Source organism: Collinsella sp. AM17-1 (assembly GCF_003470665.1).
Classification (GTDB): domain Bacteria; phylum Actinomycetota; class Coriobacteriia; order Coriobacteriales; family Coriobacteriaceae; genus Collinsella.
The window spans coordinates 57,908-115,578 of sequence record NZ_QRJZ01000005.1; the positions used below are offsets into that span (position 1 = coordinate 57,908).

Sequence of the window (57,671 nt, forward strand, 5' to 3'; positions counted from 1 at the left end):
AAGCAGCTTGACGAGCGTCGCAACAACATCGCCAAGCGCGAGGCCGTCCGTCTGGCTACCGCCAACGAGACCAAGGCTGCCTTTGAGGGCAAGACGGTCACCGTTGACGTCAAGGTCGGCGACGAGGGCATCCTCTTTGGCTCCGTTACCGCCGCTATGATCGCTGACGCCATCAAGGCTCAGCTCGGTATGGACATCGACCGCAAGCGCGTCGAGCTCGGTAAGCCCATCAAGGTTGCCGGTGCCCACACCGTTGCCATCTCGCTGTACCGCGAGATCAAGGCCGAGGTTGTCGTTCTCGTCGGCGTTACCGCCGAGGAGCTCGCTGCCGAGGCTGAGGTCGAGGAGGCCGCTGAGGTCGCCGAGGCCGAGACCGCCGAGGTCGAGACTGAGGCTGCTGCCGAGTAGCATTTGCTGCAACGCAACAATCTTGTTCTAAGAAGGGCGCTCTGGGAAACCAGGGCGCCCTTTTGTTTTTTGCGCTGAGTGAGTTTCATGGTGAACGTTGCGTCGAAGTCCTATATACAGGACCGTTCATCCGTTTGGTTCGGTGATGATTGGCGGCGCGCGGCGCGTTTTGGGACCGTGGCTGATACTATGGATGCTCGCAAGCGATATGAATGAGGATGCTCATGGCATATGACGATAGGGAGACCGGGCTGACGGTTGAGGACCGCGGCTCCAAGTTGGGTCTTCCCCAAAACCAAGATGCAGAGGCCAATGTACTGGCCGCTATGCTGCTATCGCCCGAGGTGGTCGAAGAGGCCCAGGTCGAGCTGCAGCCCGATGACTTCTACCGGCCCATTCATAAGACCATCTATACCGCGATGGTCGATATGTACAACAGCCGCATTCCCATCGACTCCATCTCGCTGATCGATTACCTGCGAAGCATCAACAAGCTTGATGCCGTGGGCGGCGAGGCCTACATTTTGGAGTTGATGGGTCAGACCCTGTCGCTCGTCAACTGGCAGCACCATGCCGCTATCGTTCGCCGCGATTCGATGCTGCGTGAGCTGATCGGCGCCACCAACGAGATCAACGCGCTGGCCTATAACGCTCCCACCGATACCAAAGAGGTCGTGGAGCTGGCCGAGAGCAAGTTGCTCAAGGTCACGGCGCGCGAGGTCAAGTCGAGCTACAAGACGCTGACCGAGTTTATGGTCGAGGCCTATAACGAGGCCGAGGAAGTGTGCCAGGCAGGCGGCCAGGCTGCGGGCGTGCCCACGGGCTTCCCGTCGCTCGACCGCATGCTCATGGGTTTTCGCGAGGGCCAGCTCATCATCATCGGCGCCCGCCCTGCTGTGGGTAAGACGTCGTTCGCCCTGAATCTGGCGCTCAACGCTGCCGCTGCCGGTTATACCGTCGGCTTCTTCTCTCTGGAGATGTCGGGCAAGGAAATTGCCCAGCGCCTGATTTGCGCCTACGCCATGATCTCGATCAGCGACTTCCGTACGGGTCGCATTAGCCCCGAGCAGTGGGCCAATATCAACGAGGCCACGCAGACCTTGTCCAAGCTCGATATTCTGATTGACGATACGCCCGGCACCACGGTGACCGAGATCCGCGCCAAGAGCCGCCGCATGCTCCACAACAAGGAGAAGGCCATCATCATCCTGGACTACCTGCAGCTGGTGAGTCCTCCGCCTGGACGTCGCTCCGAGAGCCGTACCGTCGAGGTCTCCGAGATGTCGCGTGGTCTGAAGATCATGGCCAAGGAGCTCAAGATCCCGCTCATCGCGCTGTCGCAGCTCTCGCGTCAGGTCGAATCCCGTACCGGCAAGCGTCCGCAGCTTTCCGACCTTCGTGAATCGGGCTCCATCGAGCAAGACGCCGATATCGTTATGTTCTTGGATCGCTCCGCCGACGAGGCCGAAGCCTCGCGCGACGATCGACCCGACGAGGGCGTTACGCGTATCGTCGTGGCCAAGAACCGTTCGGGCCCGATCGGCGACGTCGACCTGATGTTCCTGCCGGCATCCACCAAGTTCTATGAGCTTGATGGGGCACATGCCGAGGAGTAGGACAGGCGCCCGTTGCACGGGTATACTGGGAATGTTTTGTGCTTCTGCGTGCCGGCGTGGCGCGTAGACAGTCCATGAATGTAAGGAGTAAACATGCCGTCAACCGTTTTGGTCGGTGCCCAGTGGGGCGATGAGGGCAAGGGTAAGATTTGCGACCTGGTCGCCGGCGACTTCGATGCCGTCGTGCGCTACTCGGGCGGCAACAACGCCGGCCACACCATCGTCGTCAACGGCAAGAAGTACGGCCTGCACCAGGTGCCTTCCGGCATCATGTATTCCGACCACGTGTCGGTGATCGGTAACGGCTGCGTCGTCAACCCCAAGGTTGTCCTTGAGGAGATCGACATGTTCGAGGCCGACGGCATCACCACCAAGAACCTCAAGATTAGCGGCAACGCGCATGTCATCATGCCGTACCACATCGATCTGGATGGCGCCTTTGAGCAGAAGCTCGGCAAGAAGAACATCGGTACCACCAAGCGCGGTATCGGTCCGTGCTATCAGGACAAGATGGCCCGCATTGGTCTGCGCATGCAGGACATGCTGGACGAGACGCTGTTCCGCGACAAGCTGGAGACCGCTCTCGCCCGCGTGAACCCCGAGCTCGAGCTCATCTACAACCTGCCCACCTACACCGTGGACCAGATTTGCGACGAGTACCTGCCGATGGCCGAGCGCCTGCGTCCCTACATCACCGAGACGAGCCTGCTGCTCAACAACATGATCGATGAGGGCAAGAACCTGCTGTTTGAGGGCGCCCAGGCCACGCTACTCGACATCGACCACGGCACCTATCCGTACGTGACGTCTTCCAACTGCACCGCCGGCGGCGCCATCACCGGCTCCGGCGTGGGCATGAAGAACGTCGACCGCGTGCTGGGCGTCATGAAGGCCTATATCACCCGCGTCGGTTCGGGCCCCATGCCCACCGAGCTTTCCTATGAGTCCGAGGCCGGCCACACGCTGACCGAGGAGGGCTATGAGTACGGCGTGACCACCGGTCGCCGTCGTCTTTGCGGCTGGTTTGACGGCCCCATCGCCAACTATGCCTCGCGCGTCAACGGCCTCACCGACATTGCCGTGACCAAGCTCGACGTGCTTTCGGCCTTCGACACCATCAAGGTGTGCGTGGCCTACGACGTCGATGGCGAGCGCTACACCAGCGTGCCCGAGCATCAGGTGCGCTTTGAGCATGCCAAGCCCATCTACGAGGAGCTCCCCGGCTGGAAGTGCGACATCACCGGTTGCCGTAGCTTTGACGAGCTGCCGCAGGAGGCTCAGGACTATGTGGCGTTTATCGAGGATCTGGCACACACCCGCGTGACGTTTATTGGCGTTGGCGCTGGTCGCGAGCAGATCATCAACCGATTCTGGAAGTAATCGGGACTATTTGGTTATTGCGATATACCCCTTTGCAGCCCGGACGGGCGGCCGAGGGGTATATTTGCTTGCAAAGGGCTCGCGTGGAGCGGGCCGTTAATCCATAGAGGAGGCACCCTTGAAGGCGGACACTCAAACCATCGACATCCTGTTGTTGGGCAGCGGCGGCCGTGAGCATGCTTTGGCAGCTAAGCTCGCAGCATCACCGCGCGCCGGCAAGCTCTACATTGCGCCGGGTAACGGCGGCACCGCGAGCTGTGGCGAGAACGTTGTTCTCGACGACTGCGATCCTGCGGCCGTGGCGGCGTTTGCGCAGAGCCATGGATGCGGACTCGTGGTAATTGGCCCCGAGGCTCCGCTCGTGGCGGGCGTGGCCGACGCCGTGCGCGCGGCGGGTATTCCCTGCTTTGGCCCGGGTGCCGAGGGCGCCCAGATGGAGGGCTCCAAGCTGTTCTCCAAGCAGCTCATGGAGCGGGCCGGCATTCCGACGGCCGCCTACGGCTCGTTTACCGACGAGGCTTCGGCTCTTGCCTATGTGCGTGAGCAGGGCGCTCCGCTGGTCGTCAAGGCCGACGGCCTTGCCGCGGGCAAGGGCGTTATCGTGGCAACCGAGCTTGCGCAGGCCGAGGAGGCCGTGCGTGAGTGTTTTGGCGGCACCTTTGGCGATGCCGGCAGCACCGTGGTTATCGAGGAGATGCTGACCGGCCCCGAGTGCTCGCTGCTGGCCTTTACCGACGGCAAGACCGTGCGCCCCATGGCCACCTCGCAGGACCACAAGCGCGCGCTCGAGGGCGACAAGGGCCCCAACACCGGCGGCATGGGCGTCTACAGCCCGGTGCCCATCGTGACCGACGAGGAACACGCCACCATGGTGAAGGTCATGGAGCAGACCGTGGCCGAGCTCGCTGCCGAGGGCATCGACTACCGCGGCTGCCTGTACGGCGGCTTTATGCTCACGCCTGCCGGTCCCAAGGTACTGGAGTTCAATGCCCGCTTTGGCGATCCCGAGACTCAGGTCGTGCTGCCGCGCCTTAAGAACGACCTGGTTGAGGTCATGCTCGCCTGCGCCAACTGCGAACTCGATCAGATTGAACTCGACTGGCGCGACGAGTGGGCCGTGGCCGTTGTACTGACGAGTGCGGGCTACCCCGGCAGCTACGAGAAAGGCAAGGTCATCACCGGTATCGCCGACGCCGAGGCCATGGAGAACGTGACCGTGTACCATGCCGGCACCGCCGTGGTGGATGGCCAGCTTGTGACCAACGGCGGCCGCGTGCTTGCCGTGACCGCGCTGGGCGATACGTTTGAGAACGCTCGCAACCTTGCCTACGAGGCTTGCGAGAAGATTGATTTTGAGGGCAAGACCCTGCGTCACGACATTGGCCTGCGTGCGCTGCGCGGCCGCGACGCCTGGGATGCCTAAAATCCGAGAGGAATGAGACGGATGGACGAGAAGAACGAAGAACTCGTGGACGCGCAGATCGTCGAGGAGGACAGCCGCATGTATGGGCACGCCGAGGGCGAGCCTGGTGGCGAGGTCGCTGACGAGCCGGCGCTGGTGCTGGGCGACGACGACCCGCACGATGCCGAGCTGCACGAGAAGATTCTTTCGGAGGAGTGCGCCTGGAAGGGCAAGATCCTCGACGTCCACCGTCTTGAGGTTGAGCTGCCCAACGGTCACCGCAGCGCCCGCGATATCGTTCGCCATCCGGGTGCGGCGGCCGTTGTGGCACTGACCGAGAGCGGCAAGATCGTACTGGTGCGTCAGTACCGCACCGCCATCGACCGCGTGACGGTCGAGATTCCCGCCGGCAAGCTCGACCCGGGCGAGGACCCGCTCGATTGCGCCAAGCGCGAACTGCATGAGGAGACGGGCTTTAGGGCTGGTCGTATTCGCTTTTTGACGTCGATTGTCACGTCCTGCGGTTTTTGCGATGAGATCATCCACATCTACTTGGCTACCAAGCTCGAGTTTGATGCGCCCAACCCCGATGATGACGAGTTTGTCAACGTTGACCTGGTGCCGCTGCACGAGCTGATCGACGCCGTGCTCGACGGCAAGATCGAAGACGCCAAGACCGTCGTGGGCGCCTTGGCCTGCGATAGCATCGCGCATCGCCTTGGGGGCGCGGAGCTTTAACGAGCGGGAATGATCCCGCAGGTTTGTGTAAGTCAGCGAAAGTGCTCCATTTGAGACAAGGTGGCCTAAAAGAGGAGGGAAGCGTATGGATATACGCGACCGACGATTGAAGGCCAGATTGTCCAAATGGGGCGCTTGCAGCGTCGAGACGAAACGCGGTTTGGTAAAACCGCGTAAGGTGATTATGCTGAAGAGGTTTCTTTCGTACTACAAGCCCCAGATGGGGCTTTTTGTTGCTGATACTGTTTGTGCTCTGGTGCTTGCCGCCATTGACCTGGCGTTCCCCATTATCCTGCGCAATTTGACCGGTGGGCTCTTTACTCAGGGTCAGGCTGTCATTATGCAGGCGCTCGGCATGATTGCGGTGGGCTTGGTGCTGATGTATGCCGCCCGCTGCGCCTGCCGCTATTTTGTGAGCTATTGGGGTCACGTGATGGGCGCGCGTATGGAGTCCAAGATGCGCGAGGACCTGTTTGACCAGTATGAGCGCTTTAGCTTTGCGTACTTTGACCGCAACAGCTCGGGCGACATGATGAGCCGCGTGGTCAACGACCTGTTCGATATCTGCGAGGCGGCGCACCACGTGCCCGAGTGGATCATCATCTGCGGCATCGAGATTATCGGCTCGTTTGTGATCCTCTTTACCATCGCCCCGGTGCTGGCGCTCGCCATGGCCGTGGTGACGGCGGCGTTTGCGGTCATCATGTTTTGGCAGAACATGCGCATGCACGAGGTCTTTAGCGACAACCGCAAAAAGATCAGCGGCATCAATGCGCAGCTGCAGGATTCGCTGGCGGGCATGCGCGTGGTCAAGAGTTTTGCCAATGAGGAGACCGAACGCTTCAAGTTCCGCGCCTCCAACAATCGCTATCTTTCGTCCAAGGAGAACATGTATCACGCCATGGGCGTCTATACCGCGACGTATGGCCTGCTCTCGGGTGTGCTCTATGTGATCGTGGTGCTGCTGGGCGGCTGGCTGGTCGCCCAGGGACAGCTGCAGGCGGTCGATATGGCGACCTTTGCACTCTATATTTCGCTGTTCTGCACGCCGCTCGAGACACTCGTCAATTCGGCCGAAACGTATCAGAAGGCCATCGCCGGCTTTAAGCGCATGGACGAGGTGCTCTCGACCGCGCCGGATATCCAGGACAAGCCGGGCGCTACGGATCTGCAGGTGACTGCCGGCGCCGTGGAGTATCACGACGTGTGCTTTAACTACGAGGACGTTGAGCTGGGCGAGGGCGATGCCGAAGAGCGTCCCGTTATCGACCATATGAATCTGTCCATCAAGCCCGGGCAGACCATCGCTTTGGTTGGCCCTTCGGGCGGCGGCAAGTCCACGACCTGTTCGCTGCTGCCGCGCTTTTATGACGTGGCTGCCGGATCCATTAGCATCGACGGCCAGGACGTGCGCGATGTGACGCAGCAGAGCCTGCGTCGCGCCATCGGCCTGGTGCAGCAGGATGTCTATCTGTTTGACGGCACGATTGGCGAGAACATCGCCTACGGCAAGCCGGGCGCTACGGCAGGAGAGATCGCCGAGGCCGCCCGTCGCGCCAACATCGATGCCTTTATCGAGTCGCTTCCACAGGGTTATGACACGGTCGTGGGCGAGCGTGGCAGCCGTCTTTCGGGCGGACAGAAGCAACGCGTTGCCATTGCGCGCGTGTTTCTCAAGAACCCCAAGATCCTGATTTTGGACGAGGCGACGAGTGCTTTGGATAACGAGAGCGAGGAGGCGGTGCAGGAGTCACTCGAGGAGCTGGCACGCGGCCGTACCACAATCATCATTGCCCACCGTCTTTCGACCATTAAGCATGCCGATGAGATTGCGACCGTTGAGCATGGTCGCGTTGTGGAGCGTGGCACGCACGAGGAGCTTCTCGCCCGTGGCGGCACCTATGCCCGTTACTATCGAATGCAGTTCGAAGGTGCGCGTGCGCACGAGCTCGACTGATTGATATGACAGGAAGTTTATGGCTGACAAGAACCCTTTGACTCCGGAAGAAGTGACGGAGTTATTCTCCGAAATCGATGCATCCGGTGTCTTGGATCCCACGCTTGCCAAAAAGCGAACCGAGCGCATGCGTGAGAAGGAGGCTGCGGCCAAGCGCGGTGACAAAGCGGCGCTAGCGCAGCTGCGCAGCGAGGACCGTACGAGCCAGGCAAAACATATCGACCCGCTGTCCGAGGACGATCCTTCGGGTTCGCAGGTGAGCCATACCATTACGAAGACTGCCATGGCCGTGGTTATCGGCATCTTGGTGCTGATTCTTGGCATGCAGATTGGCTACGGTGTGATGCGACGCCTGAACACCGCGAACCTCTCCGAGAGCGTTTCGGTGGATACCGTCTCGACCGCGCTGAAGGGCGGCCTCGAGTGGGGCAACGGCTTTACGCAGTTCCCGCTCGACTTTACCGTCGATGAAGCCGATGAGCGTACGGGCACGGTCGAGGTGACGGTGTTGGACACATCGTCTGCCAACGAGCTCGAGCTGCTGTCCAACGGGCAGATTCAGGCCGCTGCGCTTGCGACCAACGCGCTGCTCAACGATAAGATCGATCGCGTGGTGTATAACGTTCACGCCTATATCGACGAGGATAGCAACATTCAGCACGATTCCTTCTTTGGCATGTTTCCCGCGCGGGGTCATCAGAGCGCCATCCTGACGTTCGTGTGGACCAAGAGCTCATCCAACGCCACGAATATCGACTGGAAGATGCGCATCGTGAGTATGGATGACACCATCGCCGAGCGCATTCAGAAGCAGGTGAACTCGGTGTCGTCGTTGATTGAGGACCCGGTGGTGAGCCAGACCAAGATTGACGAGGAAAAGGCCGAACGTGACCTGGAGCATCGTCTGCATGGCCGCGAGATTTTCCGCGGCGGCAAGCCCGATCGCACACCGTCCGATCTGCTGGAGCGGGACAAATAAGACGCCATCATCCCGCGTGAGTTACAAGCCCACGCGGGATGATTTTTAAATCCCCGTCCCAGAAAAATCATTTATGCATAGGAAGTCATAATTATCATTTCGTAAACATTTCGATGAAATTAACGCCATGGAGCATACTTGCGGTTACAATACCGCGAGGCCTAACTACCAACCTTTAAGCCGGTCCCGTGAGACCGGGAAGGAGAATTATGGCGAACAACCATACCGCGGGCACTGCTGCCCGCACCATCGCGCCCAGCGAACTTTGCCAGCGTATGCTGGCAAAAACCAGTAAGGGCATCTGCGGTCCCTGCATCCTGTACCTTGAGGATGGGACCATTTTTTATGGACGTTCATGCGGCGCCGAGGGCACCGCGACCGGCGAAGTCTGCTTCAACACCTCGCTCGAGGGCTATTTTGAGGTCATGACCGATCCGAGCTATGCCGGCCAAATCGTAACCATGACCTATCCGCAGATCGGCAACTACGGCATCGACGAGACCGACGTCCAGTCAGCCTTCCCCGGCGATGCCGCTCGCCCTGCGAGCGCTCCCGCCATGCGCGGCATGATCGTGCGCGACATGTGCGCCACGCCTTCTAACTGGCGCTCGGCCGTCAGCGTGCCGGAGTACCTGCGTGCTCACGGCATCGTCGCTATCGAGGGCGTCGACACCCGCGCTCTTGTGCGCCACCTGCGCGACAACGGCTCAAAGATGGGCATTATCTCGACCGAGATCTTCGACATCGACGAGCTTGCCGAGCGTCTGGCCGCAGCGCCGACGCTGGTGGGCGAGAATCTGGTCAAGACCGTGAGTTGCCCCGCGCCTCACGAGTTTGCAGCTGCCGACCTGCCCGCTACGCATGACTTTGCGCTTGCCCCTGCCGCTCCTGCCCGCCACAACGTGGTCGCCTACGACTGCGGCGTGAAGCGCGGCATTCTGGAGGGCCTCGTCCGCGCCGGCTGCGACCTTACTGTCGTGCCGTGGGATACGCCCGCGAGTGAGGTGCTCGACATGAATCCCGACGGCGTCTTTTTATCCAACGGACCCGGCGACCCCGATGCCGTGGTGGAGACCTACGAGCAGGTGCAGCAGCTGATCGGCAAGGTGCCGGTCTTTGGCATTTGCCTTGGTCACCAGATGATTAGCTTGGCGTGCGGCGCCCAAATGGAAAAGCTTAAATTCGGTCACCGTGGCGGTAACCAGCCGGTTATGAACCTGGTGAGCCGTCGCGTGGAGATTACCGCGCAAAACCACGGCTTTGGCCTGCTGTTCCCCAGTCTGGGCAAACTGATCCCGGAACTTTCCGGCGGCGAGACCGAGCATGTGGCCGATGGCGACCTGCGCGCCTGGGTGCGTCGCGGCATCGCGCCGGTCGTGATGAACGAGCGCTTCGGCCGTATTCGCCTGACGCACGTGAACCTCAACGACGGCACCGCTGAGGGCATCCAGCTGCTCGACGCACCGTGCTTCTCGGTGCAGTACCACCCCGAGGCCTCGCCCGGCCCCACCGATGCCCACTATCTCTTTACCGCCTTTACGCGACTCATGGACGGCGAGGAGAACTACCTGGACATCGACACCGCGAAGGACCGCCTCGCCGGCTGGAATTTCGCCGAGTCCGAGAACGCCGCGATCGAGACCGAGGAGAACTAACATGCCTAAACGTACCGACATCAAGCGTATCCTCGTCATTGGCTCGGGCCCCATCGTCATTGGCCAGGCCTGCGAGTTCGATTACTCCGGCGCCCAGGCCTGCAAGGTGCTCAAGGAGGATGGCTTTGAGGTCATCCTGGTCAACTCCAACCCGGCGACCATCATGACCGACCCGGGTCTTGCCGACCGCACCTATGTCGAGCCCATCACCGCCGAATTTATCGAGCGTGTGATCAAGAAGGAACGCCCGGACGCGCTGCTGCCCACGCTGGGCGGCCAGACCGGTCTGAATGCCGCCGTCGAGCTGGCAAAGGACGGCACACTCGACAAGTACGGCGTCGAGATGATCGGCTGTGACCTTGCCGCCATCGAGCGCGGCGAGGACCGCAAGCTCTTTAACGAGGCCATGGCCGAGATCGGCCTGGAGGTCGCGCGCTCGGGCTATGCCTACAGCGTGGCTGACGCCGAGGCCATCGCCGAGCGTGTGGGCTATCCCTGTGTGCTGCGTCCGAGCTTTACCTTGGGCGGCGCCGGTGGTGGCATCGCGCATACTCACGAGGAACTCGTCTCCATCGTGAGCCAGGGCCTTGAACTCTCGCCCGCCCATGAGGTGCTGGTCGAGGAATCCATCGAGGGTTGGAAAGAGTACGAGATGGAGGTTATGCGTGACCACGCCGGCAACGGCATCATCGTGTGCTCCATCGAGAACCTCGACCCCATGGGCGTGCATACCGGTGACTCCATCACCGTGGCGCCGGCGCAGACCCTCTCCGACCTTGAGTATCAGCGCATGCGTGTCGCCTCGCTCGCTATCTTGGAGAAGATCGGCGTCGAGACCGGTGGCTCTAACGTGCAGTTTGCCGTGAACCCCCAGACCGGCCGCCTGATCGTCATCGAGATGAACCCGCGCGTGAGTCGTTCGTCCGCGCTGGCCTCCAAGGCCACGGGCTTCCCCATCGCCAAGGCCGCCGCTCGCCTGGCCGTGGGCTATACGCTCGACGAGATCGTCAACGACATCACCAAGGCCACGCCCGCCTGCTTTGAGCCCACGATCGACTACTGTGTGGTCAAGGTGCCACGCTTTGCCTTCGAGAAGTTCAAGGGCACCGACCCCACGCTCACCACGCGCATGAAGGCCGTGGGCGAGATCATGGCGATCGGCCGCACCTTTGAGGAAGCCTTTGGCAAGGCCATGCGCTCGCTGGAGGACGGGCACCAGGGTATTTGCGCCGGTGGCAAGGAGGGCGCCGATAAGCTGAGCGACGATGAACTCGCCCAGGCCGTGGGCACCCCGACTGAGCACCGCATCTTCTTTGTGGTCGAGGCCCTGCGCCGTGGCTGGGATGTTGCGCGCATCCACACCATTTGCGGTATCGATCCGTGGTATCTCAACCGCATCAACGATATGGTGCAGGTCCAGGAGAGCATCCGCGGCCTGCGCGTGGAGGACATTGACGCCGACGCGATGCGCCTGCTCAAGCAGTATGGCACGAGCGATGCCGAGATTGCCGCGCTGACCGGCTCGGATGAGCGTTTTGTTCGCGCCTACCGCAAGGGCTTGGGCGTGGTTCCCAGCATGAAGACGGTCGACACCTGCGCCGCCGAGTTCTCGAGTGCCACGGAATACCACTATAAGACCTACGAGAACATTTACCGCACAAGCCCGGTCGCCAAGAAGTGCGTTGCCCCCGACGAGACCACGCCGGCAAGCAAGCCCAAGGCGATGATTCTGGGTGCCGGTCCCAACCGTATCGGCCAGGGTATCGAGTTCGATTACTGCTGCGTGCACGCGAGCTACGCGCTGGCGGCCCGCGGCTTCGAGACCATCATGGTCAACTGCAACCCAGAGACCGTCTCGACCGACTACGACACGTCAGACCGCCTGTACTTTGAGCCGCTCACCTACGAGGACGTCATGGACGTTATCGATGTCGAGCGCCCCGACGGCGTCGTGGTGACGCTCGGCGGCCAGACCCCGCTTAAGCTGGCGCGTATGCTCGAGGAGAGCGGCGTGAACATCATGGGTACCAAGCCCGACGCCATCGATTTTGCCGAGGACCGCGAGCGTTTTGCCGCCCTGCTCGACAAACTGGGCATTATGTATCCGCCGGCGGGTCAGGCCACCTCGTTTGAGGAGGCCGAGGTCGTTGCCGCGCACATTGGCTACCCGCTGCTGGTGCGTCCGAGCTATGTGCTGGGCGGTCGCGGCATGATGATCGCCTACGATGCCGAGCATCTGCGCGATTACATGGCCGAGGCTGCGCGCATTAGCCCTGACTACCCGGTGTATCTCGATCGCTTCCTGGAGGGTGCGATCGAGTCCGATGTCGACGCCCTGTGCGACGGCGAGGAGGTCTACATCGGCGGCATCCTGGAGCATATCGAGGAGGCCGGTATTCACTCCGGTGACTCCGCGACCTGCATTCCGCCGTTCAGCTTTAGCGAGAGCCTGCAGGCGAAGCTCCGCGAGACCACGCGCCGCATCGCGATGGCGCTGGGGGTCCGCGGCCTGGTCAACGTGCAGTATGCCATCAAGGGCGAGACCGTCTACGTGATCGAGGCCAACCCGCGCGCCAGCCGTACCGTGCCGTTCATCTCCAAGGCCACCGGCGTGCCGCTGGCCAAGTGCGCGGCGCGTATCATGGCGGGCGATTCCATCGCGAGCCTGGGCCTGCCGAGTGATGAGCGTCAGCTGGACTGGTTCTGCATGAAGGAAGCTGTCATGCCCTGGGGCCGTTTCCCGGGAGCCGACGTTATCCTGGGGCCCGAGATGAAGTCGACGGGCGAGGTCATGGGTATCGCCAAGAGCTATCCCGAGGCATACGCCAAGACGCAGCTGGCGATTGACTACAAGTTGCCCGACCCGAGTTGCGGCAAGGTGTTCATCAGCGTGTGCGACCGCGACAAGCGCCACATCCTTTCGGTCGCCCGCATCCTGCGCTACCTGGGCTTTGACATCTGCTCTACCGAGGGTACGGCGCGCGTGCTGCGCGGAGGCAACGTGACGTGTGAGGTCGTGGAAAAGATCAGCGGCCCGCACGACGGCGAGCGTCCCAACATCGGCGACCTCATCGCCGATGGCAAGATCGCGGTGATCATCAACACACCGTACGGCCCGGGCTCGCGTGGCGACGGCTACCTGCTGCGTACCGAGGCCGTGCGCCGCGGCGTGACCTGCGTGACGGCGATGTCTGCAGCCAACACATACGTGAGCGCCATCGAGGCCGTGCGCGAGGACCAGCAGGGTCACGGCAGCGCCAACGACATGGGCATGGACGTCATCGCCCTGCAGGACCTGCCGCAGCACACGGTGTAGTGTGACCTGTCCGGCCGGGGCGGGAGGGGCCGAGATTTCCCCCTTTCGCTCCGGCTGCAAGCAGAGTCGCTCAGGAGGAAACTCGGCCCCTCCCGCCCCGGCCTGCGGTGACTTGGCTGCACCGTGTGCTGCCGAAGGGGCTTTGCGCGATGACTAGGGCTGAAAAAGAAGGTGAGTGTGGGCGCCGTCGTTCGTTTGAACGACAGCGCCCACGTTTTGGATTTATTGGGCTGTGGCGGTGAAGGTTGTTTTGTCGGCGGCGATGTGCACGTGCAGCTTTGCCTGACCATCGCAGCTGATGAGCACGCCTACCTCGAACGGGGTTCCCGTCTTGTCGTAGGTCGAACGCACGATGCGCATCGCCGCCTTGCCGGTGTTCTGTCCCAAAAGGCGCGCCTCATGCTTGTCGAGGTTGACCGTCTCGTAGACGGCATCGACGCTTGCGGGCAGGATGCCGGTCTTTTCCGCGATATAGGCGTAGAGCGAGCCATCCACGTCTTTGCGCGTGAGCTCGGGGCAAAGTGACACGGGGATATAGACGTAGTTGAGCTCCATGGGTTTGTCGTTGGCGAGACGCAGGCGGCGAATCTCCCAGACGGGTGTCCCTTCGGGCACTTTGAGCCCGGAGGCGATGCCGCGGACGGCCGGTATGCTTGAAAAGGCGAGAATCTGCGAGCTCGGAACCCGTCCCGCTTCGCGCATCCGCGCGCTGAAATTCAGGGCCAGGTCGATGCCGGGTGCTGAGGTTTGGGGCTTGATGAACGTGCCCTGCCCGCGTTTGCGCACCACGCGCCCCTCGATGACGAGATCTTGGAAACAACGGCGCACGGTCGCGCGCGATAACTCCAGCCGCTCACAGATTTCGAGCTCGCGTGGCAGCGGCGTCTTGGTGTCGAACGCCTGGCTGGCGATAAGCAGAGCGATTCGATGTTTAAGTTGGACATAGAGCGGCGTATCACCGCTGCGATCGAAGGGTTCGGAGGCGAGAAACGAGATCATGTCCATGGGGTACCTCCATGTCGTGAGCATACGTGACATGGTCTGACACTGCGGGACAAACCGGTGATATCAGGCCCGATTCTTGTTGATATGTATGGTACATAAGGAACATAAAACATTTACCAGGCAATCTACCTGCTATTTTAAAAATAATTGGAAGAAAAAATAATTTAGGCACAAAAATAGTTGCTACCGTTAACCGATGAATAGTTGCCGTTCGCAACTATTTTCTTGTACCGAACATGCCCCAGCGCAACAATAATCTCGGCAAAAAGCAAAGCCGTGCGATACACGGCAGGTCGAGAGGAGACCGCATGCGGTATCTGGTAATGGTCAGTCACGGAACGCTCGCTCCCGGACTGCACAGTGTCCTCAAGATGCTCGGCAATGACGCCCCGAACATCTTGTCGACGAGTCTCGTGGACGGCATGGGCGCTGACGAGTATGTCGAGAACGTCAAGGCGATGCTCGCTCCTGTTACCGCCGATGACGAGGTTGTCCTGCTCGGTGACATCCTGGGCGGATCGCCGCTCACCAATGCTATGAACACGCTGGCCGAGAAGGGCCTGCTCGCCCACACCATTGCCTTCGGCGGTATGAATCTGCCCATGGCTATGACCGCCATGATGGGGCTTGCCACCATGGACCTGGATTCCCTCAAGCAGATGATGCTGCAGGAGGGCAAGAACGGTATGTCCGAGCTCGTGGTCCCGACCGATGACGCCGACGACGAGGACGACGACATCTAGGCAGCGCATCCGCCCCAATTTTTGTGATGGAGCGGGGGTTAAGAGGAAAGACCCCCGGTGATAAGGAAAGGGAGAACGCATGATTTCGTTCATCCGCATTGACGACCGTATGATCCATGGACAGACCGTTACCCGTTGGGCCCTCGAGTATCCCTGCGACGGTCTTATCGCCGTCAACGACGCCGCGGCGTCCAATCCCGTGCTCAAGGAGGCCTACAAGAGTGCCTCGGGCAAGAAGACGTTCGTGTGGACCAAGGAGCACTTCAAGGAGGTCTCCGAGAAGGTTATCAAGTCTCCGACCAAGTACTTCCTGATTACCAAGAACCCGCAGGACATGAAGGAGCTTCTCGTCGACTTCGGGTTCGATCCGGGTATGCGCCATATCATCGTCGGCCCCTGCAACGACCGTCCCGGCGCCACCAAACTCGGCAACAACCAGTCGATCACGCAGGAAGAGGCCCAGGCGCTCGAGGATCTCACCAACGCCGGCTACACGGTCGAGTTCGCCCTTATCAAGGAGAAATCCATTGGTGAGTGGCCCAAGTTCCGCGGTCAGTTTGGCTTCTAGTTAGGCGCCAGCTGCATTTTGGTACCTACAGCCCTGGGGAAAGGGGCTGAGGAATAAAGAAAGGGGAAAGCATGGCAATCAATGCATTCCAAGCCGCGCTGTTCGGCCTGTTCGCCTGCCTGGCATCACTGCCTGGCATGGGCGGCACGACGATCGGCAACTACACTCTGGGTCGTCCTCTGGTCGCCGGCCTCATCGTCGGCATCATCATGGGCGATATGCAGACGGGCATCCTCGTCGGCGCTGCCATCCAGGTTGTCTACATCGCTCTCGTGACCCCCGGCGGAACCGTCTCCGCCGACGTCCGCGCCGTGTCCTATATCGGCATCCCGCTGGCGATTCTCGCCATCAAGAACTCGGGCATCGATCCCGCTTCCGCCGAGGCTGCCGGCATGGCCGCATCCCTCGGTGCCGCCGTCGGCACGCTCGGCACTGTGCTCTTCTATGGCACCGCCACCATCAACCTGGTGTGGCAGGGCATGGGCTGGAAGTGGCTCGAGAAGGGCGATCTCCACAAGCTCTACCTGGTCAACAACGTTCTGCCTTGGATTGGTCACATCGTCTGCTCGTTCCTCCCGACGTTCATCATCACCATGGGCGGCACCGCAATGGTCGACCTCATGAAGACCTACATGCCCATGGACGGCATCGCGATGAAGACGCTGTTCACCGTCGGCTCGCTGCTGCCTACCGTCGGTATCGCCATCCTGCTCAAGCAGGTCATCTCCAAGCCGACGGACTTCCTCACGTTCTTCTTCGGCTTCACCCTGTCCGCTGTCATGGGATGCAACCTGATTGCCGCTGCCGGCATCGGCTGCTTCTTCGCCCTGATCAACTATGAGATCGCTTCGCTCAAGATCGACCTCGCAAACGCTCCCAAGGCAGCTATCGCCTCGGGCTCCGATGATGAGGAAGAGGAGGACATCTAATGGCAGAGAAGAAGAAACTCTCTAAGAAAACGCTTGCCAAGTCGTTCCGCAACTGGTCCTATGGCAACCTGACTTGCTTCTCGCAGGAGCACATGCAGACCTTCGGTTACCTGTGCGCCATGCTTCCGATCGTCGAGGAGCTCTACGACACGCCCGAGGAGCAGAAGCAGGCCCTCCAGACCTACTCCGCGTTCTTCAACACCGAGCCGCAGATCGGCACCATGATTGTCGGCGTCACCGCCGGCCTCGAGGAGGCTCGCGCAAACGGCGAGGCCATCGACGACGACGCCATCAACGGCATCCGCGCCGGCCTCATGGGCCCGCTCGCCGGCCTTGGCGACTCGCTGATCGTCGGTACCCTGATCCCGATCCTGCTCGGTATCGCCCTCGGTCTCTCGACCGGCGGCTCCCCGCTCGGCGCTATCTTCTATATCGTCGTGTGGAACCTGCTCATGTACCTCGGCATGCGCTTTGCCTACAACCAGGGCTATGAGCTCGGCGGCAAGGCGGTCGAGGCACTGGTCGGCCCCAAGGCAAAGGCTCTTCGCGATTCCATCGTGATGGTCGGTACCATGGTCATCGGTGCAGTCGGTGCTACCTGGGTCTCCATCACCTGCAGCCCCAACCTGGTGCTGCCCGGTGGCGGTAAGTTCCAGGACACGCTCGATGGCATCTATCCGCACCTGCTGCCGATGGTCTTCATCATCTTCTGCTGGTACATGATGACCAAGAAGAAGGTCAACCCCATCGTTATGATGCTGATCCTCGTTGTGATCGCATTCGCGGGCGTTGTTATTGGCTTCTTCGACCCGGCGCTGAGCTACTAGTCATCATCCTTTGACCCCCTGTAAGGCCGTGCGGCCTCAACCGCACGGCCTTCTGATTTTGCGCCGCCCTTCAAGGGCAATATGGCCAGCGACCTCCATCGCCTACACGACACCCGCTATATTGCTCTTGAAAGATGACGTATTCGAAAAACGATGTTCTTGCACCATGATGCACGCTTTGCACGAGGAGGACCCATATGCACGAGAAACACGGACACGACCTTTCGCGCGACGACTTGATCCGCGAGGCAAAGATGCAGACCGATGCTATTCAGCGGCTCAACGTTTGGCTGCGCCTGGGCTATTCGCTCGTGGCGATTGGCTTTTTGATGGGGATGTGGGGTATGCAGGGAGGCCCCGGCTGGGGTGTCCCCGTGGGCATCGTGTGCCTGGTGGTGGGCACTCCGCTTTCGATCGTGCTTAAGGTTGGCACGACCAACGCCAAAAAGAATGTCGAGCGCATGCTCGAGGCCGCGGGTATCGACGTTGAGGAGCTTATGCGACGCAAGAAGGACGAGCAATAGACTTCCGCGTTGGGGTATCATAAATAATTGTTGCGAATGTTAACTAATGTACGGCAAATGACGGTTTTATGGCCCTTCTAGAGTTGCAAAGGACAATATCCCCAGTGGATTACGATGACGTCGCTCGAAAACTGATTGTGTACTCACGTTCCCTTGCCAAGGGATCCTTGAGTGCTGCCGGCGGCGCCAGTGTGGGCGAGGCACCGGTTTTACAGTATCTATCGGGTATTGACGGTGATGTCATTCCCTCCGAGATTGCCAAGAAGCTGAAATTCTCCCGTGCGCGCATGTCGCATATCTTGGATTCACTCGAGAGCAAGGGTTACGTTCAGCGCAGGACTGATCCAAACGATCGTCGGCGTGTGTTGGTGAGCATTACCGAGGAAGGCCGCGATTTTGCGGCGAAAAAAAATGCCGAGAGTGTGGCATCGCTCTCGAAACAGCTCTCAGCGCTTGGCGAGCACGATGCTCAGGAGCTCGTGCGCATCCTGAATAAAGCCTACAGCCTTACCTATGATGCCGACGACTACCTGGACAATCTATAAGGATGAAGGCAGACATTTAGGTGCATCATGAAATGCATCCGGGGCAATTGTGCCCATCAGCCACCGTCAACATCTCATTCCAAACAAAATCAGCCAACGTACGTCATAGCAATCCCCGGTAGGTCGAGGGTGCCCCGCGGCGGTCTGGTGTTTTCATCTGAACGACTTTGCGAAGCAACCGGAGCTCATTTATTTCAGCCAACGTACGTCATAGCATTATCCGGTAGGTCGCAGGGTGGCGGCTGAGCCTTTCCCTCGGGAAACTTCGCGAAGCCCAGTTCCCGAGGGAAAGGCTCAACCGCCACCACAAAGACCGCAGGGACGGGAGCAGCTATACTACTCTCAGTAGTTAAGGGTCGCGGATTCGCCGCGTCACCGCTCTCAACAGGAGGTCTTTGTTTATGGCAGATCAAAAGCCGGTTGTCGGGATCATCATGGGCTCTAAGTCCGATCTGGGCGTTATGGAAGGCTGCACCGCCGAGCTCGAGGCGCTTGGTGTGTCCTATGAGCTCGTCATTGCGAGCGCACACCGCACGCCGGCGAAGGTCCACGAGTGGGCCTCGACTGCTGCCGATCGCGGTATCAAAGTAATTATCGCCGCCGCCGGCAAGGCCGCTCACCTGGGTGGCGTCGTGGCTGCCTTTACGCCGCTGCCGGTTATCGGCGTGCCCATGAAGACGAGTGACCTGGGCGGTATGGATTCGCTGCTGTCGATGGTGCAGATGCCTTCGGGCGTGCCCGTGGCCTGCGTTGCCATCAACGGCGCCAAGAACGCCGCCATCTATGCCACGCAGATTCTGGGTGCTTGCGACCCCGAGTACCGCAAAGTTATCGAGAAGATGAAGCAGGAGATGGCCGACGCCTAAGCGGCTTGCCACTCCGCTGTAATCATAGGGAGAGTCATGTCCGACTATCAGGGAAAACGTTTCTCGGCTTCTCAGATCCCCGATCCATCCAAGTCGGGATCGGCCCGCTCCATGCAGCAGGGTCGGGCATCCTCTCCTCAACAGGCTCGTGCGCCGCGCCCCGTAACGCCGACGTCCCATCGCCGTCAGGATACGCCGGCTGCGTATCGCCCCTCGTCATATGGCACGGCAAAGAAGCGGACCCGGACGACGAGGCAACCGAGCGGCGCTCCGTCCAGCTACACCGAGCCGCCGCGCAAGAAGCGCCGCTCCATCATCCCCATTCTGCTCATCATCGTGGGCATCGGTCTGATTGTCGCCGCCGCCGCCATCTTTATCAATGCTCAGATTGGCTATAAGCAGGCGAGCGATTCATACCAGAAAATCGAGAAGCAATATGTAAGCGATAAGGACGCTAGCGGCGTGCCGATTATCGACTTCGATGCGCTTGCTCAGACAAACCCCGAGATTGTGGGTTGGATTTACGTGCCGGGAACCAACATCAACTATCCCGTGGTGCAGACCAACAACAACTCCAAATACCTCAACACGCTGTTCGACGGTACGGCCAATGCGTCCGGGGCCATTTTCCTGGATAGCGATGACACCGCGCCGGGAATGGTTGACCAGCAGACCACGATCTACGGCCACCACATGAATGACGGGTCGATGTTCAACGTGATTTCGGACACCACCGACCAAGCGACATTCGATAGCATCGAGTACGTGTATTACATCACGCGCGATGCAACGTATAAGCTGCGACCGCTGGCGACCAAGGTCGTCGAGGATACGTATGCCAAGGCGCGCACGCTTAATTTTGAGGGTGACGACGGGCTCAAGAACTACCTGTCCGAGATGCTCGACGGTGCTTCGGCAGTGGCGAGTGATGCAGGCGATCGCGCTGCCTCGGCAACCAAGGTCGTGACGCTCGTGACCTGTCGCTCGCTGTCATTTAGCAATACGCGCGCCGTCATGGTGCTCACGCCGGTCGAGGAATAGATTGTTAAGAGTAGCTAAAAGAGCCCCGTCCCAAATGAGCTGCTCGATGACGGTAAAAGGAGGAAATGATGCTCGAGAATGGCAAAACGATGCCTTCGATTGATGCTTGGCTGCGCGAGGCCAAAGCCGATTCGTCGGCGCCTGCGTGCGGTATGTATCTGACGCATAACGGTGTGGTGCGTGCGACGCCCAAGGCCGAGGTGCGCGGAGTCGAGACCGATGGCGTGGCGCCGGGCCACAGGGTGGGAGGCATGGTCTTTGACTACGACGCCGAAAAGGTGCGGTCTGCTATTGAAGCCACGCGCGCGATGCCAGGCATCGGCTATGTGCGCGTGTGGCTAGCGAGCGGCGAGCTTTCCGTGGGCGACGATATCATGCTCGTGCTCATTGGCGGAGACATTCGTCCGCACGTGGTCGATGCCCTGCAGTCGCTTGTCGGCACCATCAAGAATGAATGCGTGAACGAGGTAGAGCGCGAGGCATAGGGCTTTGCGATCGATTCGAGCCCATCTGTAGCAAGAGCCCGCTGGCAGTTAGATTGAACTGCCAGCGGGCTTACTTGTCCGTTGGAACCGACCTGCAGCAGCGCCAGCGCTATACGCGTGTGGCGTCCTTGGGGCTCATGGTCATGCTCTGGAAGCGATTTTCCATGTATTCATTATCGAAGTACGTGCCGTAGAACTGCGCAACGGGAATATCGTTGACCGTGCCGTTGACGCGCTGATACCAGTAGTCGAGCGATTGCAGCGTCATGACGCCGTCGACCAGCATGATGATGGTAAAGATGACGGTGGCTGAGTAACGACTCTTCCAGGGAATCATGTTAATGAGCTTGAGCAATCTTGGCAGCAGCAGCTTGATCCAGATGAGTCCGCCCAGGCCCCACAGGCAGGCGAAGCCTGTGCAGGTGCGTCCGCCCGTAAGCACGGCGAGTGGATCGGGCATGCCAAAGAGCTTCATATGCGAGTAGCTCCACGAGACCACACCGAACGAGGTCTGCATAAACCAGCCCACGAACACCTCAAAGCTTGCGCCAAGTAGGGCGCTCACCAAAAAGATAATGATGGGGTTCTTTTTGTAGAAGCGGTTGAGCACCATGGTCATGAGTACGGCGCCAAATCCGTAGATGGGGCTGAAGGGGCCAAACAGCATGCCGGCGCGGTTCTGGTAGACGCCCGGGTCGTTGACCGTCATATGCCAGATGTCCTCCAGGATGAGGCCCAGCACGCAGCAGACAAAGAATACCCAGAACAGGTTGAAGTAGTTGAGCTTGATGTAGCCTTCGCCGGTCTCATCGCGGCCGAGCATGCCCTCGGCGGCGGCGTCGCGATCGAGCATCTCCTGCAGGCGGCGCTGCAGCTCGCGCTCCTGACGAAGCGTGGGGTCGACGGTGGCCGAAAGCGCGACGAGGATGCCGAGCTGGATGGCGGGGCGCAGCAAGAACGGTCCGATACCCTGGAGCATCACGTCGACCAAAAGCTCAATGACGGTAAATGCGATAAGGATATAGGACAGGCGCGCGGCGTTGCGGCGCTGGTCCTTGATGAGGTCCAGGCCGAAGATGATTAGGATGACGGCACTTGCCGCAGAGAGCATGATGCCGGCGACGATAAGGCCGACTGCGACGAGCGTGTTGTCGCCGAGGTTGGCGGCGGCGTTGCCGTTGATGAGCGCGGTGATGACCTGCCACATAAAGGCGCCGACCGAAGGGAGCGTGCCCACGCCGGACAGGATGCACAGGACGGCGTACACCTTAATGATGAGGGGGATCTTCTTGACCTCCGTGGCGCTGGGGACGCTGGGGTCGAGTTCGTTTCGATCCATACATAACCTTTCTCGTTTTGCTGTAGGTACAAGGATACGCCGCCGACCTGCCAAAAGACAGGACGAACGTCCCAATTGCAACAATGCAAGCCCCAACGGCGGGCGAGACGCGTCGTAACGGAAGTATGCGGGATCGTCGGCCCCGAGGCGGTTGCCCAATAAAATGTTTGGCTGCAAAACGGATTATTAGCTCGGTGGGCTTTTAAAAAGCGCTGTTCATGCGCGGGAGTGCTTGTCTTGCCGTGCGTATAATAGGGCAGGTAACGCCAAATAACGAGGCTCTGAGGGGATGCCATGTCTCAAGAAACCATCCACGCGGCCGAGCGTGCCGCGGGACAGGTGAAGACCATGTCGACGTATGATCCGGACTCCGACCAGCTGCATGAGGAATGCGGCATTTTTGGTGTGTGGGCACCCGATCGCGATGTGGCTCGACTGACGTACTTTGGTCTGCGCGCGCTGCAGCATCGCGGCCAGGAATCGGCGGGAATCGCCGTGGGTGATGGCGGCACGGTTATGGTCCGCAAGGATCTGGGCCTGCTCGACCGCGTGTTCTCCAACGCCGACCTGTCGACGCTCTCCGGTCAGCTGGCCGTGGGTCATGTGCGCTACGGCACTGCCGGCGCCAAGAGCTGGGAAGCCTCTCAGCCGCATCTTTCCACCATCAACAGCGTCATTATCGCGCTTGCTCACAACGGCACTCTGGTCAACACCGACGAGCTGCGCCGCCAGCTGATCGAGCTGGGCGTGCCGTTCCTCTCCAATTCGGATTCCGAGGTCGCGACCAAGCTTATCGGCTACTTTACTCAGCGTACAGGCCATCTACGCGAGGGTATCCGCAAGACGATGGAGCTCGTGCGCGGCGGCTACGCCATGACGCTCATCAACGAGCAGGCGCTCTACGCATTCCGCGATCCTCACGGCATTCGCCCGCTGGTGCTTGGCAAGCTCGTGGACGAGGGCCTGGATCAGGCTGACGCCGCTTCTGTTTCGCAGCTGCCCTCGCAAGACGGCGCCGCGACGGTTGACGCCACCACCCATGTCACCCGCGCCGGCGGCTGGGTCGTCGCCTCCGAGACTTGTGCGCTCGATATTGTGGGCGCCGAGTACGTCCGCGACGTCCGTCCCGGTGAGATTTTGCGCATCAGCGCCGAGGGCCTTGTGTCCGAGCAGGGCGTGCCTGCCGCCGAAGAGCCTGCTAACTGCATCTTTGAGCAGGTCTACTTCGCTCGCCCCGATTCCATCATGAACGGCAAGAGCGTCTACGCCTGCCGTTATGACATGGGTCGTCAGCTGGCACACGAGGAGCCCGTCGAGGCCGACCTGGTCATCGGCGTGCCCGACTCCGGCCTGCCGCCCGCGGAGGGCTATTCGCATGAGAGTGGCATTCCCTTTGGTGAGGGCCTTATCAAGAACCGCTACGTGGGTCGTACGTTTATCGAGCCTACGCAGGAGCTGCGCGCCATGGGCGTGCGCATGAAGCTCAACCCGCTGCGCGACAACATCGAGGGCAAGCGCCTGGTCGTCATCGACGACTCCATCGTGCGTGGCACCACTATGGTGCAGCTCGTCAAGATGCTACGCAACGCTGGCGCCAAGGAGATTCATATCCGCATCAACTCGCCCGAGGTCATCTGGCCGTGCTTCTACGGTATCGATACCGACGTGCAGTCGCAGCTTATCAGCGCCAACAAGACGGTCGACGAGATTTGCGAGTATATCGGCGCCGATTCGCTGGCCTTCCTTTCGGTCGAGGGCCTGCTTAAGGTCATGCCCAAGGGCGGCTACTGCGACGCGTGCTTTACCGGTCGTTATCCCGTGGCGATTCCCGAGAGCTTTGGCCGCGACAAGTTTATGGAGGGCTTTAAGCCCCGCAACCTGGACAAGCCGCTGTACTTTGACGACGACGCCGTGGTCGAGAAATACGACGACCGCAGCTGGGAAGAGGAGCACGGCGAGGCCTAAAACCTGCCATATGGGGACAGGTATATTTTGGTAGGTTTTACCTGCTGTTTTGTTGATATGACGGCGGGTGCTGTTATGGCACACGCCGAAATGAACGCAATTATGAGCACCGTTTGGCGCCCGCGCGGCGCCACGGTAGTGGGAGAGGAAGGCTCAGATGAGCGACAGCAAGCATGTGACGTACGAGGACGCCGGCGTCGATACCGCCGAGGGCGGTCGCGCCGTCGACGCGATTAAGCAGATGGTCAAGGACACCAATCGTCCCGAAGTTATCGGCGGCATCGGCGGCTTCGGTGGCCTGTTCTCGGCTGCCGCGCTTAAGGATATGGAAGACCCGATCCTGATCAGCGGTACCGACGGCGTGGGCACCAAGCTCGTGCTCGCCCAGATCATGGACCGTCACGAGACGGTGGGCCAGGACCTGGTCGCTATGTGCGTCAACGACATTTTGGCTTCGGGCGCCGAGCCGCTGTTCTTCCTGGACTACGTTGCCATCGGTCACATCGAGGCCGAGCACATGGCAAAGATCATCAAGGGCGTGGCCGATGGCTGCAAGCTCGCGGGCTGCGCGCTCGTGGGCGGCGAGATGGCCGAGCACCCCGGCGTCATGGCTCCCGCCGACTACGACCTCGCCGGCTTTACCGTGGGCGTCGTCGACCGTCCCAAGATGCTCGACCCCGCGAACGTTCGCCCCGGCGATGTGATCCTGGGTCTGCCTTCCACCGGCGTGCACTCCAACGGCTACTCGCTCGTGCGCAAGGTCATCGGCGTCGACGGCATCAAACCGGGCACGCCCGAGGCCGCCGCTAAGGCCGAGGAACTGAGCCGTCCGCTCGAGGAGCTTGGTGGTGCATCGCTGGCAGACGCCCTGCTGGCCCCCACGCGCATCTACGTCAAGCCGATTCTGGAGCTGCTCCGCGGTGGCGCCAACGTTCACGCCATTGCCCATATCACCGGCGGCGGCATCACCGAGAACCTCAACCGCGCGCTTGCCGACGACGTCGACGCCGTGGTCACCCGCAACGGTGCCGAGATGGGTTGGGACGTTCCGCCCGTCATCACCTACGTGTCGCGCCAGGCCGAGCTCGCGCCCAACGAGGCATGCAAGACCTTCAACATGGGCGTCGGCCTGTGCCTGATCGTCGCCCCCGAGGACGAGGCCGCGGTTGCCGAGGCCCTGGTCGCGCTGGGCGAGAAGCCGTTCCGCGTGGGCGAGTGCGTCGAGGGTTCCGGTAAGGTCGTGTACTCCGATGAGCGCTAACGATCAGATGGCTGCTAGTGAGGGCCTGGGCTTTGTGCCCTACACCCGTCCGACCGGCACCGATACGGCAGAGCCGCTCAAGATCGGTGTGCTCATCAGCGGTTCGGGTACCAACCTGCAGGCGCTGATCGATCTGATCGCCGCCGGCAAGCTCAACGCTTCGATTGAGCTTGTGGTGTCGAGCCGTCCTTCGGCCAAGGGCCTGCAGCGCGCTGAGCGCGCGGGCATCCAGACGCTCACGCTGTCCAAGGATGTCTACGCCGACCCTATTGCCGCCGACGAGATCATCGCGCACGAGCTTCTCGAGCGCGGCTGCGAGTATGTGGTCATGGCCGGCTACATGCGCATGGTGCACACGCCGCTGCTGGCGGCGTTTCCCAACCGCGTGGTCAACTTGCATCCGGCGCTGCTGCCGAGCTTTACCGGTGCGCATGCGATTGACGATGCCTTTGCGCGCGGCGTCAAGGTAACTGGCGTGACCGTGCATTTTGCCAACGAGATCTACGACAACGGTCCCATCATCGCCCAGCGCACACTGGCTGTTGAGGAGGGCTGGGATGTCGACACGCTCGAGGAGCACATCCACGCGATTGAGCACGTGCTGTATCCCGAGGTCGTGCAAATGCTCGCCGACGGTCGCATCCACGTGCTGGAGAACGGCAAGGTGGCAGTTGACCCGGCGCGCTAGTCGCTTGAAAAAGGGTCTCCTTGGTTTCCTTGAGATGTAAAAGCTTCATCAGAACCAAGAAATCTGATAGGGCCTCGTCCGTGTGCGGGCGGGGCCCTTTTGCGTGGCCTTTCATGTTTGCTATACTGCTAGCAGATAGAGAGGAGCCGCTATGGGTACAGCAACGGTGCAGCTCAACACGCGAATCGATCCTATGCTCAAGGCTGGTGGCGACGCGGTCCTAACTCGCAATGGATTGGGGGCGAGCGATGCTATTCGTGCGCTTTGGGTCTATCTTGTCGAGCATCAAACGTTGCCGGGATTTATGGTGGCGGATAAGCGCGAGGCGCCCCGTGCGGAGAGCCTGGCCGAGCAGGGGTGTGGCCTAGCTTTTTCCTCGTTGGGGCTAAGCGCTTCGGATTTTGCGCCAGGTGGATCATCTGCGGAAGACTGGGATGCCGTACGAGATGATATGTATGACGCGATGATTGCCGACATCGAGGCGAATTGCCGATGATCGAGGCAAAGCGGCTCTTGGTGGACACGAATGTTTGGCTTGATTACTACCTGCAAGAGGGCGCATTCGACAACGTGAGAAGATTGGTTGAACTGGCCGAAGCGGGAAAGATCGACCTTCTGTACGCGCCAACGACGGCAAAGGACGTGTTCTACATCTTGCCTCGGCGTCTAGCTCGACGGAATGTGAATGGGATTAACGCTTCGTTCGGTCCGGCTGCATGGGCATGCGTCGAGCATATGATGCAGGTGGCAACGGCTTCCCCGCTTTCGATGGCGGAGTGCGAGATGGCGCGCATGCTTGGCAAGCGCATGCCGGACCTCGAGGACAATCTCATTATCGCCTCGGGCGATACGGCGGATGTTGACTACGTAGTCACGAGCGACCGACGCATGTTGGAGACGATGCCCGAGGTATGCTTGACGCCCGCGCGCGCACTCGAGCTCATCGGGATCCTCGGCTAACCTTGCATACCCCGTTTCGCTATCATATTGAGCATTGTGGCCCTCATGCAACTTTGGAGGACGGTATGGCGGATAACGAAGCACTGTTTACGCCTGAGCTGGTGTTTTTTGATTGGGAGTGTGCGACGCCCGCCGAGGTGTTTGCGCGACTCGAAGGCGAACTTGCCCCACGCGGCTACATCTGCACCGGTTGGCTCGACGCCGTCCGCACGCGCGAGGATGCCTATCCCACGGGCCTTGCCATGCCGGCGGCCAACATCGCCATCCCACACACCGACCCGGGGTTTGTGGCCAAGCCCTATATCGCGGTGGTAAAGCCCGCCGCGCCCGTGACGTTCAATGCTATGGCCGGCATGGGTGCCCCCGTGCCGGCGCAGATCGTCATCAATTTGGGTATTGCCGAGCCGGGCGGCCAGGTCGAGGCCCTGCAAGCGCTCATGAATATCTTTATGGACGCGGACGTCGCAGCCGATGTGCTCGGCCAGACCACGCCCCAAGGCATGGTCGACGCCATCCGCCGCCACTTTTAAAGCCGGCACTTGGGGACTGTCCCTAACTGCCGGCAGAAAAGGAACGTCCCCAAGTGCCAGGGTTGCCCCTTTGTCGCGGGGGCTGCGTTGTGACACAATGGCGTTTGTTCGATTCGTGATGCGAAAGGCCAACTATGGCAAACAAGAAAAAGAACTCCGAGGCCGCACCGACGCCCGAGCAGCAGGCCCGCGCCGCGTCGAGCTCTCGTAAGAAGCAGCGCAAGACGTACGTGTCTAAGACCGTCAAGATCGTTCTGGTGGTCATCGGCGTGCTGGCGATGCTGCTTTCCGTCTCGGCCATGGCATGCTCCGGCCTTATGTCGCAGGCAGAGGATACCTCGGGCTACAAGCTTACCGGCGGTGTGGCTGCCACTATCAACGGCACCAACCTCACCGAGGACACCGTGACAAAGCAGATCATGAGCATGCGCACGTCTTACGGCTACACCAAGGACAAGGACTGGGCGCAGTATCTGGTCGACAACGACCTCACGCCCAAGAAGTACCGCAAGCAACTCATCGACTCCTACACGCAGCAGATTCTGCTCCAACAGGCACAGAAGGAGAACGGCGTGACGGTGTCGGACGAGGAGGTCGAGAAAGCCTGGAAGGACGCGTGCAAGAGCGCGGGCGGCGCCAAGACCTTTAAGAAGACCCTTAAGACCTACGGCTACACCGAGGACACCTATAAGAGCTCGCTCAAGGAGAGCCTGGCGCAGCAAAAGCTCAAAGATGCCGTGGCGCCCACCAGCAAGCCCAAGGACAGCGAGATCGTCGATTACATCAACGAGAACCTGTCGAAGTACAACGATGCCCGCCGCTCGTCGAACATCCTGATCAAGGTTGATTCCGATGCGTCCGATGAGGACAAGGCTGCCGCCAAGGCTAAGGCGCAGGAGTGCCTGAACAAGATCAACTCCGGCGAGCTGAGCTTTGAAGACGCCGTGAAGCAGTATTCCGACGACACCGGCTCCAAGGAGAAGAAGGGTGACGTGGGCTGGGACAAGCTCACCACCTTTGTCGACAGCTACCAGACGGCACTCGAGGGGCTCAACAAGGGCGATGTGAGCGACGTGGTCGAGTCGACGTACGGCTATCACATCATCAAGTGCACCGACTACTTCCATGTCGATAATCAGGTCGATGACATCAACCAGGTGCCCAAGGCCATCAAAAAGTACGTCTCCAACGTGGTGAAGACGCAGGCGGCCAGCACTGCGTATAGCGAGTGGCTAGAGCAGTACAAGAAGGATGCTGACATCACCGTCAATCCCATGCCCAAGGACGTACCCTATAACGTGAGCCTGAAGGGCGTCACCAAGAGTTCGACCGACGATTCGTCGACGACTGAGTAATCATGGGGCGGTGCTCGCGCGAGTGCCGCCCACGCTATTAGAGAGGATTTGCAGATGACCAACGAAGAGCTGCAGAAGGAAATGATCGCGGCCATGAAGGCCAAGGACAAGGTTCGCCTGTCCATCATTCGCCAGGTCAAGGCCGAGGTGAAGAATATCGAGGTTAACGAGCGCCGCGATGTGACCGAGGAAGACGTCAATAGCATGATCAAGCGTCTGATTAAGCAGACGAGCGAGACGCTGGAGATGTCCATCAAGGCCGGCACCGACCAGGAGCGTACCGACAACCTGACCGAGCAGGTCAAGATTCTGGAGAGCCTGCTGCCCGCGCAGGTTTCGGGCGAGGAGCTCGAGGCCCTGATCGAGCAGGTCATCGCCGAGCTGGGCGCCACGTCCAAGAAGCAGATGGGCCAGGTCATGGGCGCGCTCGGCAAGGCCACCGGCGGCAACTTCGATAAGCCGGCAGCAGCAAAGATCGTCGGAGCCAAGCTCGCGTAATTTGTTACGCGGTTTTACCAAACCGCGTAACGGCTCGACGCTGCAAACCCGTACACACGGCAATCTGACGTTCAATTTCAAGGGCGCGACCATAAGGTCTGCGCCCTTTCATTTCACGTCACCTTGCTCGCGTGTACGGGTTTTCGCTGACTTATGCTCAACAAGGGCGGTTGTATTATTTTCGGTGCTCATTGGGGACAGACTTAAATGAGTACCCACGGGGGGTACTCATTTAAGTCTGTCCCCAATGAGTGAGCGCCAATGAGTGGGTGAAAGGTTGCGGGTTCTTTACGGGAATGCAGTGTGGGCTGCGGGAACGCGTTTCTTTCCGTACAATGATGCAATTCGTGTAAACGCAGGGAAGGGACATTCATGGCAGACATGATCGAGATCAAACATCTCAACAAGTACTTTGGCGACCTGCATGTGCTCAAAGATATCAACCTCACCGTCAAGCGCGGCGAGAAGCTCGTAATGATCGGGCCTTCCGGTTCGGGTAAGTCGACGCTCATCCGTTGCGTCGATTATCTGGAGGAGCCCACGTCGGGCGAGGTCATTATCGACGGTACGCCGCTCACCAAAAAGAACCACCTGGAGATGGCTCGCAAGTATAGTTCCATGGTGTTTCAGCAGTTCAACCTGTATCCCAACATGACGGTGCTCGGCAACCTGACGCTCGCGCCCATCAAGCTGCAAAAGAAGAGCAAGGAGGAGGCGACCGAGATCGCCATCGCCGCACTCAAGCGCGTCGGCATGGCGCATAAGGCCGGCGAGTATCCGCAGAATCTCTCGGGTGGTCAGCAGCAGCGCATCGCCATCGCCCGTGCCCTGTGCACCAAGCAGCCCATCATCCTGTTTGACGAGCCGACTTCGGCGCTCGACCCCGAGATGGTCCAGGAAGTCCTGGACGTTATGATTGAGCTCGCGCAGGAGGACATCACCATGATCTGCGTGACGCACGAGATGGGCTTTGCGCGCCAGGTGGCCGACCGCGTCATCTTTATGGAGGACGGCCGCATTCTGGAGGAGGGCACGCCCGAGCACTTCTTCGATAACCCCGAGAACCCGCGCTGCCGCGAGTTCCTGTCCAAGATTCTGCACTAGGCGCGGTGATGGACATGACGGATATGACGAGGGCGGCCGTGTCGCGCCGTCACTTTTTGCAGCTGGCGGGTGCCGGCATGCTTGCGCTGACGGGGACCGCGCTTACCGGTTGCGGCAACTCCACCAGCGGCGAGGGCTCCGACAAGGGGTCCAAGCTTGCGGCCATTAAGTCGCGTGGACATCTGAATGCCGGCGTCAAGAAGGACGTTCCCGGCTATGGCTATTACGACACCGCCAAGGGTCGCTTTGAGGGCATGGAAGTCGATTTGTGCTACCAGATCGCGGCCGCCGTCTTTGGCGTGAGCTACAAGGATGCTCGCGCCCAGGAGCTGGTCGAGTTTACCGACGTAACGCCCAAGACGCGCGGCCCGCTGATCGACAACGGCCAACTCGATGTGGTCGCGGCGACCTACACCATCACCGACGAGCGCAAGAAGAGCTGGGATTTCTCGACGCCGTATCGCACCGACTACGTGGGGCTCATGGTCAAGAAGCGTTCGGGCTTTACCTCGATTGAGGACCTGGACGGCAAGGTCATTGGCGTGAGCCAAGGTGCCACCACGCAGGGCCTGATCGAGCAGATGATCAAGGACAACGGTTTTAGCTGCAAGCCCGAGTTTAGGGCCTTTAGCGGCTACCCCATCATCAAGAGTTCGCTCGACGCCGGCAATATCGACGTCTTTGCCATGGACCGCTCTACGCTGGCAGGCTACATGAACGAGACCGTCGAGCTGCTGCAGCCCGAGGTCAAGTTTGGCGAGCAGGGCTACGGCGTGGCGACTAAGAAGGGCTGCGACCTTTCGGCCGTGGTCGATCAGGTTGTCTGCGATCGCCTGGCCGACGGCTGGCTCGACCAAGAGGTCAAGACCTGGGGTCTTGTGTAGGCGCTCGGCGTAGGAAGGAATCAAATGCTCGAAGGATTGTTTGACGCCGACCGCTGGTCGACGACATTTCAAAACATGGGGCCCTTCTGGGAGGGCTTTGGCGTGACGCTGCAGGTGGTCGTTGCCGGTCTGCTGCTGTCGCTGGTGCTGGGCACGCTGCTGGGCGTGTTCTCTACCACCCGCTCGCGCGTGCTGCGCGCCATAAGCCGCGTGTACGTGGAGTTTTACCAGAACACTCCGCTGCCCGTGCAGGTGCTCTTTATGTACATGGCCGGCCCGCAGTTTTTGCAGGCCATAACCGGTGCCGACCAGCCGGTGCGCATTGCGCCGTTCGTGTTGGGCTTCTTGGGCGTGGGCCTGTATCACGCGGCCTATATCTCGGAGGTCATCCGCACCGGTATCGAGGCGGTTCCGCGCGGTCAGATGGAGGCGGCCCAGAGCCAGGGCTTCACCCGTGCGCAGGCATACTGGTACATCGTGCTGCCCCAGACGTTCAAGATCATTCTGCCGCCACTGTGTAACCAGGCGCTCAACCTGGTCAAAAATACGTCGGTGCTGGCGCTTGTGGCCGGCGGCGACCTTATGTACTGTTCCGACAACTTTGTGAGTCTGTACGGTTACCTGCAGGGGTACATCGTCTGCTGCCTTATGTACTTCATTATCTGCTTTCCGCTCGCCATGCTGGTGCAGTGGCTCGAGCGCCGCTCCAAGGAGCGTCCGCGCGGTGTGAGCCTGGCCGAGCTGGGGCTCGACAACGTAGAGGAGGCCTAGCGCATGGAAATCTTCAACGCGACCAACCTGCTCTACATTTGGGGCGGCTTTGTTAAGACCATAGAGATCTCGGTGCTGTCGATCTTTTTCTCGCTCATCTTTGGCACGGTGCTGGCGCTCGTTAAAAGCTATGCGCCCCGCCCATTCCGTATTCTGGTGAGCGCCTATATCGAGCTGTTCCGCTGCACGCCGAACCTGCTGTGGATCCTGTTTATCTACTTTACGGTGCAGGGTTTGGACATTGTGATTTCGACCATTGCCTTTACGCTGTTTACCAGCGCCGTTATGGCCGAGATTGTGCGCGGCGGTCTCAACTCGATTCCGCGCGGCCAGTTTGAGGCAGCGCAGAGCCAGGGTTTTGGCTTCTTTGCCACCATGCGCTACATCATTCTGCCGCAGACGTTTAAGACGATCATTCCGGCGCTGTTTAGCCAGTGCGCGACCGTCATCAAGGACAGCTCGTATCTTTCGGGTATTAACGTGGCCGAGCTCATGTACACGGCAAACGTCGTGATGGCCCATGCGATCGACCTGTCGCAGGTGCTTATGCTCTACAGCCTGGTGTTTGCGATGTACTTTGTGCTCAACTTTGGTATCTCGCTGCTGGTCCGAGCCTATCAGCGCCGTATTGTGGCCGCATAGTCCTGCTTCCCCAAGCACGGCACCTTGCCCCTCAATCGTCGCTTGCGTACATTTAGTACGCGGCGCTCCTCTTTCGGGGCAATCTGCCGCACTTGGGAAACCAGGACGGTCGTAAGTGACAAAATGGGGATCAGGAATCGCCTATTTTTCATTTGTTAGAAAGGAATCGCGATGAGCGATCTGGAGAATAAGAAGAATCCTGTGGTCATTACCATCGCGCGCGACTTTGGCGCCGAGGGCCACGAGATTGGTCGCATGCTTGCCGACGAGTTGGGGATTCCGCTGTACGATAACGAGCTTCTGGTGCGCGCGTCGCTGCGCGCGGGCGAGTCGCTCGATAAGATGGCCGCCTATGACGAGCGTCTGGCCGTGGAGAACATGGCGTTTCTGCCCGACCGCTACGACGCCCGCTCGTACTCGGACAAGTTGTTCCAAAAGATGAGCCAGGTGATTTTGGACCTGGGCGAGACCGAGAGCTGCATTATCGAAGGCCGTCTGTCCGATTACCTGCTGCGTAACAACCCCAACCATATTGCCGTGTTGGTGACCGCCCCCTTTGAGGACCGCGTCGAGATTGTCCGCAAGAAGCGTGGCCTTAACAAAAAGAAGGGCGCCAAGCTGGTCAAGCAGCAGCAGAAGGCGCGCGAGGTGTTCTATAAGCGCTATAGCGCCGGAAAGTGGAAGATGACGAGCGGCAAGGATATCGTCGTCAACCGCGCTAAGCTGGGACGCGAGGGCTGTAAAGACGTCATCGCCGCTGCCTACCGCTACAAAGTGGCTCAACTCGAAGGCTAGCCGACCAAAAACCACCACAAAGGGTACAGGCACCTTTGTGGTGGTTTTTGTTTTAGGCCGAGGGGAAGGCCTTGGCGGCAGTGCCTATCCTCGGCTTTTGCATAGTCTCGATCTGTAACACCAAGCCAGCGAAAATGGCTCTAACTGTTACAGATTTAGATGAACCGTTCGGCCGTCAGCCCAACGTCTTGATCTGTAACACCAGGCGGCATATTTGGTCTCTAACTGTTACAGATTGAGATGCGGCGTGGGCGGCCGGCACAATATCTCGATCTGTAACAACTGCAGGGCTCAACGGACTCCAGCTGTTACAGATTGAGACAAAACGACCGGGCAAGTCCCAAACCACCACAAAGGTGTCTGCCCCATCGTGGTGGTTTGGGCGGCCGGCATAGAAAAAGCCCCCGCCGGGCGTGTGCTCGACGGGGGCTTTGCCGTTTGATGGCTAGCACTGCAGGTGATTACTCGCCCAGCAGGCTCTTGGTGATGGAAGCGGCGGCCTTCTTGCCGGCGCCCATCGCCAGAATGACCGTAGCGGCACCGGTGACGATGTCGCCGCCGGCCCAGATGCGGGGATCGGTGGTCTGGCCGGTCTCCTCGTCGGCAACGATGTAGCCCCACTTGTTGAGCTCCATCTTGCCGCCGATCTTCTTTGCGAAGGGGTTGGCGTTGGTGCCGATAGCCGAGATAGCGACGTCGCAGGGGATCTCCTCGATGGCGCCCTCGATGGGCACCGGGCGGCGACGGCCGGACTCGTCAGGCTCGCCGAGCTCCATCTTCTGGACCTTGACGGCGCACACGGAGCCGTCTTCGCCAGCGACAAACTCGAGCGGGGAGACGAGCGGCAGAACCTCGACGCCCTCGGCCTTAGCATGGTGCAGCTCGGCGCGACGGCAGGGCATCTCGTCCTCGGTACGACGGTAGGCGATGATGGCGTGCTCGGCGCCCAGACGCTTGGCGGTACGGACGGCGTCCATAGCCACGTTGCCGCCACCAAAGACGACGACGTTCTTGCCGTGCTTGGTGGGGGTGTCGTACTCGGGGAACTTGTTGGCCTTCATCAGGTTCACGCGGGTGAGGTACTCGTTAGCGAAGAAGACGTTGGGCAGGTTCTCGCCGGGGACGTTGAGGAACTTGGGCAGGCCTGCGCCGGTCGCCACGTAGATGGCGTCGAAGCCCTGCTCGAACAGCTCCTCGGCCGTGGCCATATTGCCCACGACGGAGTTGTACTCAAACTTGACGCCCATGTCCTCCAGGCCGTCAATCTCGCGCTTGACGACTGCCTTGGGCAGGCGGAACTCGGGGATGCCGTAGACCAGCACGCCGCCGCCGGTGAAGAAGGCCTCGAAGACGGTAACGTCAAAGCCGTTACGGGCGAGCTCGCCGGCGCAGGTGATGCCGGACGGGCCGGAGCCGACGACGGCGACCTTCTTGCCGTTCTTGGGGGCCATCTTGGGCGTGGAAGCGAGCTCGGGGTGGTCACCCAGGAAGCGCTCGAGCTGGCCGATGGCCACGGGCTCGGACTTCTTACCACGGATGCACTTGCCCTCGCACTGGTTCTCCTGCGGGCAGACGCGGCCGCAGATGGCGGGAAGCATGGAGTCCTCGCGGATGGTATCGAGAGCGCCGCCGAAGTCCTTCGCGCGGATCTGCTCGATAAAGCGGGGGATGTTGATGTTGACGGGGCAGCCCTCAACACAGAACGGCTTCTTGCAGTTGAGGCAGCGCTCGGCCTCGGCCAGCGCCATCTCCTCGGTGAAGCCCTTGTCGACGGGGCGGAAGTCGCAGGCGCGCTCGGCAGCCGGCTCCTCGTTATCGGGGGTGCGGGGCGACTTCATATCGGCAACGAAACGGCCGTTAACTAGTGGCATGCGCAGCTCTTTTCCTCATAAGCCTTGAGGGACTCGCCCTCTTCGGAACGGTAAGCGGCCTGGCGGGCACGAAGGTCATCCCAGTCGACCAGGGTGGCATCGAAGTCGGGGCCGTCGACGCAAGCGAACTTGGTCACGCCGCCCACCTCGACGCGGCAGCAGCCGCACATGCCGGTGCCGTCAACCATGATGGGGTTGAGGGACGCGGTGATGGGGGTGTCGTACTTCTGGGCGGTGAGGGTCGAGAACTTCATCATCGGAACGGGGCCGACGCAGAAGACCTGGCTCACGGCCTTGTCCTGCAGCAGGCGCTCCAGCGGAGCGGTGACAACGCCCTGCTCGCCGTAGGAACCGTCATCGGTGGTGATGTGGATGTGGTCCTCGTCGAGGAGCTCGCGGAACTGGTCCTCCATGAGCAGGAGGTCCTTGGTGCGGGCGCCCATGATGGCGTGCACCTCGTGACCGGTCTCGACCAGGTGCTTGGCGACCGGGAAGGCAATTGCCAGGCCGACGCCGCCGCCAATGACGGCGCAGGGGCCCTCGGCCATCTCGGTGGGAACGCCCAGCGGGCCCACGACGTCGCGCAGCGACTCGCCGGCCTCGTAGGTGGACAGCATCTCGGTGGTCTTGCCGATCACCATGAAGATGAACTCGACCCAGCCCTCGTCACCGTTCCAGCCGGCCAGGGTAAACGGGACGCGCTCGCCCGTCTCGTTGGCGCGGACCATGAGGAACTGTCCAGCGTGCGCATGCTTGGCGATTGCAGGCGCCTCGATGCGGAACTTGAACACCTTCTCCGAGAACTGCGTCTTCTCCAGGATCTTATACATAGAACCCCTCTCTTGTTAGGGCTGCCGAACCGTGCCTCCACGGAAATGGACGGTAGCCCGAATAAAACCGTACGCGCACAGGCGTTGTGCAGACATACGGTGCAAATTATACCCTCATGGACATGCCGTTTACGTGTATCTTCGGCGGTTGGGAAAAGGGTTTATCCCGTCTGACCAACCAAAAAGGGGCGGGTTTATTTTGGCAGGTTTTATCAGGCAAAACGGCAAAGGGGGCCGGCCTCGCGCTTTGATGAGGCCGACCCCCTTTGGGGCGTTATGCATGTATGGTGGCAGCGTGTTTATTGCGGTGCGGCTGCTGCGGTGTTTCCGCATATAGAACCTGCCAAAATAAACCTGTCCCTAAATAGTAGGTTCTAGTGCTTGCCGTTGGCGGAAGCGGCGCCGTTTACGTGATCGCGGGCGTAGATTACGCCGTGGACGATGGCCAGACCGGCGGCGTCTGCGGCGCGGGCGCAGGTGTCCTGGAAGTCCTCGGCCTCGCGGGCGCGCAACTGCTTGAGCACGTAGTCTGCCACGGGCATTTTGCCGGGAGGGTTGCCGATGCCGGTGCGGATGCGGCTAAAGTCGCGGCTGCCCATCTTGTCGATGATGGATCGCAGGCCGTTGTGGCCAGCATGGCCACCGCCCACCTTAACACGCACGTCGCCGGCGGGAATATCGAGCTCGTCGTGGATTACGAGCAGCTCCTCGGCCTTGATCTTGTACTCGCGGCAGAGCTTGGAGATGGGGCCGCCCGAGGTATTCATGTACGACTGCGGCTTGACCAGCACAATCTGGCGCTTGCCGCCCTCTTCCTCGGCATCGTTGATATTGATGAGTGCGACCTCGGCGCCGGCCTGGTTTTTCCAGTACGTGACGCCGGCCTGACGGGCCAGCTCGTCGATCGCCTTAAAGCCGGCGTTGTGGCGGGTCTCGGCATATTCCTCGCCCGGGTTGCCAAGTCCGGCAACCATGCGAATCTTAAGCGGCTGCGCAGCTGCCATGTTCATCCTTTCGTTGATTTGTCGTCTGCTATGGTGAGCGACCCTGTTGCCGCTGTCAAATGGAGGGCAATTGAGGTTGTTTGGGGGCGTTTGGACAGCCGTCGAAATCCAAGGTGGACAGTTAGTTCAGATACGTATAAGTTCCGAGGCCTTGAAGTGCTCAATTCAATGCTGGTACGTTGTTTTGGAGCTTTAGTTAGTCCATATGGCGCTGTTTTTGAAGTCTATCCTGCCTTCAAATAGGGCGAATGGTATAGAGATAACTGCAAAACAGCCTAATTCAATGTGTCCATTTATACGTATTTGAACTAACCGTCCAGCCCTGTTCGACGGCGCGCGGGTGATTCGCCGTTTAGACCGGCGCAAGGCCGATTCCGGCCCGCAGGGCGTTGAGCCAAGCGGCCTGACGCTTGCGATAGCCCTTGATGCGATATCGGAATCGGACTCCCGCGAGTCGATGCATCGTTTGGGCGAAGGCTTCGAGTGCAACAAGGTCTTTCATTTGGTCGCGATTGATAACCAGGACGTGGATGCCCATTGCCTTGAGGCCATTATTTCGATTGCCATCGTGGATGCGAGCGTTTTGAAGCTCATGTCCAATTCCGTTGTATTCGTTGTCGACTCTGGCTGCCGGGCAATATAGGTCGCAGATGGCATAAGGGATGCCGGAGGACATGTTGACCGCAAGGGTGTCGAAATCGACACGGTAGTTGAGCAGCAGGCCTCCCATGGGCAAGCTGCAACACCCGAATCCGCCAAAGCGCATGGGTGCGCCCAGGACGGCGAACATCAATGATTCCGCTGGGGATGCGGATCCGGCCCGGGCGAGTTTGACAGCCGTACGAAACGAGGCGTAGGAACTGCTTTTGGCAAACCGTGCGACTGCCTCGAGCTCTTCGATGGTTGTGGCGGGTTCGCATTTGTAGTGTGCCTGTTCGTAGCGGGTTTCGGCTTGCTTTTCGGGTGTCGGTTGGTCGCCCTGGCAATCGAGGTCGTCCATCGCTTCGAAGCTGTTGGCCTTGGGCCACGTGTCGTCATAGGCGATGGGGTAAGTTGCCTCGGGCGGAAGTGAGTAGGTTCCGAGCAGCTCCATGAGAAGCATCAAGGTTTTGGCAACTGATTCATTTTTGGAACAAAGCATGGCTGTCATGGCAGGAGACGTTGCGTAGATGTCGGCCTCGACGTGCATAATTGCACCTTCAGGAAGCGGAGCGGAGAGAATATGCTGAAGAAGTCGCTTGTCGGGGCGTCTGTTGTCTTCGTTTGAAACGAGAAGATCGAGCAGTTCGGAATCATCTTCATTCCAGGCGTCGAGTATCGAAAGTGCGCCAAAGTCTATCGCGTCATTGTTGGGAATACAGCTAGCCAAGGCATGTGCTTGCTGTTCGCTATCAACGAAGTCCCAGGGTAGGGCAGAGTACGCCCGTCGTGCGCGACGAATTGCGCGAAGGGCGGAGAAATGTGAAATCACGGTCGTCATAGCTATAACGTACTAAGTTGGCGGCAGAATGCGACCGCCATACCGTTCTTTTCGCTTAGCGGGGCGCTGCGCGCCATGAACGGCTGGGTGTTATGAAATCGGTGGAATCGGTTGAGGGGATTGCAGGAAATTGAGCTCTGCCGCGAAGGTTGAGGATAGCTACTGGGCAGTTAGTTCAGATACGTATAAGGCGGCGGGCGTTCGAGGGCGATTTGAGGATAAATATGCAGCGGTTGTACTCGAAAACGATGAGCTTCGGGCGGCATGGCATCCGCCGGGGAGCTCAGAAGGCTCCGAACGGACCTTTGGAGCTTTAAAAAATACGTATCTGAACTAACTGTCCAGGGCGGATTGGCGAGGAATAGAAAAAGGGTCGGAAGCGAGCTTCCGACCCTTTAAAAACATCAAAGATGATGCGATACGCGTTGGACTACAGCGCGAAGTCGCCGCCGACGAGCGTGGAGACGGGCTCCTCGTGGTAAACGGCGGAGATGGCCTGAGCGAACTCCTCGGCGACCGAGATGGTCTTGATTTTGCCGCCGACCTCGACGGGGATGGCGTCGGTGACGACGCACTCGACGATGGGGGCGTCGTTCAGACGCTCGATGGCCGGACCGGAGAAGATGCCGTGGGTGGCGCAGACGTAGATGTCGCCGGCGCCCATAGCCTTGAGCTCCTTGACGTTGGCGCACAGGGTGCCAGCGGTGTCGATCATGTCGTCGTTGATGATGCAGGTCTTGCCCTTGATGTCACCGATGATGCCCATGACCTCGGCGGCGTTGTGGCGCGGACGGCCCTTGTGGGCGATGGCCAGGTCGCAGCCGAGCATGTCGGACAGCTTCTTGGCGGCCTTGGCGCGACCCACGTCGGGGGAGACGACAACCAGGTTGTCGGTGTCGAAGTGCATGTCGTTGTAGTACTGGCCAAACAGCGGCAGTGCGGACAGGTGGTTAACCGGGATATCGAAGAAGCCCTGGATCTGGCCCTGGTGCAGGTCGAGGGTGATGATGCGGTTGACGCCGGCACGCTCGAGCAGGTTGGCGACGAGGCGGGCGGTGATGGGCTCGCGCGGGCCGGCCTTGCGGTCCTGGCGGGCATAGCCGTAGTGGGTGATAACGGCGGTGATGGAGCGGGCGGATGCGCGCTTGGCAGCGTCGGTGGCGATGAGCAGCTCCATGAGCATGTCGTTGACGTTGCCGCCGGCCACGGACTGAATCAGGAAGACGTCGGCGCCGCGGACGGTCTCGTCGTAGCGGGCGTAAATCTCACCATTGGCGAACTGCTTTAGCGTAAGGCCCGAAAGCTCGACCCCAAGGTACTCAGCAATCTTCTGAGCGAGGGGACGGTTGGAGGAACCGGAATACACGCGGATGGACTTGCGCATATTCTCCGACTTCTCGGGATCATTAATCGGCATTACCCTTCTCCTTTATACATCGAATGCCATATAGATGCCTTGTTGCATTGTAACCGCGCGGCGGGGTTTATCGGGTCCTGATAACGTCTTTACCGCCAACGGACACGAACCGACCACTCATCCGGTTGCGCAGGTCACGATAGAAAAAGGAGCCGCCCCCATGGAGCAGCTCCTTTTGTGCTTGGTAAAACGTTATACCCCGTCGTCCTCGTGCAGACGGCGGCGATAATCGGCGGCCCAGCCCTCAATATTTACCTGACGGGCGCGGCCCAGGCCGAGTGCGTCAGCCGGGACCGGATCGGTGATGACGGAGCCGGCGGCCACGAGCGCGCCGTCGCCGATCTGGGCGGGCGCGACCATCATGGTGTCGGAGCCAATGAAGGCGTCCTTGCCGATGACGGTCTTGTGCTTGTGGACGCCGTCGTAGTTGCAGGTGATGGAGCCCGCGCCCACGTTGACGCCGGGGCCCATGGTGGTGTCGCCGATGTAGGACAGGTGAGGCACCTTGGAACCCTCGCCGATCGTGGACTTCTTGATCTCCACGTGCGTGCCGGCCTTGGATCCGTCGAGCATGTGGGTGCCCGGGCGCAGGTAGGCGCGCGGGCCGCAGTCGACGCCATTCTCGATGACGGCCTCGATGGCGATGGTCTCATCGATGGTGCAGCCGCTGCCGACGGTGGTGTCGGTGAGGCGGCTGTTGGGGCCGAGCTGGCACTCCTCGCCCACGGTGACGTGGCCGATCAGGTGCGTCTGCGGCCACACGACGGTGTCGCGGCCGATGGTGGCGTCGGGGCCGATCCAAGCCTGCGTGGGGTCGATGAACGTGACGCCCTCGGCCATCCAGTGCTCGTTGATGCGGTCGCGCGCGATGGCGGTAAGCTGCGCGAGCTGGATGCGGCTGTTGACGCCCAGGCCGTCGCGGTAGTCGTCGCAGTGGAAGATGGAGACTGCCTGGCCGTGACCCTTGAGGATTTCGAGCATGTCGGGCAGGTAGTACTCGGACTGCGCGTTGTCGTTGCCGATCTCGTTAATGTGGGCGGCGAGCTGCGCGCCGTCGAAGGCGTAGCAGCCGGCGTTGCACTCGAGTAGCTCGGCGGCCTGCTCGGGCGTGCAGTCCTTCTGCTCGATGATGCGCTCGATCTGACCATCGGCGCCCAGCTTGATGCGGCCGTAGCCAAAAGGATCGGGCGGGGTCATGGTCATGACGGTGCAGGCGAGCTCGCCGGTGGCGACGGTCTGTGCGAACTTGGCGACGGTGTCGGCGGTGATGAGCGGCAGGTCGCCGTTGAGCACGACGACGGGGCCTTGCGTGATGCCGCAGGCCTCGAGCGCGACCTTTACGGCGTGGCCGGTGCCCAGGCGCTCGGTCTGCTCGACGCACTCGACTTTGGTGGCGCTGTTGGCGTAGGCGCCGTCGATGAGGGCGCGCATCTCGTCGGCGTGGCTGCCGATGACAACCACGACGCGGCTGCAGCCGGCCTTGATGGTAGCGTCGACGATCCACTGGACCATGGGCTTACCCAGGATCTTGTGCGAAACCTTGCAGTGGTTCGACTTCATGCGGGTGCCCTCGCCGGCAGCGAGGATAATTGCGGTTGCGTCCATGTGATCTCCTGTTACGTTATAGAGACGTGTGTTTGGAAACGATACACGGCGCAATATGATACCGCAGGCATATGACGAGCGCGTAACGATTGGTTTGCGGCGGTTGAGGCTTGCGCCGCCGGCGTGGCGTTTGCACTGCTTGTGTGCGGCGTTGGCGGTGCTGTGGAGCTGTCGTTTGAGCGAGGGGACGGGGGTACCCGTGGACAACATACGAGAGGGGTTTGGCGGCGAGCCCGTCGCGGCATTCTCGATGTCTCATCCGGCTGTGCCGGCACTCTATATAGTGCTGACGCTGGGGCTCACTATGTTCTCGATGCAGCCGGTGCTGATTGCGCTGTCACTTGCGGGCGGGCTGGCGTATGGATTTGCGACGCGTGGGGCTGCCCGCACGCTGGGCGCGCTCCGCTGGCAGCTGCCGGTAATTTTGATCGTTGCGGTGCTCAATCCGCTGTTTAGCGCCTCGGGCTCGACGGAGCTGTTCCGTATTGGCATGCGCGCGGTGTATCTGGAGAGCATGGTATACGGCCTGTGCATGGGCGGGCTGTTTGTGGCGAGCGTGCTGTGGTTTGAGGCGGCGGCGTCGATGCTCGAATACGACAAGGTGCTCGCGCTGCTGGGCAATGCCGCACCGGTGATTGTGCTCATGATCTCGATGTGCATGAGGCTTATCCCGCAGTTTTTGCGCCGCGGTCGTACGGTGTTGGCGGTGCAGGATGCGATTGATGTGCCGGGCCGCGCGCCGGCCGACCCCGTGCGCTCGCGCCTGCGGGCGTCGAGCGTGTTGATGGGCTGGGGCATGGAAGATTCGCTGGAGCGCGCCGACGCCATGCGCTCGCGCGGGTGGGGTGCTGTGTCGCGCCGTACGACGTATGCGCGGTATCGGCTGAGGCGCGCCGACGCTGCCGCGCTGGCTGGGCTTGCGGTGTTTGGCGTGGCCACGGCGGCAGTGGCGTGGACCGCGACGACGCAGTATTCGTTTTATCCGCAGCTCTCGGTGCCGGCGCCGTGGCCGGGCTATGTCGTGTACGCTGCCTGGATGGTGCTGCCTTGCGCGTTGCATGCGATTGATGAGAAGAGGTTTGGCTGATGGCTCGGTTGGATAGGGGCCCGGTGTCGGGCACGGCGTGCGGCCCGGATATGCCGGCGATTGAGGTGCGGAGCCTGAGCTTTGCCTACCCCGGGGCTGATGCTGCGGTGCTCGAGGGGCTCGACTGGTCTGTTCCCCAAGGTGCATTTGCGCTGCTTGTCGGTGGTACCGGGTCGGGTAAGTCAACGCTGCTCTCGCTGCTCAAGCCCGAGATTTCGCCGACGGGCGAATGCGCTGGCGAGCTGCGCGTGCTGGGCGAGAGCGTTGCCGACATGAACGTTCGGGCGTCCGCGGAGCGCGTGGGCTATGTGTTTCAGGACCCCGAGAACCAGATCGTGTGCGAGGCCGTGTGGCACGAGATGGCGTTTGGCCTGGAAAATCTGGGTATGTCGCGCGACGAGATGCGCCGTCGCGTAGCCGAGACCAGCTATTTCTTTGGGCTGGAGGATTGGCTCCACCGCGATACCGATACGCTTTCGGGCGGACGCAAGCAGCTGCTGTCGTTGGCGGCCGTGCTGGCCTTGCGCCCGCGCGTGCTGCTTCTCGACGAGCCCACGTCCCAGCTCGATCCTGTTGCCGAGAAAAATTTTCTGCACGCGCTGTTTCGTGTGAATCGCGAGCTGGGCTGCACGGTTGTTGTGGCTACGCATCAACCGCGCCCAATGCTCGAGTATGCGACGTGTGCGTACCGGATTGAGGACGGTCGCGTGCGCGAGGTGGCGGATATGGCTTCTTTGGGACGCCGAGAATCGCTGTTTTCCGACGACATGTTGGGGTGGGGTGCCGTCCGATGTGCAAAAAACGGAGTATTCAGCAGGCGTGAGGACAATTTGGGCTCTCTGGAGCCGCCCGGGGACGTATCGAGCGCGAAAAAAAGTTCGGAATTGGACAAATCGTCCGAATTTGTGGCGCAAACGTCGCTCGAGAACGGCTCGGAAGCCTTCCCGCGCACGGATGGGAGCAGAATACTCCAAAAAATGCACGGCGGGTCGGCTACCACCCTGGCAGGGAGCTGGTTTCGCTACGATCGCGCGGGCGGTTGGGTGCTGCGCGGGCTCGACGTGGCGTTTTCGGCCGGTGCGGTGCATGCGATCGTGGGCGGCAACGGATGCGGTAAGTCGACGATGCTCTCGGTGCTGGCGAAGACCGCCAAGCTGCAGCGCGGTCGCATGGTGCGCGGAGCGGCCTCGGCGGCGCTGCTGCCTCAGAACCCCAAAGCATTGCTGGTTGCCGAGACGGTTCGCGATGAGCTGATGGAATGGGCCTCGACCTGCGGATATGACGAGAACTTGGCGCGGGAGCGTGCGGCGAGCTTGGGGCTGTCGGGTCTGGATGGGCGCCATCCGTACGATCTTTCGGGCGGACAGCGTCAGCTGCTTGCGTTGGCAAAGCTGCTGTTGATCGGCCCCGAACTGCTATTGCTCGATGAGCCCACCAAGGGTTTGGACCTGGCCAGCCGCCGCATCATCGCCCGCGCCCTGCGTGACCATGCGAAGGCTGGCGGCACCGTCATCATGGCCACGCACGATCTGGATTTTGTCGAGCAGGTTGCCGATGACATTGCCATGATGTTTGACGGTGAGATTGCCTGCATGGAGCCGCCGGCCGACTTCTTTGCCGACAACGTGTTTTATAGGGCGTGATGGGATGACGGATTATCGCGTCGCGCGCCTGCTCGCAAAACTGGAGATCCCGCTGCTGCTGGCGGTGCCAGCCGTGATGGCTGCGGCGTTGCTGGCGGGCGTTGAGCAGGCGGCGCTCGCCATGCTTGTCGTGGTGGCGCTGGTGCTTGCGCTGTTCTTTGCAGGCTACGAGGCGTCGCGACCGGGCCTGCGCCAGATTATGCCAACGCTGGTTCTGGCGGCGTTGGCCGCGGCGGGGCGCATCTTGTTTGGCCCCATTCCCGACTTTAAACCCGTGAGTGCCATCGCCATTATCGCGGGGACGACGCTTGGCCGCCGCAATGGTTTTATGGTTGGCGCGCTGGCGGCGCTGAGCAGCAATTTCTTTTTTGGACAGGGCATGTGGACGCCGTGGCAGATGTATGCCTGGGGGCTCGTGGGATACGTTGGCGGTGCGCTGGCGCATGCCGGCGCTTTTGATCGCGCCGATGGCGCCGTGCGCATGCCAGCACTGCTGGCGTACGGCTTTGCGTCGGGCCTGCTCTATGGCGTCGTGATCAACGCGTATGACATCATTGGTTTTGTACAGCCGCTTACTTGGGCGGGTGCCGTGGCGCGTCTTGCCACGGCGGTGCCGTTCGATATCACGCACGGCCTTGCGACCTGCGTGTTTTTGGTCGCCCTGTACAAGCCTTGGTGTCGCCGCATCAACCGAGTCGTCGTGAAGTACGGACTGTAGGGCTGGTTGCGCCGGGGCGGGAATCAATACTGCCGAAGTGCCATTTTAAAACTATGCCGGTTTACGGGGCCAGATTGGCACAAGCAGACCATGCCGGCTATTTTTGAAATAGAGCAAGCCGTTTACCTGCGGTTTTATTATTTCGGAATTGCGTATGGTTGGGGGTTCGCGATTCAGCCCCGTAAACCGGCATAGTTTTGAAATAGCCGGCTGATACGACGGGCATCGTGGCCCTCAGAGAGCCAAATTGATCCGTTTTCTTTCGCCTCCAGACGTTCCCAGGGAATCAGCTGAACCCGCCCGCCACGGAATCGGCCTATCTACTACGTTTGGCCCGACACCCCCAAACACAACCGCGTTTTATGAAAAACCGCAGGCTTTCTACCTGCGGTTTTCTTTTTGCGTTGTTCGCTGTGGTTGAGGGTAGTGGCTTAAACGTAGTAGATGGGCCAGTTTCGTGACAAGCGGGCTGCGTGGATGATCTCGCGAAGTGAAAATGATTCCTTTTCCTCCGTCCCCAGGAGATCAGTTGGGGCTAGAGCTCTAGCGTGAGGGTGACGGGGCAGTGGTCGCTGCCAAAGATGTCGCCGCGGATGCCGGTGTCGCGTACGTTGTCGGCGATTGCGTCGCTTACCAGGAAGTAGTCGATGCGCCAGCCGGCGTTGTTCTTGCGGGCATTAAAGCGGTAGCTCCACCAGCTGTAGACGCCCTCGACGTCGGGGTTTGCCGCGCGCCAGGTATCGGTAAACCCGGCGTTGAGCAGCTCGGTGAACTTGCCACGCTCCTCGTCCGAAAAGCCAGCGTTGCCGCGGTTGGACTTGGGGTTCTTAAGGTCGATCTCCTCATGCGCCACGTTAAAGTCGCCGCAAGTTACGACGGGCTTGCTGGACTCGCGTTCAAGCGCGCTCAAAAAGCCGCGATAGGCATCGTCCCAGGCCATGCGCACATCGATGCGCGCGAGCTCATTTTGGGCGTTGGGCGTATAGACGTCGACAAACCAGAACTTGTCGAACTCCAGCGCGCAGACGCGGCCCTCGGTCGCGGCTTGGGCAACGAGCTCGGCAGCCTCGCCTTCGCCGGCGTAGGGTAGCAGCGCGTCGGCGCGCAGCACGCGTAGCGGTTCCTGGCGGCTAAAGACCGCAGTGCCCGAATAGCCTTTACGCTCGGCGTAGCTCCAGGTTTGGCGATAGCCGGGCAGGTCAATATCGACCTGGCCTTCTTGCAACTTGGTCTCTTGCAGCGCTAGGATGTCGACATCGAGCTCCTGCACGATCTGGATAAAGCTCGGGTCCTTTTTGAGCACGGCGCGCAGGCCGTTGACGTTCCACGAGGCGAAAGTGTAAGTCTGAGGCATGGTGTCCTTTCGACGGGGTTGGCAGGCTTAAGATTAGCGCAACAGGGGCGGGGTGGGCTCCGCGCATGCTGACTTAAAGGTCGCATGCTGGGACATCGCTCGACGCCGCCCGATCAACAAGGACGGAGGGCTCATATGACGCAGGCAATATCGGATCCCAAGCAGGCCTCCGCGGCGTTGGCGGAGCTGTTCGACACCCACGAGCGCGTGGTTTTCTTTGGCGGCGCGGGCGTTTCCACGGCGAGCGGCATTCCCGATTTTCGCAGCGTGGACGGCCTGTATCATCAGCAGTTTGCCTATCCGCCCGAGACTATGCTCTCGCATAGCTTTTATGAGGCGCATCCGGCCGAGTTCTTCGACTTCTACCGCACCAAGATGATTGCGCTTGGCGCCAAGCCCAACCGCTGCCACACCAAGCTGGCGGAGCTGGAGCGTGCCGGCAAGCTAAATGCCGTGGTGACGCAAAATATCGACGGCCTGCATCAGATGGCCGGCTCACAGCGCGTGTTCGAGCTGCACGGATCGGTCCATCGCAACATTTGCCAGTCGTGCGGCGCGGTCTATAGCGCCGAGTGGATTTGCTCGCGCGAGCACGAGGACGCTGCGGGCGTGCCCGTGTGCCCCGCGTGCGGTGGTCGCATCAAGCCCGATGTGGTGCTATACGAAGAGCCGCTCGACGAGCATGCGTTGACCGGTGCCGTTGCCGCCATCGCCGCGGCCGATGCCCTCATTGTGGGCGGGACCTCACTCGTGGTGTATCCGGCGGCAGGCCTTACGCGATACTTTACCGGCGATACGCTGGCCATATGCAACCTTGCTCCCACCGATCAGGATGCAAATGCCGACCTGCTGATTTCTTGCGACATCGCGGCCGCGTTTGCGTTCTAGCCCGCGTGCGCGGATACAATAGAAAGACTGAGTGCAAAGCGACCCCGCCGCCAGCGCCCGAGCGCGGCGGCGTGGGCATTTTAGGAGGATGTTCATGGCGAACGACAGCAAGACATGGCGGTGCGGAAAGTACGAGCTCAGCTTTGACCGTCCGCGCATCATGGGCGTCCTCAACGTGACGCCCGATTCGTTTAGCGACGGCGGGGAGCACTTCGACCCGGATGCCGCGATCGAGTATGGCCTGGCGATGCTCGACGCCGGCGCCGACATCATCGACGTGGGCGGCGAGTCCACGCGCCCCGGATTTACCCCGGTCAACCCCGACGAGGAGGCTCGCCGCGTGCTGCCCGTGGTGCGCGCGCTGGCCAAAGAGGGCGCCATCGTCTCGATCGACACGCGTCACGTGGCGGTTGCCAAGGCGGCCGTGCGCTGCGGCGCCTCGATCGTCAACGACGTGACCGGCTTCACCGACCCCAAGATGGTCGAGTTTGTTAAGACGAGCACCTGCGGCGTCATCGTGATGCATGCCGGCGAGGTCGCCGCGCCCGCGCGCACGCACGCAACGGTGCAGCTCGATACCTCGGCAGCGGCGTTTGTTGCCGAGAAGGCACGCGAAGCGGCTGCCGAGGCCGCGCGCGAGGCCGAGAAGCCGGCCCGTCGCCGTCGCGGCAAGTTGCTGGGCGAGCCTAAGCCGGAGGCCAAGCTTCCGGGCGGCGTGGTGCAGCCCTCGTTGCCGTTTGGTGAACCGGAGCCCACGTCTGAGCCCGCAAGCGAGCAGGAGGCGCCCGCCGCCGAGCAGGCTACTGCCGCCGAGACCGTCGCGCCCGAGGCCGCGCCCGCAGCCACCGAGGCCGCATCGGAGCCCAATGACCACCTGGCCGCCATGATGCGCCGCAGCGCCCGCCGCGAGGAAGCCTACGTGCCCACCTCGCAGCTCCGCCGCTTCACCCTGCCCGATTCGGCGCCCATCATGCGCCGCGTCATGGGCTTTCTGTCCGACCAGGCCCGCGCGCTCATCCACGCCGGCGTGTCGCGCGACCGCATCTGCATCGATCCCGGTCCGGGCTTTGGCAAGACGGCCAACGAGGACATCGTCATCCAGCGCGAGACTGCCAAGATGGCGTCACTGGGCTATCCGCTCATGTGCGCCGTATCGCGCAAGCGCTTTGTGGGCGCCGTCTCGGGCGTGACCGAGGCCGCCGAGCGCGATGCCGCTACGTTTGGCGTGTGCCTGGGCGCCATCCAGGCCGGTGCCAACATCGTGCGCGTGCACGACGCCGCGGGTTTTGCGCAGTTCCTGAACGGCTACTGGGCAGTTGCCAAGCCGCAGCCGCGCCGCGCGTTTGTGGCCGTGGGCTCTAACCTGGGGCATCGCTGTGACAACATCCGCGCCGCACGCGACATGATCGCCGAGATTCCACTCACCTGCGTGTCCAACTCCTCCAAGATCTACGAGAGCGAGCCGGCCTACGAGATGCGCCAGGATGCGTTTGCCAACGCCGTCATCGAGATTAAGACCGAGCTGGCGCCGTTGGTGCTGCTCGACGAGCTCATGAAGATCGAGGCCGAGCTGGGCCGCGACCGTTCCAAAAAGGCCAAGGCCAACGGTCCGCGCACCATCGACCTGGATCTGCTGTGGATGGACGGCGAGACCCACGGCGGCAAAAAGCTGCGCCTGCCGCATCCGCTGATCGGCGAGCGCGACTTTGTGCTGGTGCCGCTCGAGGATCTGATGCACGACCCGGCGCGGTTCTTCCGCTACAACGGCGTCGAGGTCAAGGAGCCCGAGGATCGCGTGGGCCATATCGTGGGCGAATTGGGGCGTATGTAGATGATCGAGATGAATGCTGTTGCCGCCGGCACCGAGCTCGACGCGGCGCGTGACGCGGGCCGCGAGGGCGTGTCCGCAGGCTGGTGCGCGTGGAGTGCGGGCGATGCTTCGCTGACGTTTTCGCTGATCGTGCGCCCCGATGTGAATATGCACGCCTTCCACGGCCTGCCGTTTGTGGCCGCGATGGGCATGATGGATGCGCTCGTGGGCACGGCTTCGACGCCGGGGTTGGGCCTTGCCGGCAAGGTGGGTATCCAGTGGCCGAGCGATATCATGTGCGGTGCACCTGTGTTTGAGACGTCGCTCGCGCGTGTTGCCGTGAACGGCGGTGCCGGTGCCGCGGGTATGTTTGCCGCGGTGACGGTGGATGTTGAGCGTGCGGCGCTGGGTGAGCTTGGCGTGGATATGGCAGATGAGGCGCTGATCGAGGCATTGGCCGCCGCTGTGCTGGTCCGCGTGGACACCTGGGCGGTTGCCGCCAACACACCACAGGGCGCTGCCGGCCCGCTGGCTCCGGTGCTGGGCGAGTACTTTGACATGGTGCCACTGCTAGGTCGTCAGGTCGCGGCGGTGTCGCCCAACGGTTTGCCGCTTGCGGTCGGTGTGTTTGCGGGCCTGGACATCTGGGGTCGCGCGACCATCAAGACTGATGCCGGCGAGCAGGAGTTTCCGCCCGAGGCCGTACGGATTCGCGGACTGTAACGCGAGGCGCTCGCGCTCAAAGATAACGATGACAACGAAGCCCTCTTCGGCCTGTGCCGGGGAGGGTTTCGCCTATCTGGGGAATGGGTTGCCAGCGCCCTATTCCTCAAAACTGAATAATTTTCGTTTTTGAGGAATAGGAAACATGCACGATATCGCTGCGCTGGGCGTATTCGAGGAGTCTCTATTCCTCAAAATTGAATAATTTTCAGTTTTGAGGAATAGGCTTGGCGAACGTTTGCGGGGCTGTGACATCGGGCGTGCTCGACTTAAGCCCCTGCTCTATCCCAGCTTCTGCATGCGGCGGTAGATTTCGCAGATGCCCTTGATGGTGAGCTGTCCGTCGACCACGTCGAAGGCATCGGTCGAATCGGCGACGATGCCGGCGAGACCGCCCGTGGCGATAACGGTGGCATCCTCGCGGTCCAGCTCGCGCTTCATGCGCGCGACCAGGCCCTCGGCCATGGCGGCAGCGCCCACCACGGCGCCGACCTTGATGCACTCTTCGGTGTCGCGACCGATGGCGTGCTCGGGCGCCTCGAGCGGCACGCTGGCGAGCTTGGCGGCACGGGCGGCAAGCGCGTCCATGGAGATGCGGATGCCCGGCGCAATCGCCCCGCCAATGTAATAACCGTCCTCATCGATGACGTCGATATTGGTCGCGGTGCCAAAGTCCACCACGATTGCCGGCGCGCCGTAGAAAGTCTCGGCTGCGACGGCGTTGGCGACGCGGTCGGCGCCCACGGCCTGGGGGCGCGCCGCGCGCAGCTTGGTCACGGCGGCCGTCTGCGGCCCGATGACGATGGCGTCCGCGGCAATGCGGTCGGCCACGGCGTGCCACTCGCGCGAGAGCTGCGGCACCACGCCCGCAAAGGCGATCGCGTCAACCGCATCGAGCGAGAGGCCGTACATCTTAAAGAAACCCATCAGGCGCACGTGGATCTCGTCGGCGGTATAGGAGCGGTCGGTGGGCATACGCCACGACTGCACCAGCTCGTTTCCGTCAAACAGGCCCATGGCCGTCTGCGTATTTCCCATATCGATAGCGAGCAGCATGTCTACTCCCGGTGTCGGCATAAAAGGACGCGCACCATTGTATACGTGCCGTCGACGGCGCTCGGCTGCGATTCGTTTACGGTGATAGGGGCTGAGGGGTTTAAATATGAAGGAATTATGCTCTACGAGATTTTCCTTGCCGTTTACCGAACTCCCGCGTAATATTCTTTCTTGCGCACATGAGGCGCCCAGACATTGCGGGGTGGAGCAGTCTGGTAGCTCGCCGGGCTCATAACCCGGAGGTCGTAGGTTCAAATCCTGCCCCCGCGACCAAGAACTTGCAGCTCGTCGGCTTAGCCGGCGAGCTTTTTTGTTATTCCGGGACCGTGTTTTCGGTCCAATTCTCGGCCTCTCAAACAAAATCTCGATCTGTAACATCTAGACCCGATTTGGGCGGCTAGGTGTTACAGATCGAGATTTTGTTGTTGCTCTCCTTTATGAGTGAATCTTGACTCTTTTTATTATGTGAGGCGGACGGGCTATCGATAATCACGGGCCGGATGGATTGACTTGTCGATTGATAGACTCCAATTGGAAGGAGCTGCGACGACCCTTAACGATCCTTAACTAGAAACAGTGACGTCTTAATAAACAATAGAGGGGCCGCTATGCAAGGGCCGTTCATGCGATGTCTTTGACTTACACTTCTTTATGGAGCCATGTAAGGAGGCGGCAATGCAGCAACCCATCGCGACAAACGATGTGATTCTATTTTCCACTCTCAGGGAGAATCAGTACTTCGATCGAAAGAGCGCCCGCAAGGATGACAAGGAGATTGCGAAGCATATTAGTGCATTCGCCAACTCGGCGGGAGGCAAGCTCGTTATCGGTATCGAGGATAATGGTGAGGTAACGGGCTTCAAGCGTAACGGCGCGCGCGACATTGAGAAATTCGAGCGCGCTGCGCTCACGACTTGCACGCCAACCCCTATTGTCCGCAAAGACCGAATCCCCGTGGTCAATTCTTCGGGCGAGGAGGACTTCGTTCTCGTTTTGGACATCGATGCCTCGACCAACCACTCTGTTGCTCGCGTGAGCGACGGCGAGGTTTTCTTGCGGCAGGACGACAAGAGCGTGAGGCTCAGCCGCGAACAGGTATTTGCCCTCGAGTACGATAAGGGGCAGAGAATCTTCGAGGACGAGCTTGTTGAGGATTCCTCCCTAGATGACGTGGACCATGAAGTGCTTGATCGCTACAAAGGGATTCTTGGAACCGAAGTTTCCGACGAGCAGGTCCTTAGAAGTCGTCGTTTTATGCGTGACGGAAAGCTGACCGTTGCTGGAGCCCTGCTATTCGCGCTGGATCCGTCCGCGATGATGCCACAGGCGCGAGTCCGTGTCCTGCGCTACGACGGCGTCAAAATGGAGACGGGCGAGCGTCTCAACATCACGAAAGAACGAAGCTTCTGTGGGCCGCTGCCTAAGGTGATCCAAGACGCCTACGAACTCATCTCGAGCATGCTCCGCGAATTTCAGTTCCTGGGGCCCGACGGGAAATTCCAGACCGTGCCTGAGTATCCTGAGTTCGCCTGGTTCGAGGGCTTGGTCAACGCGGTGACACATCGCGACTACTCGTTTCGCGGCGACTACATCCGGGTCTCGATGTTCGACGACCGTTTGGAAATCATCAGTCCAGGCGCGCTTCCCAATATCGTGACGCTCGACAACATGAGGACCACTCGTTACTCGCGCAACCCACGCATCGCGCGCACGCTGGTTGAATTTGGTTGGGTTCGGGAGCTAAACGAGGGCGTCAAGCGCATTTATACCGAGATGCAAAACTCTCTGCTCAATGATCCGGTCTACACGGAACCTGATGGGGCAAGGGTTCAGCTAACGCTTGAGAACAATATCGTTGCCAGAACCGTAAGGAGAAGCGAGGCTCTCGAGGACAAGGTATCACCGGAGGTGATCGCCTCATTGGGGGAGTATGAGCTCGCCGCCGTCAGGTTGGCCTTTGCGAACGGAAGAGTGACAGCAAGGGAGCTTGCAGCGCACATCGGGAGAAATCGCCGCACAGCAAGCCGGGTGCTTGGTAAGTTAATTGAGGAAGACGGGCTGCTCGAATGGCACGGCTCATCCCATAACGACCCAAAACAGTTCTACACGATAAGGTAAGGTGGTCGATCTATTTCGCACCTCTGTCGCAGTAATGTCGCACCTCTGTCGCAGTAATGTCGCACTTCTGTCGCAGTGGCTTCGATGACGCGTGGATATAGTCCCTCGGCAAATCTCAAACAAAATCTCAATCTGTAACGGGTAGGGGTCAAAAGCGGGCCTAGATGTTACGGATTGAGATTGTTGAGGATGGGCCGAGGGGAATGTCTTGATCTGTAACACGTGGGGCCGTTTTTGGCCGATAGATGTTACAGAACGAGATTTTTCGGCAGCCGGCCCCCGTTTATCTAATTCTGTAACACGAGGGATGGATTTTGCCGAGTAGCTGTTACAGATTTAGATGTTCTAGCGGGCCGGGTTGGTTTGTCTCGATCTGTAACAGTAAGACCCGGTTTTGCTGAGTAACTGTTACAGATCGAGACAAACCGACGGGCCGCCCCGCCCCATCCACCTACCGCTACCTGCTATCCGCCGATTTCCGTTGTGCCGCTGTGCCCTCATGCCATATCCTCTAGACAACTACGCGGCATCATCGCCGCCGCGCCTACAAGAGAGGAATGTCCATGACTGCACCTGCATCCAAGCTGCTCCAGCCCATTACGGTTGGCCCCCTTGAGCTCAAAAACCGCATTATGTTCCCGCCGCTGACCACCGGCTACGAGGAGCGTGACGGTTCCATCGGCGAGCGCAGCCTGGCTTTTTACGAGCGCCTAGCCCGTGGCGGCGTGAGCTACATCGTTATTGGCGACGTCGCTCCCGTCATGACCGCGAGCCCCACGCCCAAGCTGGCGACCGACGCCCAGATCCCCACGTTTAAGGCGCTGGCCGACGCCGTTCACAAGCACGGCGCCAAGGTCGCGCTGCAGCTGTTCCACCCCGAGTACGACGTGCCCGGTGTCGGCCGCATGGTCATGGGATCCATGGCCGCCGCCAAGGCCGCGCAGGAGGCCAAGGCCGCTGGCGACGAGGAGACCTTTGCCGCCAAGATGGCCGAGTCCAACGAGATTCGCAAGCAGGCCTACGCCAAGCTGCACCACGACATGCAGCACTTTGTGAACGAGGCGAGCGTAGAGCAGCTCACCCAGATCAAGGAGGCCATCGCCGCCTCGGCCGCCCGCGCGCAGCAGGCCGGCATCGACGCCATCGAGGTCCACGGCGATCGCTTGGTGGGTTCGCTGTGCTCGGCCATCCTCAACAAGCGTACCGACGAGTACGGCGGTTCGTTCGAGAACCGCGTTCGCTATGCGCTCGAGGTCGTCGCCGCCATTAAGGAAACCGCACCGCAGCTGATGGTGGAGTACAAGCTCCCCGTGATCATGGAGAACCCCGACGGCACGCCGCGCGGCAAGGGCGGCCTGCAGCCCGACGAGGCCTGCGAGTTCGCCAAGCTGCTCGAGGGTGCGGGCATCGATATGATCCAGGTCGCACAGGCCAACCATACCGGCAACATGGGCGACACCATTCCGCCCATGGGCGCCATGCCCTACAACTGGACGCTGCCCGTGGCCGAGCGCGTCAAGGCCCTGGTCTCCGTGCCGGTGGCAACCGTCGGCCGCGTGGTCTCGGTCGAGGCCGGCGAGAAGATTCTGGAAGACGGTTCGGCCGATATCATCGCGTACGGCCGCTCGCTCATGTGCGACCCCGACATTGCGCTGAAGGCCGCCACGGGTGAGCCCATTCGCGAGTGCCTCAACTGCAACAAGGGCTGCGTCGATGCGATTCAAAACCGCAAGTACATCTCGTGCGTGCTCAATGCCGAGAACGGCGACGAGGCGACCATCGCCATCAAGCCGGGCGAGGGCGACAAGAAGATTGCCGTGGTGGGCGGCGGTATTGCCGGCCTGGAGGCCGCACGCGTGGCGGCCAAGCGCGGCTACGACGTGACCGTCTATGAGGCGAGCGATCACTTGGGCGGCCAGATTGTGCTGGCGGCCGCGCCTCCGCGCAAGGATGAGATCATGCGTTCGGTCGAGTACTACGAGAAGATTCTGCCCGGCCTGGGCGTGAAGGTCGAGCTCAACCATGCCGCTACGGCAGAGGACCTCAACGCCGCCGACGCCGCGATTGTGGCCGTGGGCGCGCACGACGTGGTCATCCCCGTTCCGGGCGCCGACTCGGAGAAGGTCGTCTCGAGCTGGGACGTGCTGGCCGGCAAGGTGGAGCTCAGCGGGTGCGTCGCCGTCATTGGCGGTGGCCTGGTGGGCACCGAGACTGCCGAGTACCTGCTGCAGCACGGCTGCGAGGTGGCGATCGTCGAGATGCTCGACAAGATTGCCGCGGGCGAGTCCGAGACCATTCTGCCGCTGATCATGAGCGACTTTGCCGAGCACAACGTGGAACAGCACGTGAAGACCCGCCTGACCGCCATTACTGACGAGGGCGTGGAGGCCGTTCGCACCGCCGAGGACGGCGCCGAGGAGCCGGTAAAGATCGCCTGCGATTACGTGGTGATGGCCGTGGGCTCCAAGGCCAACGCGTTTGACCTGGATGGCGTGACGGTGCCCGTGACCTGCGTGGGCGACTGCTCGGGCGAGCGCACCGCCGACATTGCGAGCGCCATTCGCACGGCATATCACGCGGCCAACGAGCTGTAGTTGAACATCGCGGCCAGGCGGGGCGGTAGCACGGATCTGTCTCGCCCGGCTGTGTCCCGTCGGGTGTCAACCGGTGCGGGGCCTGCAAGCGCGGCAGGTCCCGCCCTTTTTGTTTTGCTCCGGTGGATGGCAATGCGAGGTAATCATGAGGAGTGAGGACGTCTACTGCCTTGCGGATCACTCAAAATTATTGGGGGAGGGGTTAATAACCATACCCTCTATACCAAAGGACATAAAGAGATGCCAATTTTGTTGACAAGCGAATGACGATTAGCTGCGAGCCAGCTACCAGCGTAAATAATCGATAAAGAAATGTCGTAATTTGGTGCCAAATGCCCAGATAATGCCGCGTCTATTTTAATTAACTGCTTTGAGCAAACAGTAAAATGCTACTATCTAACTTGCACGTAAGAAAGCAGATTAACGGTTAAGGCTAAGAAGTGGCAGGTATGTCGGAAGCAACTAGGACTCGCACGCATGCGCCCGAGGTTAGGCAGCGCGCCGTCGAGATCCTCCAAGAGGGGGTCGGTCATCGCGCCCTCGCCGCGGAGCTTGGCATTCCCCAGGCCACGGCTCGTCAGTGGGCCCGCGCATATGCCGTGGGCGGTGCCGACGCCGTTTTCAATGCCGGTTCGCATCATCACACCTATTCGTACGACGTAAAGCTCGCTGTGGTTAAGGACCGTCTGGAAAACGGCTTGACGGTTCGCGAGGCCATGATCAAGCACAAGATTCCCAGCGAGTCTTCGGTCAAGGCTTGGTGCCGTCAGTACCGCGAGAGCGGTGAGTCCGCACTGGTCGATAAGCCGCGCGGTCGCAAGCCGCGCGTTAAAAAGACGGAATAGCAAACGGGATGGTGCGCCCACAGGGGCGCATTTTTCTTGCCGCGCCTCTGCTCCAAAGCAGGCGTGCCCTTACCCCGTACGCCTAAAACTCCCCAGTTGACCGAAAACCCGCCGCCGCTACTCCTCAACTGAGCTATAACGTTAAACAATTGCAGCGTTTTTGCATGGGGGAGTGATGGTATGACGCTACTGTATTTCCTTACCCTGTTTCCGCTGGTACCGGCGTTGGGCATGCTGCTTGCGCGCGGTGACCGAGCCCGTGACGCGGTAGGGCTTGTAGGCTCTGGCATCATTATGGCGGTGACAGTTGTAGTCGCCGTCATGTTTTTTGGCACGGGCCCGCAGAGCTTCGAGGTGGCACCCGGCACCTCGCACGTGCTCTCCATCATCAGCTCCGTCATCGACGTCATCCTGTGCGCCGTCATCCTGTACAACGCGTACAAATATAGGAACGCGCTCACCACGGTGCTCGGCGTAGTCCAGTTGGTGGGCTCGCTCGCCTTTGCAGCCATGACGCTGCCCGCGGCCGAAGCCGTCACGGCAACGCCGCTCTACCTGGACTACATGAGCGTGATCATGGTCCTCGCCGTCGGCATCGTCGGCAGCTTAATCTGCGTGTATGCCCTGGGCTACATGAAGGACTTCCAGGCCCACGACGAGCACGAGGCAGCGCTGCGCGGGCAGGCGGCGCCCGACCGACGCCCGCAGTTCCTGGCGCTTATGTTCCTGTTCCTCTCGGCCATGTTCGTCATCGTGACAAGCGACAACCTTGAGTGGCTGTTCTGTGGCTGGGAAATCACCACCGTGTGCTCGTTCCTCATGATTGGCTACACGCGCACGCCCGAGGCCATA

General features: G+C 60.7%; 51 protein-coding genes and 1 tRNA gene (2 of these 52 running past the window's edge). 42 read left to right on the forward strand and 10 right to left on the reverse strand.

Features of this window, described 5'->3' with window-relative positions:
• The 9 genes from rplI to carB all read left to right on the forward strand — a co-directional run.
• Positions 1-408, forward strand: partial view of a 50S ribosomal protein L9 gene (rplI, locus tag DW195_RS03885; RefSeq protein ID WP_022094073.1) — the 3' portion only. It extends 132 nt beyond the left edge of the window; only the last 408 of its 540 coding nucleotides appear in the window; its start codon lies off the left edge, out of view; the stop codon is at positions 406-408.
• Between the two features lie 218 nt (positions 409-626).
• Complete coding sequence (dnaB, locus tag DW195_RS03890; protein ID WP_118205907.1) at positions 627-2,024, forward strand: replicative DNA helicase; 1,398 nt, start codon at positions 627-629, stop codon at positions 2,022-2,024.
• A 93-nt stretch (positions 2,025-2,117) separates the two neighbouring features.
• The gene (locus DW195_RS03895; protein ID WP_118205908.1) at positions 2,118-3,404 is read left to right on the forward strand and encodes an adenylosuccinate synthase; all 1,287 of its coding nucleotides are present in this window, start codon (positions 2,118-2,120) and stop codon (positions 3,402-3,404) included.
• A 118-nt stretch (positions 3,405-3,522) separates the two neighbouring features.
• Positions 3,523-4,827: a phosphoribosylamine--glycine ligase gene (purD, locus tag DW195_RS03900; RefSeq protein WP_118205909.1), complete on the forward strand. Its 1,305-nt coding sequence runs from the start codon at positions 3,523-3,525 to the stop codon at positions 4,825-4,827.
• Positions 4,828-4,848: 21 nt separating this feature from the next.
• Positions 4,849-5,544, forward strand: coding sequence for an NUDIX domain-containing protein (locus DW195_RS03905; RefSeq protein ID WP_195232596.1), 696 nt, complete (start codon positions 4,849-4,851; stop codon positions 5,542-5,544).
• 184 nt (positions 5,545-5,728) lie between these two features.
• Positions 5,729-7,501 (forward strand): ABC transporter ATP-binding protein, encoded by a 1,773-nt coding sequence (locus DW195_RS03910; RefSeq protein ID WP_118205910.1) that lies wholly within the window; start codon positions 5,729-5,731, stop codon positions 7,499-7,501.
• Between the two features lie 19 nt (positions 7,502-7,520).
• Positions 7,521-8,480, forward strand: a complete 960-nt coding sequence (locus DW195_RS03915) for a hypothetical protein (RefSeq protein WP_118205911.1) — start codon at positions 7,521-7,523, stop codon at positions 8,478-8,480.
• Between the two features lie 209 nt (positions 8,481-8,689).
• Entirely contained in the window at positions 8,690-10,135 is a 1,446-nt protein-coding gene (gene carA, locus DW195_RS03920; protein ID WP_118205912.1) for a glutamine-hydrolyzing carbamoyl-phosphate synthase small subunit, read from the forward strand.
• A gap of 1 nt (position 10,136) precedes the next feature.
• On the forward strand, positions 10,137-13,451 hold the full coding sequence (gene carB, locus DW195_RS03925) for a carbamoyl-phosphate synthase large subunit (RefSeq protein ID WP_118205913.1): 3,315 nt from the start codon (positions 10,137-10,139) through the stop codon (positions 13,449-13,451).
• A gap of 222 nt (positions 13,452-13,673) precedes the next feature.
• Here the strand turns inward: carB and DW195_RS03930 are convergent, their stop codons facing one another.
• Positions 13,674-14,456 (reverse strand): GntR family transcriptional regulator, encoded by a 783-nt coding sequence (locus DW195_RS03930; RefSeq protein WP_158551165.1) that lies wholly within the window; start codon positions 14,454-14,456, stop codon positions 13,674-13,676.
• Positions 14,457-14,764: 308 nt separating this feature from the next.
• Here DW195_RS03930 and DW195_RS03935 point away from each other — a divergent pair, with 308 nt between their 5' ends.
• The 9 genes from DW195_RS03935 (at position 14,765) to DW195_RS03975 (ending at position 20,984) form a co-directional block, all read left to right on the forward strand.
• Positions 14,765-15,199 carry a PTS sugar transporter subunit IIA gene (locus tag DW195_RS03935; RefSeq protein ID WP_089572603.1) on the forward strand — a complete coding sequence of 145 codons (435 nt, stop codon included), beginning with the start codon at positions 14,765-14,767 and terminating at the stop codon, positions 15,197-15,199.
• A 79-nt stretch (positions 15,200-15,278) separates the two neighbouring features.
• Positions 15,279-15,767: a PTS sugar transporter subunit IIB gene (locus DW195_RS03940; protein ID WP_118205914.1), complete on the forward strand. Its 489-nt coding sequence runs from the start codon at positions 15,279-15,281 to the stop codon at positions 15,765-15,767.
• 71 nt (positions 15,768-15,838) lie between these two features.
• On the forward strand, positions 15,839-16,696 hold the full coding sequence (locus DW195_RS03945; protein ID WP_089572605.1) for a PTS sugar transporter subunit IIC: 858 nt from the start codon (positions 15,839-15,841) through the stop codon (positions 16,694-16,696).
• Positions 16,696-17,523, forward strand: coding sequence for a PTS system mannose/fructose/sorbose family transporter subunit IID (locus DW195_RS03950; protein ID WP_118205915.1), 828 nt, complete (start codon positions 16,696-16,698; stop codon positions 17,521-17,523). The genes DW195_RS03945 and DW195_RS03950 overlap by 1 nt, the downstream gene beginning before the upstream one ends.
• Positions 17,524-17,720: 197 nt before the next feature.
• Positions 17,721-18,047: a hypothetical protein gene (locus DW195_RS03955; protein ID WP_089572607.1), complete on the forward strand. Its 327-nt coding sequence runs from the start codon at positions 17,721-17,723 to the stop codon at positions 18,045-18,047.
• A 104-nt stretch (positions 18,048-18,151) separates the two neighbouring features.
• Entirely contained in the window at positions 18,152-18,592 is a 441-nt protein-coding gene (locus DW195_RS03960; protein WP_158550938.1) for a MarR family winged helix-turn-helix transcriptional regulator, read from the forward strand.
• A 401-nt stretch (positions 18,593-18,993) separates the two neighbouring features.
• The gene (purE, locus tag DW195_RS03965; RefSeq protein ID WP_118205916.1) at positions 18,994-19,458 is read left to right on the forward strand and encodes a 5-(carboxyamino)imidazole ribonucleotide mutase; all 465 of its coding nucleotides are present in this window, start codon (positions 18,994-18,996) and stop codon (positions 19,456-19,458) included.
• A gap of 36 nt (positions 19,459-19,494) precedes the next feature.
• Entirely contained in the window at positions 19,495-20,499 is a 1,005-nt protein-coding gene (locus DW195_RS03970) for a class B sortase (RefSeq protein WP_118205917.1), read from the forward strand.
• Positions 20,500-20,567: 68 nt separating this feature from the next.
• Positions 20,568-20,984: a molybdenum cofactor biosynthesis protein MoaE gene (locus tag DW195_RS03975; RefSeq protein ID WP_233540805.1), complete on the forward strand. Its 417-nt coding sequence runs from the start codon at positions 20,568-20,570 to the stop codon at positions 20,982-20,984.
• 109 nt (positions 20,985-21,093) lie between these two features.
• Here the strand turns inward: DW195_RS03975 and DW195_RS03980 are convergent, their stop codons facing one another.
• The gene (locus DW195_RS03980) at positions 21,094-22,323 is read right to left on the reverse strand and encodes a putative ABC transporter permease (protein WP_118205919.1); all 1,230 of its coding nucleotides are present in this window, start codon (positions 22,321-22,323) and stop codon (positions 21,094-21,096) included.
• Between the two features lie 294 nt (positions 22,324-22,617).
• Here DW195_RS03980 and DW195_RS03985 point away from each other — a divergent pair, with 294 nt between their 5' ends.
• The 13 genes from DW195_RS03985 to DW195_RS04045 all read left to right on the forward strand — a co-directional run bounded on the left by DW195_RS03985 (position 22,618) and on the right by DW195_RS04045 (position 33,776).
• The gene (locus DW195_RS03985) at positions 22,618-24,288 is read left to right on the forward strand and encodes an amidophosphoribosyltransferase (protein ID WP_118205920.1); all 1,671 of its coding nucleotides are present in this window, start codon (positions 22,618-22,620) and stop codon (positions 24,286-24,288) included.
• A 157-nt stretch (positions 24,289-24,445) separates the two neighbouring features.
• Positions 24,446-25,549 carry a phosphoribosylformylglycinamidine cyclo-ligase gene (gene purM / locus DW195_RS03990; protein WP_118205921.1) on the forward strand — a complete coding sequence of 368 codons (1,104 nt, stop codon included), beginning with the start codon at positions 24,446-24,448 and terminating at the stop codon, positions 25,547-25,549.
• Positions 25,539-26,237, forward strand: coding sequence for a phosphoribosylglycinamide formyltransferase (gene purN, locus DW195_RS03995; RefSeq protein ID WP_117634666.1), 699 nt, complete (start codon positions 25,539-25,541; stop codon positions 26,235-26,237). Before purM ends, purN begins: the two co-directional genes overlap by 11 nt.
• A 151-nt stretch (positions 26,238-26,388) precedes the next feature.
• Complete coding sequence (locus tag DW195_RS04000) at positions 26,389-26,733, forward strand: type II toxin-antitoxin system RelB/DinJ family antitoxin (protein ID WP_117629795.1); 345 nt, start codon at positions 26,389-26,391, stop codon at positions 26,731-26,733.
• Positions 26,730-27,197 (forward strand): PIN domain-containing protein, encoded by a 468-nt coding sequence (locus DW195_RS04005; RefSeq protein ID WP_199408615.1) that lies wholly within the window; start codon positions 26,730-26,732, stop codon positions 27,195-27,197. Before DW195_RS04000 ends, DW195_RS04005 begins: the two co-directional genes overlap by 4 nt.
• 65 nt (positions 27,198-27,262) lie before the next feature.
• Positions 27,263-27,727 (forward strand): PTS sugar transporter subunit IIA, encoded by a 465-nt coding sequence (locus tag DW195_RS04010; RefSeq protein WP_117634664.1) that lies wholly within the window; start codon positions 27,263-27,265, stop codon positions 27,725-27,727.
• 134 nt (positions 27,728-27,861) lie between these two features.
• A complete protein-coding gene (locus DW195_RS04015; RefSeq protein WP_118205922.1) occupies positions 27,862-29,082 on the forward strand; it encodes a peptidylprolyl isomerase in 1,221 nt (406 codons plus the stop codon).
• Between the two features lie 54 nt (positions 29,083-29,136).
• Complete coding sequence (locus DW195_RS04020; protein WP_006235801.1) at positions 29,137-29,580, forward strand: GatB/YqeY domain-containing protein; 444 nt, start codon at positions 29,137-29,139, stop codon at positions 29,578-29,580.
• A 372-nt stretch (positions 29,581-29,952) separates the two neighbouring features.
• Entirely contained in the window at positions 29,953-30,684 is a 732-nt protein-coding gene (locus DW195_RS04025; protein WP_055251548.1) for an amino acid ABC transporter ATP-binding protein, read from the forward strand.
• A gap of 8 nt (positions 30,685-30,692) precedes the next feature.
• Positions 30,693-31,568: a transporter substrate-binding domain-containing protein gene (locus DW195_RS04030; RefSeq protein WP_118205923.1), complete on the forward strand. Its 876-nt coding sequence runs from the start codon at positions 30,693-30,695 to the stop codon at positions 31,566-31,568.
• A 24-nt stretch (positions 31,569-31,592) separates the two neighbouring features.
• The gene (locus DW195_RS04035; RefSeq protein WP_118205924.1) at positions 31,593-32,339 is read left to right on the forward strand and encodes an amino acid ABC transporter permease; all 747 of its coding nucleotides are present in this window, start codon (positions 31,593-31,595) and stop codon (positions 32,337-32,339) included.
• A 3-nt stretch (positions 32,340-32,342) separates the two neighbouring features.
• Positions 32,343-32,981, forward strand: a complete 639-nt coding sequence (locus tag DW195_RS04040) for an amino acid ABC transporter permease (protein ID WP_118205925.1) — start codon at positions 32,343-32,345, stop codon at positions 32,979-32,981.
• 171 nt (positions 32,982-33,152) lie between these two features.
• Positions 33,153-33,776, forward strand: a complete 624-nt coding sequence (locus DW195_RS04045) for an AAA family ATPase (protein ID WP_118205926.1) — start codon at positions 33,153-33,155, stop codon at positions 33,774-33,776.
• A 461-nt stretch (positions 33,777-34,237) separates the two neighbouring features.
• On the opposite strand, the gene gltA is transcribed toward DW195_RS04045, so the two are convergent.
• The 6 genes from gltA to glmU form a co-directional block, all read right to left on the reverse strand.
• Positions 34,238-35,647 (reverse strand): NADPH-dependent glutamate synthase, encoded by a 1,410-nt coding sequence (gene gltA, locus DW195_RS04050; RefSeq protein ID WP_118205927.1) that lies wholly within the window; start codon positions 35,645-35,647, stop codon positions 34,238-34,240.
• Positions 35,638-36,477: a sulfide/dihydroorotate dehydrogenase-like FAD/NAD-binding protein gene (locus DW195_RS04055; RefSeq protein ID WP_006235793.1), complete on the reverse strand. Its 840-nt coding sequence runs from the start codon at positions 36,475-36,477 to the stop codon at positions 35,638-35,640. The genes gltA and DW195_RS04055 overlap by 10 nt, the downstream gene beginning before the upstream one ends.
• Positions 36,478-36,851: 374 nt before the next feature.
• Positions 36,852-37,481, reverse strand: a complete 630-nt coding sequence (gene pth, locus DW195_RS04060; RefSeq protein ID WP_199576303.1) for an aminoacyl-tRNA hydrolase — start codon at positions 37,479-37,481, stop codon at positions 36,852-36,854.
• A 352-nt stretch (positions 37,482-37,833) separates the two neighbouring features.
• The gene (locus tag DW195_RS04065) at positions 37,834-38,961 is read right to left on the reverse strand and encodes a hypothetical protein (protein WP_118205928.1); all 1,128 of its coding nucleotides are present in this window, start codon (positions 38,959-38,961) and stop codon (positions 37,834-37,836) included.
• A 430-nt stretch (positions 38,962-39,391) separates the two neighbouring features.
• Positions 39,392-40,378, reverse strand: coding sequence for a ribose-phosphate pyrophosphokinase (locus DW195_RS04070; RefSeq protein WP_089573682.1), 987 nt, complete (start codon positions 40,376-40,378; stop codon positions 39,392-39,394).
• A gap of 192 nt (positions 40,379-40,570) precedes the next feature.
• Positions 40,571-41,983: a bifunctional UDP-N-acetylglucosamine diphosphorylase/glucosamine-1-phosphate N-acetyltransferase GlmU gene (gene glmU / locus DW195_RS04075; RefSeq protein ID WP_118205929.1), complete on the reverse strand. Its 1,413-nt coding sequence runs from the start codon at positions 41,981-41,983 to the stop codon at positions 40,571-40,573.
• A gap of 199 nt (positions 41,984-42,182) precedes the next feature.
• Between glmU and DW195_RS04080 the strand changes: the two genes are divergently transcribed.
• Genes DW195_RS04080 through DW195_RS04090 form a run of 3 tightly spaced genes read left to right on the forward strand, consistent with a single transcriptional unit; the run spans position 42,183 to position 45,431 of the window.
• Positions 42,183-43,070: an energy-coupling factor transporter transmembrane component T gene (locus DW195_RS04080; RefSeq protein ID WP_233540806.1), complete on the forward strand. Its 888-nt coding sequence runs from the start codon at positions 42,183-42,185 to the stop codon at positions 43,068-43,070.
• Positions 43,070-44,713 (forward strand): ABC transporter ATP-binding protein, encoded by a 1,644-nt coding sequence (locus DW195_RS04085; RefSeq protein ID WP_118205930.1) that lies wholly within the window; start codon positions 43,070-43,072, stop codon positions 44,711-44,713. Before DW195_RS04080 ends, DW195_RS04085 begins: the two co-directional genes overlap by 1 nt.
• A 4-nt stretch (positions 44,714-44,717) precedes the next feature.
• On the forward strand, positions 44,718-45,431 hold the full coding sequence (locus DW195_RS04090) for a DUF6580 family putative transport protein (RefSeq protein ID WP_118205931.1): 714 nt from the start codon (positions 44,718-44,720) through the stop codon (positions 45,429-45,431).
• A 535-nt stretch (positions 45,432-45,966) separates the two neighbouring features.
• On the opposite strand, the gene DW195_RS04095 is transcribed toward DW195_RS04090, so the two are convergent.
• Positions 45,967-46,785: an exodeoxyribonuclease III gene (locus DW195_RS04095; RefSeq protein WP_118205932.1), complete on the reverse strand. Its 819-nt coding sequence runs from the start codon at positions 46,783-46,785 to the stop codon at positions 45,967-45,969.
• A gap of 135 nt (positions 46,786-46,920) precedes the next feature.
• On the opposite strand from DW195_RS04095, the gene DW195_RS04100 reads away from it, so the two are divergent.
• The 3 genes from DW195_RS04100 (at position 46,921) to DW195_RS04110 (ending at position 50,206) form a co-directional block, all read left to right on the forward strand.
• Positions 46,921-47,673, forward strand: a complete 753-nt coding sequence (locus DW195_RS04100; protein WP_118205933.1) for an NAD-dependent protein deacylase — start codon at positions 46,921-46,923, stop codon at positions 47,671-47,673.
• Positions 47,674-47,767: 94 nt separating this feature from the next.
• Positions 47,768-49,504 (forward strand): dihydropteroate synthase, encoded by a 1,737-nt coding sequence (gene folP / locus DW195_RS04105; RefSeq protein WP_118205934.1) that lies wholly within the window; start codon positions 47,768-47,770, stop codon positions 49,502-49,504.
• Positions 49,505-50,206: a hypothetical protein gene (locus DW195_RS04110; RefSeq protein ID WP_118205935.1), complete on the forward strand. Its 702-nt coding sequence runs from the start codon at positions 49,505-49,507 to the stop codon at positions 50,204-50,206.
• 282 nt (positions 50,207-50,488) lie between these two features.
• On the opposite strand, the gene DW195_RS04115 is transcribed toward DW195_RS04110, so the two are convergent.
• Positions 50,489-51,262, reverse strand: coding sequence for a type III pantothenate kinase (locus DW195_RS04115; RefSeq protein WP_158567894.1), 774 nt, complete (start codon positions 51,260-51,262; stop codon positions 50,489-50,491).
• A gap of 196 nt (positions 51,263-51,458) precedes the next feature.
• Between DW195_RS04115 and DW195_RS04120 the strand changes: the two genes are divergently transcribed.
• From DW195_RS04120 to DW195_RS04140, 5 genes are all read left to right on the forward strand, one after another.
• Positions 51,459-51,535, forward strand: a tRNA-Met gene (locus tag DW195_RS04120).
• Positions 51,536-51,937: 402 nt separating this feature from the next.
• Positions 51,938-53,380: an ATP-binding protein gene (locus DW195_RS04125; RefSeq protein WP_117817758.1), complete on the forward strand. Its 1,443-nt coding sequence runs from the start codon at positions 51,938-51,940 to the stop codon at positions 53,378-53,380.
• Between the two features lie 563 nt (positions 53,381-53,943).
• Positions 53,944-55,974 carry a bilirubin reductase, long form gene (gene bilR / locus DW195_RS04130; RefSeq protein WP_233540807.1) on the forward strand — a complete coding sequence of 677 codons (2,031 nt, stop codon included), beginning with the start codon at positions 53,944-53,946 and terminating at the stop codon, positions 55,972-55,974.
• Positions 55,975-56,423: 449 nt separating this feature from the next.
• Positions 56,424-56,819, forward strand: coding sequence for a helix-turn-helix domain-containing protein (locus DW195_RS04135; RefSeq protein ID WP_118205938.1), 396 nt, complete (start codon positions 56,424-56,426; stop codon positions 56,817-56,819).
• A 180-nt stretch (positions 56,820-56,999) separates the two neighbouring features.
• Positions 57,000-57,671, forward strand: the 5' portion of a protein-coding gene (locus tag DW195_RS04140) for a proton-conducting transporter membrane subunit (protein ID WP_118205939.1). It continues 2,211 nt past the right edge of the window; only the first 672 of its 2,883 coding nucleotides appear in the window; the start codon lies at positions 57,000-57,002; its stop codon lies beyond the right edge, outside the window.

Bases quoted from the DNA above. Each gene is read 5' to 3' on its own strand.
- dnaB (WP_118205907.1), top strand. From the start codon at position 627: ATGCTCATGGCATATGACGATAGGGAGACCGGGCTGACGGTTGAGGAC.
- DW195_RS03895 (WP_118205908.1), top strand. From the start codon at position 2,118: ATGCCGTCAACCGTTTTGGTCGGTGCCCAGTGGGGCGATGAGGGCAAG.
- DW195_RS03905 (WP_195232596.1), top strand. From the start codon at position 4,849: ATGGACGAGAAGAACGAAGAACTCGTGGACGCGCAGATCGTCGAGGAG.
- DW195_RS03910 (WP_118205910.1), top strand. From the start codon at position 5,729: ATGCTGAAGAGGTTTCTTTCGTACTACAAGCCCCAGATGGGGCTTTTT.
- DW195_RS03915 (WP_118205911.1), top strand. From the start codon at position 7,521: ATGGCTGACAAGAACCCTTTGACTCCGGAAGAAGTGACGGAGTTATTC.
- carA (WP_118205912.1), top strand. From the start codon at position 8,690: ATGGCGAACAACCATACCGCGGGCACTGCTGCCCGCACCATCGCGCCC.
- carB (WP_118205913.1), top strand. From the start codon at position 10,137: ATGCCTAAACGTACCGACATCAAGCGTATCCTCGTCATTGGCTCGGGC.
- DW195_RS03930 (WP_158551165.1), bottom strand. From the start codon at position 14,456: ATGGACATGATCTCGTTTCTCGCCTCCGAACCCTTCGATCGCAGCGGT.
- DW195_RS03935 (WP_089572603.1), top strand. From the start codon at position 14,765: ATGCGGTATCTGGTAATGGTCAGTCACGGAACGCTCGCTCCCGGACTG.
- DW195_RS03940 (WP_118205914.1), top strand. From the start codon at position 15,279: ATGATTTCGTTCATCCGCATTGACGACCGTATGATCCATGGACAGACC.
- DW195_RS03945 (WP_089572605.1), top strand. From the start codon at position 15,839: ATGGCAATCAATGCATTCCAAGCCGCGCTGTTCGGCCTGTTCGCCTGC.
- DW195_RS03950 (WP_118205915.1), top strand. From the start codon at position 16,696: ATGGCAGAGAAGAAGAAACTCTCTAAGAAAACGCTTGCCAAGTCGTTC.
- DW195_RS03955 (WP_089572607.1), top strand. From the start codon at position 17,721: ATGCACGAGAAACACGGACACGACCTTTCGCGCGACGACTTGATCCGC.
- purE (WP_118205916.1), top strand. From the start codon at position 18,994: ATGGCAGATCAAAAGCCGGTTGTCGGGATCATCATGGGCTCTAAGTCC.
- DW195_RS03970 (WP_118205917.1), top strand. From the start codon at position 19,495: ATGTCCGACTATCAGGGAAAACGTTTCTCGGCTTCTCAGATCCCCGAT.
- DW195_RS03975 (WP_233540805.1), top strand. From the start codon at position 20,568: ATGCTCGAGAATGGCAAAACGATGCCTTCGATTGATGCTTGGCTGCGC.
- DW195_RS03980 (WP_118205919.1), bottom strand. From the start codon at position 22,323: ATGGATCGAAACGAACTCGACCCCAGCGTCCCCAGCGCCACGGAGGTC.
- DW195_RS03985 (WP_118205920.1), top strand. From the start codon at position 22,618: ATGTCTCAAGAAACCATCCACGCGGCCGAGCGTGCCGCGGGACAGGTG.
- purM (WP_118205921.1), top strand. From the start codon at position 24,446: ATGAGCGACAGCAAGCATGTGACGTACGAGGACGCCGGCGTCGATACC.
- purN (WP_117634666.1), top strand. From the start codon at position 25,539: ATGAGCGCTAACGATCAGATGGCTGCTAGTGAGGGCCTGGGCTTTGTG.
- DW195_RS04000 (WP_117629795.1), top strand. From the start codon at position 26,389: ATGGGTACAGCAACGGTGCAGCTCAACACGCGAATCGATCCTATGCTC.
- DW195_RS04005 (WP_199408615.1), top strand. From the start codon at position 26,730: ATGATCGAGGCAAAGCGGCTCTTGGTGGACACGAATGTTTGGCTTGAT.
- DW195_RS04010 (WP_117634664.1), top strand. From the start codon at position 27,263: ATGGCGGATAACGAAGCACTGTTTACGCCTGAGCTGGTGTTTTTTGAT.
- DW195_RS04015 (WP_118205922.1), top strand. From the start codon at position 27,862: ATGGCAAACAAGAAAAAGAACTCCGAGGCCGCACCGACGCCCGAGCAG.
- DW195_RS04020 (WP_006235801.1), top strand. From the start codon at position 29,137: ATGACCAACGAAGAGCTGCAGAAGGAAATGATCGCGGCCATGAAGGCC.
- DW195_RS04025 (WP_055251548.1), top strand. From the start codon at position 29,953: ATGGCAGACATGATCGAGATCAAACATCTCAACAAGTACTTTGGCGAC.
- DW195_RS04030 (WP_118205923.1), top strand. From the start codon at position 30,693: ATGGACATGACGGATATGACGAGGGCGGCCGTGTCGCGCCGTCACTTT.
- DW195_RS04035 (WP_118205924.1), top strand. From the start codon at position 31,593: ATGCTCGAAGGATTGTTTGACGCCGACCGCTGGTCGACGACATTTCAA.
- DW195_RS04040 (WP_118205925.1), top strand. From the start codon at position 32,343: ATGGAAATCTTCAACGCGACCAACCTGCTCTACATTTGGGGCGGCTTT.
- DW195_RS04045 (WP_118205926.1), top strand. From the start codon at position 33,153: ATGAGCGATCTGGAGAATAAGAAGAATCCTGTGGTCATTACCATCGCG.
- gltA (WP_118205927.1), bottom strand. From the start codon at position 35,647: ATGCCACTAGTTAACGGCCGTTTCGTTGCCGATATGAAGTCGCCCCGC.
- DW195_RS04055 (WP_006235793.1), bottom strand. From the start codon at position 36,477: ATGTATAAGATCCTGGAGAAGACGCAGTTCTCGGAGAAGGTGTTCAAG.
- pth (WP_199576303.1), bottom strand. From the start codon at position 37,481: ATGGCAGCTGCGCAGCCGCTTAAGATTCGCATGGTTGCCGGACTTGGC.
- DW195_RS04065 (WP_118205928.1), bottom strand. From the start codon at position 38,961: ATGACGACCGTGATTTCACATTTCTCCGCCCTTCGCGCAATTCGTCGC.
- DW195_RS04070 (WP_089573682.1), bottom strand. From the start codon at position 40,378: ATGCCGATTAATGATCCCGAGAAGTCGGAGAATATGCGCAAGTCCATC.
- glmU (WP_118205929.1), bottom strand. From the start codon at position 41,983: ATGGACGCAACCGCAATTATCCTCGCTGCCGGCGAGGGCACCCGCATG.
- DW195_RS04085 (WP_118205930.1), top strand. From the start codon at position 43,070: ATGGCTCGGTTGGATAGGGGCCCGGTGTCGGGCACGGCGTGCGGCCCG.
- DW195_RS04090 (WP_118205931.1), top strand. From the start codon at position 44,718: ATGACGGATTATCGCGTCGCGCGCCTGCTCGCAAAACTGGAGATCCCG.
- DW195_RS04095 (WP_118205932.1), bottom strand. From the start codon at position 46,785: ATGCCTCAGACTTACACTTTCGCCTCGTGGAACGTCAACGGCCTGCGC.
- DW195_RS04100 (WP_118205933.1), top strand. From the start codon at position 46,921: ATGACGCAGGCAATATCGGATCCCAAGCAGGCCTCCGCGGCGTTGGCG.
- folP (WP_118205934.1), top strand. From the start codon at position 47,768: ATGGCGAACGACAGCAAGACATGGCGGTGCGGAAAGTACGAGCTCAGC.
- DW195_RS04110 (WP_118205935.1), top strand. From the start codon at position 49,505: ATGATCGAGATGAATGCTGTTGCCGCCGGCACCGAGCTCGACGCGGCG.
- DW195_RS04115 (WP_158567894.1), bottom strand. From the start codon at position 51,262: ATGCTGCTCGCTATCGATATGGGAAATACGCAGACGGCCATGGGCCTG.
- DW195_RS04125 (WP_117817758.1), top strand. From the start codon at position 51,938: ATGCAGCAACCCATCGCGACAAACGATGTGATTCTATTTTCCACTCTC.
- bilR (WP_233540807.1), top strand. From the start codon at position 53,944: ATGACTGCACCTGCATCCAAGCTGCTCCAGCCCATTACGGTTGGCCCC.
- DW195_RS04135 (WP_118205938.1), top strand. From the start codon at position 56,424: ATGTCGGAAGCAACTAGGACTCGCACGCATGCGCCCGAGGTTAGGCAG.